Source organism: Nannocystis pusilla (genome assembly GCF_020073745.1).
Taxonomy (GTDB): domain Bacteria; phylum Myxococcota_A; class Polyangia; order Nannocystales; family Nannocystaceae; genus Nannocystis; species Nannocystis radixulma.
In genome coordinates, this window is sequence record NZ_JAIRAU010000044.1 from 57,156 (window position 1) to 113,960 (window position 56,805).

At 71.8% G+C, this 56,805-nt stretch carries 44 protein-coding genes (2 of these 44 running past the window's edge); 22 read left to right on the top strand and 22 right to left on the bottom strand.

Annotated elements, in window-relative coordinates:
• Positions 1–347 carry the 5' portion of an FG-GAP-like repeat-containing protein gene (locus tag K7C98_RS31620; protein ID WP_224195540.1) on the bottom strand. 1,513 nt of this gene lie to the left of the window's left edge, so only the first 347 of its 1,860 coding nucleotides appear in the window; the start codon lies at positions 345–347; its stop codon lies beyond the left edge, outside the window.
• Between the two features lie 260 nt (positions 348–607).
• Here K7C98_RS31620 and K7C98_RS31625 point away from each other — a divergent pair, with 260 nt between their 5' ends.
• The gene (locus K7C98_RS31625; protein ID WP_224195541.1) at positions 608–1,204 is read left to right on the top strand and encodes a hypothetical protein; all 597 of its coding nucleotides are present in this window, start codon (positions 608–610) and stop codon (positions 1,202–1,204) included.
• Between the two features lie 19 nt (positions 1,205–1,223).
• Here the strand turns inward: K7C98_RS31625 and K7C98_RS31630 are convergent, their stop codons facing one another.
• On the bottom strand, positions 1,224–1,562 hold the full coding sequence (locus K7C98_RS31630) for a hypothetical protein (RefSeq protein WP_224195542.1): 339 nt from the start codon (positions 1,560–1,562) through the stop codon (positions 1,224–1,226).
• Between the two features lie 362 nt (positions 1,563–1,924).
• On the opposite strand from K7C98_RS31630, the gene K7C98_RS31635 reads away from it, so the two are divergent.
• A complete protein-coding gene (locus K7C98_RS31635; RefSeq protein ID WP_224195543.1) occupies positions 1,925–3,664 on the top strand; it encodes a DUF389 domain-containing protein in 1,740 nt (579 codons plus the stop codon).
• Between the two features lie 207 nt (positions 3,665–3,871).
• Positions 3,872–4,543 carry a hypothetical protein gene (locus K7C98_RS31640; RefSeq protein WP_224195544.1) on the top strand — a complete coding sequence of 224 codons (672 nt, stop codon included), beginning with the start codon at positions 3,872–3,874 and terminating at the stop codon, positions 4,541–4,543.
• A gap of 184 nt (positions 4,544–4,727) precedes the next feature.
• On the opposite strand, the gene K7C98_RS31645 is transcribed toward K7C98_RS31640, so the two are convergent.
• From K7C98_RS31645 to K7C98_RS31655, 3 genes are read right to left on the bottom strand one after another with little or no spacing between them, the layout of a single operon-like run.
• On the bottom strand, positions 4,728–6,272 hold the full coding sequence (locus tag K7C98_RS31645; protein ID WP_224195545.1) for a proton-conducting transporter membrane subunit: 1,545 nt from the start codon (positions 6,270–6,272) through the stop codon (positions 4,728–4,730).
• Positions 6,269–7,690 carry a proton-conducting transporter membrane subunit gene (locus K7C98_RS31650; protein WP_224195546.1) on the bottom strand — a complete coding sequence of 474 codons (1,422 nt, stop codon included), beginning with the start codon at positions 7,688–7,690 and terminating at the stop codon, positions 6,269–6,271. The genes K7C98_RS31645 and K7C98_RS31650 overlap by 4 nt, the downstream gene beginning before the upstream one ends.
• A complete protein-coding gene (locus tag K7C98_RS31655; RefSeq protein ID WP_224195547.1) occupies positions 7,680–10,796 on the bottom strand; it encodes a DUF2309 domain-containing protein in 3,117 nt (1,038 codons plus the stop codon). Before K7C98_RS31655 ends, K7C98_RS31650 begins: the two co-directional genes overlap by 11 nt.
• A gap of 790 nt (positions 10,797–11,586) precedes the next feature.
• Here K7C98_RS31655 and K7C98_RS31660 point away from each other — a divergent pair.
• Both K7C98_RS31660 and K7C98_RS31665 read left to right on the top strand, forming a co-directional pair.
• Positions 11,587–12,027, top strand: coding sequence for a tellurite resistance TerB family protein (locus K7C98_RS31660; RefSeq protein WP_224195548.1), 441 nt, complete (start codon positions 11,587–11,589; stop codon positions 12,025–12,027).
• Between the two features lie 99 nt (positions 12,028–12,126).
• Positions 12,127–13,371: a M48 family metallopeptidase gene (locus K7C98_RS31665; protein WP_224195549.1), complete on the top strand. Its 1,245-nt coding sequence runs from the start codon at positions 12,127–12,129 to the stop codon at positions 13,369–13,371.
• Positions 13,372–13,394: 23 nt separating this feature from the next.
• Here the strand turns inward: K7C98_RS31665 and K7C98_RS31670 are convergent, their stop codons facing one another.
• The gene (locus tag K7C98_RS31670; protein WP_224195550.1) at positions 13,395–14,372 is read right to left on the bottom strand and encodes a hypothetical protein; all 978 of its coding nucleotides are present in this window, start codon (positions 14,370–14,372) and stop codon (positions 13,395–13,397) included.
• A gap of 138 nt (positions 14,373–14,510) precedes the next feature.
• Here K7C98_RS31670 and K7C98_RS31675 point away from each other — a divergent pair, with 138 nt between their 5' ends.
• Positions 14,511–15,494: a sigma-70 family RNA polymerase sigma factor gene (locus tag K7C98_RS31675; protein WP_224195551.1), complete on the top strand. Its 984-nt coding sequence runs from the start codon at positions 14,511–14,513 to the stop codon at positions 15,492–15,494.
• Positions 15,495–15,570: 76 nt separating this feature from the next.
• On the top strand, positions 15,571–15,987 hold the full coding sequence (locus K7C98_RS31680; protein ID WP_224195552.1) for a VOC family protein: 417 nt from the start codon (positions 15,571–15,573) through the stop codon (positions 15,985–15,987).
• An 18-nt stretch (positions 15,988–16,005) separates the two neighbouring features.
• Here K7C98_RS31680 and K7C98_RS31685 read toward each other — a convergent pair whose 3' ends face one another.
• Complete coding sequence (locus tag K7C98_RS31685; protein WP_224195553.1) at positions 16,006–16,875, bottom strand: LysR family transcriptional regulator; 870 nt, start codon at positions 16,873–16,875, stop codon at positions 16,006–16,008.
• 67 nt (positions 16,876–16,942) lie between these two features.
• Between K7C98_RS31685 and K7C98_RS31690 the strand changes: the two genes are divergently transcribed.
• Positions 16,943–17,911 (top strand): NAD(P)-dependent alcohol dehydrogenase, encoded by a 969-nt coding sequence (locus K7C98_RS31690; RefSeq protein WP_224195554.1) that lies wholly within the window; start codon positions 16,943–16,945, stop codon positions 17,909–17,911.
• A 23-nt stretch (positions 17,912–17,934) separates the two neighbouring features.
• Here the strand turns inward: K7C98_RS31690 and K7C98_RS31695 are convergent, their stop codons facing one another.
• From K7C98_RS31695 to K7C98_RS31705, 3 genes are read right to left on the bottom strand one after another with little or no spacing between them, the layout of a single operon-like run.
• Positions 17,935–18,597: a CoA transferase subunit B gene (locus K7C98_RS31695; protein ID WP_224195555.1), complete on the bottom strand. Its 663-nt coding sequence runs from the start codon at positions 18,595–18,597 to the stop codon at positions 17,935–17,937.
• A gap of 46 nt (positions 18,598–18,643) precedes the next feature.
• Positions 18,644–19,456 carry a hypothetical protein gene (locus K7C98_RS31700; protein WP_224195556.1) on the bottom strand — a complete coding sequence of 271 codons (813 nt, stop codon included), beginning with the start codon at positions 19,454–19,456 and terminating at the stop codon, positions 18,644–18,646.
• A 26-nt stretch (positions 19,457–19,482) separates the two neighbouring features.
• Positions 19,483–20,178: a CoA transferase subunit A gene (locus K7C98_RS31705; RefSeq protein ID WP_224195557.1), complete on the bottom strand. Its 696-nt coding sequence runs from the start codon at positions 20,176–20,178 to the stop codon at positions 19,483–19,485.
• Between the two features lie 174 nt (positions 20,179–20,352).
• Here K7C98_RS31705 and K7C98_RS31710 point away from each other — a divergent pair, with 174 nt between their 5' ends.
• The 5 genes from K7C98_RS31710 to K7C98_RS31730 all read left to right on the top strand — a co-directional run bounded on the left by K7C98_RS31710 (position 20,353) and on the right by K7C98_RS31730 (position 25,069).
• On the top strand, positions 20,353–21,261 hold the full coding sequence (locus tag K7C98_RS31710; protein ID WP_224195558.1) for a hypothetical protein: 909 nt from the start codon (positions 20,353–20,355) through the stop codon (positions 21,259–21,261).
• A gap of 24 nt (positions 21,262–21,285) precedes the next feature.
• Positions 21,286–21,819 carry a hypothetical protein gene (locus K7C98_RS31715; protein ID WP_224195559.1) on the top strand — a complete coding sequence of 178 codons (534 nt, stop codon included), beginning with the start codon at positions 21,286–21,288 and terminating at the stop codon, positions 21,817–21,819.
• 239 nt (positions 21,820–22,058) lie between these two features.
• Positions 22,059–22,538, top strand: coding sequence for a hypothetical protein (locus tag K7C98_RS31720; protein WP_224195560.1), 480 nt, complete (start codon positions 22,059–22,061; stop codon positions 22,536–22,538).
• A 661-nt stretch (positions 22,539–23,199) separates the two neighbouring features.
• Positions 23,200–23,397 (top strand): helix-turn-helix domain-containing protein, encoded by a 198-nt coding sequence (locus K7C98_RS31725; protein ID WP_224195561.1) that lies wholly within the window; start codon positions 23,200–23,202, stop codon positions 23,395–23,397.
• Between the two features lie 676 nt (positions 23,398–24,073).
• Entirely contained in the window at positions 24,074–25,069 is a 996-nt protein-coding gene (locus K7C98_RS31730; protein ID WP_224195562.1) for a sensor histidine kinase, read from the top strand.
• Between the two features lie 118 nt (positions 25,070–25,187).
• On the opposite strand, the gene K7C98_RS31735 is transcribed toward K7C98_RS31730, so the two are convergent.
• The 3 genes from K7C98_RS31735 to kaiC form a co-directional block, all read right to left on the bottom strand.
• Positions 25,188–27,221 (bottom strand): PAS domain-containing hybrid sensor histidine kinase/response regulator, encoded by a 2,034-nt coding sequence (locus K7C98_RS31735; protein ID WP_224195563.1) that lies wholly within the window; start codon positions 27,219–27,221, stop codon positions 25,188–25,190.
• 82 nt (positions 27,222–27,303) lie between these two features.
• Positions 27,304–27,621 (bottom strand): circadian clock KaiB family protein, encoded by a 318-nt coding sequence (locus tag K7C98_RS31740; protein ID WP_224195564.1) that lies wholly within the window; start codon positions 27,619–27,621, stop codon positions 27,304–27,306.
• Positions 27,618–29,333 (bottom strand): circadian clock protein KaiC, encoded by a 1,716-nt coding sequence (gene kaiC, locus K7C98_RS31745; protein WP_224195565.1) that lies wholly within the window; start codon positions 29,331–29,333, stop codon positions 27,618–27,620. The genes K7C98_RS31740 and kaiC overlap by 4 nt, the downstream gene beginning before the upstream one ends.
• A gap of 568 nt (positions 29,334–29,901) precedes the next feature.
• On the opposite strand from kaiC, the gene K7C98_RS31750 reads away from it, so the two are divergent.
• The 4 genes from K7C98_RS31750 to K7C98_RS31765 all read left to right on the top strand — a co-directional run bounded on the left by K7C98_RS31750 (position 29,902) and on the right by K7C98_RS31765 (position 32,596).
• Complete coding sequence (locus K7C98_RS31750; protein ID WP_224195566.1) at positions 29,902–30,678, top strand: alpha/beta hydrolase; 777 nt, start codon at positions 29,902–29,904, stop codon at positions 30,676–30,678.
• A 331-nt stretch (positions 30,679–31,009) separates the two neighbouring features.
• A complete protein-coding gene (locus tag K7C98_RS31755) occupies positions 31,010–31,714 on the top strand; it encodes a hypothetical protein (protein WP_224195567.1) in 705 nt (234 codons plus the stop codon).
• Between the two features lie 322 nt (positions 31,715–32,036).
• Complete coding sequence (locus tag K7C98_RS31760) at positions 32,037–32,309, top strand: hypothetical protein (RefSeq protein WP_224195568.1); 273 nt, start codon at positions 32,037–32,039, stop codon at positions 32,307–32,309.
• A 32-nt stretch (positions 32,310–32,341) separates the two neighbouring features.
• On the top strand, positions 32,342–32,596 hold the full coding sequence (locus K7C98_RS31765) for a hypothetical protein (RefSeq protein WP_224195569.1): 255 nt from the start codon (positions 32,342–32,344) through the stop codon (positions 32,594–32,596).
• Between the two features lie 1,124 nt (positions 32,597–33,720).
• Here K7C98_RS31765 and K7C98_RS31770 read toward each other — a convergent pair.
• Complete coding sequence (locus K7C98_RS31770) at positions 33,721–34,965, bottom strand: sigma-70 family RNA polymerase sigma factor (RefSeq protein WP_224195570.1); 1,245 nt, start codon at positions 34,963–34,965, stop codon at positions 33,721–33,723.
• Positions 34,966–35,441: 476 nt separating this feature from the next.
• On the opposite strand from K7C98_RS31770, the gene K7C98_RS31775 reads away from it, so the two are divergent.
• Positions 35,442–36,461 carry a hypothetical protein gene (locus tag K7C98_RS31775; protein ID WP_224195571.1) on the top strand — a complete coding sequence of 340 codons (1,020 nt, stop codon included), beginning with the start codon at positions 35,442–35,444 and terminating at the stop codon, positions 36,459–36,461.
• Positions 36,462–36,513: 52 nt separating this feature from the next.
• Here K7C98_RS31775 and K7C98_RS31780 read toward each other — a convergent pair whose 3' ends face one another.
• From K7C98_RS31780 to K7C98_RS31800, 5 genes are all read right to left on the bottom strand, one after another.
• The gene (locus K7C98_RS31780; RefSeq protein ID WP_224195572.1) at positions 36,514–37,662 is read right to left on the bottom strand and encodes a hypothetical protein; all 1,149 of its coding nucleotides are present in this window, start codon (positions 37,660–37,662) and stop codon (positions 36,514–36,516) included.
• A gap of 250 nt (positions 37,663–37,912) precedes the next feature.
• Positions 37,913–39,388 carry a PAS domain-containing protein gene (locus K7C98_RS31785; protein WP_224195573.1) on the bottom strand — a complete coding sequence of 492 codons (1,476 nt, stop codon included), beginning with the start codon at positions 39,386–39,388 and terminating at the stop codon, positions 37,913–37,915.
• Positions 39,389–39,409: 21 nt separating this feature from the next.
• Positions 39,410–40,021, bottom strand: coding sequence for a response regulator (locus K7C98_RS31790; RefSeq protein WP_224195574.1), 612 nt, complete (start codon positions 40,019–40,021; stop codon positions 39,410–39,412).
• 223 nt (positions 40,022–40,244) lie between these two features.
• Positions 40,245–42,005 (bottom strand): response regulator, encoded by a 1,761-nt coding sequence (locus K7C98_RS31795; RefSeq protein ID WP_224195575.1) that lies wholly within the window; start codon positions 42,003–42,005, stop codon positions 40,245–40,247.
• Positions 42,006–42,018: 13 nt separating this feature from the next.
• Positions 42,019–48,273, bottom strand: a complete 6,255-nt coding sequence (locus K7C98_RS31800) for a HAMP domain-containing protein (protein WP_224195576.1) — start codon at positions 48,271–48,273, stop codon at positions 42,019–42,021.
• A 1,303-nt stretch (positions 48,274–49,576) separates the two neighbouring features.
• On the opposite strand from K7C98_RS31800, the gene K7C98_RS31805 reads away from it, so the two are divergent.
• From K7C98_RS31805 to K7C98_RS31820, 4 genes are all read left to right on the top strand, one after another.
• Positions 49,577–49,987 carry a hypothetical protein gene (locus tag K7C98_RS31805; RefSeq protein ID WP_224195577.1) on the top strand — a complete coding sequence of 137 codons (411 nt, stop codon included), beginning with the start codon at positions 49,577–49,579 and terminating at the stop codon, positions 49,985–49,987.
• 163 nt (positions 49,988–50,150) lie between these two features.
• The gene (locus K7C98_RS31810; RefSeq protein WP_224195578.1) at positions 50,151–51,374 is read left to right on the top strand and encodes a tetratricopeptide repeat protein; all 1,224 of its coding nucleotides are present in this window, start codon (positions 50,151–50,153) and stop codon (positions 51,372–51,374) included.
• 31 nt (positions 51,375–51,405) lie between these two features.
• Positions 51,406–52,635, top strand: coding sequence for a hypothetical protein (locus K7C98_RS31815; protein ID WP_224195579.1), 1,230 nt, complete (start codon positions 51,406–51,408; stop codon positions 52,633–52,635).
• A gap of 27 nt (positions 52,636–52,662) precedes the next feature.
• On the top strand, positions 52,663–53,748 hold the full coding sequence (locus tag K7C98_RS31820) for a hypothetical protein (protein ID WP_224195580.1): 1,086 nt from the start codon (positions 52,663–52,665) through the stop codon (positions 53,746–53,748).
• Between the two features lie 48 nt (positions 53,749–53,796).
• Here K7C98_RS31820 and K7C98_RS31825 read toward each other — a convergent pair whose 3' ends face one another.
• From K7C98_RS31825 to rpe, 3 genes are all read right to left on the bottom strand, one after another.
• Positions 53,797–54,870, bottom strand: coding sequence for an NAD(P)-dependent alcohol dehydrogenase (locus tag K7C98_RS31825; RefSeq protein WP_346660319.1), 1,074 nt, complete (start codon positions 54,868–54,870; stop codon positions 53,797–53,799).
• Between the two features lie 185 nt (positions 54,871–55,055).
• Positions 55,056–56,159 carry a DUF481 domain-containing protein gene (locus K7C98_RS31830; protein ID WP_224195582.1) on the bottom strand — a complete coding sequence of 368 codons (1,104 nt, stop codon included), beginning with the start codon at positions 56,157–56,159 and terminating at the stop codon, positions 55,056–55,058.
• A 93-nt stretch (positions 56,160–56,252) separates the two neighbouring features.
• A protein-coding gene (gene rpe / locus K7C98_RS31835) for a ribulose-phosphate 3-epimerase (RefSeq protein WP_224195583.1) crosses the window boundary here: on the bottom strand, positions 56,253–56,805 show its 3' portion. Its footprint extends 185 nt past the window's final position; only the last 553 of its 738 coding nucleotides appear in the window; the start codon falls outside the window, past its right edge; its stop codon occupies positions 56,253–56,255.

A 56,805-nucleotide genomic window follows, 5' to 3' on the forward strand; every position in this document is an offset into this window, starting at 1 on the left:
GCCCCGTTGCCGGTGAGACAGGCGGCGGAGGTCAGCACGCGCGTCGGCGTGACCAGGGTGCCGCCGCAGATCTTGTAGTAGGGCGAGTTGACGATGACCGTGGCCATGAACGGAAATTCGCCGGCGCCGGCCGGTTGACCCCCGACGATGGCCGAGGGCTCGACGGCGGCCGCGAGACCGTCGAGCGCGTCGAGCTCGAAGGCTTCGCCGGTGTCGGTGTCGTCGCCGGATTCGGCCTTGGCGAAGATGTCGTCGGTGTCCGTTGCCCCGGCGGTGACGCCGTCGCAGGCGCTGATGGCGGGGAGCAGGGAGGCGAGGGTGATAGTAATGAGGATCCGGGGTGGCATGATGGTCGGTCTCGCTCGCGCGCCGGCGGTCGCGTCGCGCTCTGCCGCGACAACGCCGGGTCGTCGCGATCTTCCCGACGGGCGAGAAAAAAAATCGCAGGCCGGAGGTGAGCGCGGGGGTCTGCACAATCGTCGAGGACGAGAGTTGAGACATGCAAGAATCCGGGGTTGTCGGACGGCGCGACGCCGATGCGACATCGCCCGTGGACGGCCCCGTGAGAGCGGTGCTACGGAGCGGTATGCAACGGGTTCATTCGAGGGTGAGTGGTCTGATCGTCGCGGCGATCGTCGCGGCTTGCGACGGCGCGGCCCCGGGCGCGGGCGCGGAGGCGCAGCCCGCCGCGGCCGAGGCGAAGTCGACACCGGCCGCGGCGCGGTCCGACGAGCCGTCGCGGACGGCGAAGGACAGGGGAGACGCGACGGTGACGATGGACGGCAAGCCGTGGACGGCCGACCGCTGCTCGGCGCGGATCAAGGCCGTCGACGGCGGCGAGAAGTTGGCGGTGTCGTGCAGCCGTATGGTGACGAGCGACGGGTCGGTGAGCGGCGATCAGCTCACGCTCGTCGTCGAGGACTACAAGGGCGCCGGGACGTACACGACGACCGGCAGCTCGCACTTCGCGACGGTGGGGGTCGACACGGCCGCCGCCGGGGCGGCGCAGGACGGGGACGCGAAGAACGAGGTCGTGGCCGACAGCATCCGCGGAGCTCGACACGTGAGCCTGGCGGGCGCGCAGGTGGTCGTCGGCGCCGTCTCCGACGCGGCGGTCGACGGCAGCTTCGCCTGGACGCCGGAGGCCGGGAAGGAGGGGCCGACGCTGGCCGACGGGAAGTTCCACGCGGTGCGCAAGGACTGAGCCCGCGTAACCCTCGAGCTCACGCGCTCGGTGGGCCGCCGATCGCGTGGGCGAGCACGGAGGCGATCGCGGTCACCACGATCACGGTGACCGCGTAGCGCCGCCAGTGCGCCAGCGTGGCCGGCTCGCCGCTGGCGGTCTTGCCGGCCCAGCGGGTGATGTCGACGCGCCGCGCGGCGATCGTCAGCACGACCGTGAGCCAGACGACGTAGTCGAGCCGCGAGGGAAAGTCGGCGCCGCCGAGGGCGATCGTCGCCAGCGAGGCGTACACGATCGCGTTGCCGACGAGCATCCAAAACAGTCGGAGCGCGCAGCCCGCCGGAGCAGGCGCGTGGTCGGGGGTATTCTGTTGTTGCACGGTTCGCCTCCGCAGCCGCACGAAGCGGCCTGCGAAATGGCGGCCCGACCATCTCAGCGCTCACCCCGTTTCGCCGGCGTGAGCCGAATCCTGCCGCGACGAACCGTACGCCGCGGCACCCTTTGCGCGGTCAGGATATCGTGAGCGTCCCCGGTTCCTGACAGAAAAATGCACGCAGCCTCGTTCGCGTATGAGATGTCGAATCATCACGCTCGAGCCCGCTGGGCGACGGCGACGCGAGCGGCGAGCACCTTTCATCGGCGACATGAGCGGCGGCGGCCCCGCCGTCGCGGGCTGCGCTCACGAGGCACGGGCGCCATGGCGATCGCGTCGACGAAGCCCGCGAGACTACGATCGGGCCGATGAGCGACGAACCGAGAGCGAGGCCGGAGGTCGGCCGCGAGCATCCGTTTCAAGACGCGCTGGCGCGCTGGCTCGGCGTGCCGACGAGGCAGCGCGCGGCGATCGTGCGCGAGATGTACTCACGCCACCGCTCGGACGCGGTGAGCTACTGGTTGCAGCTGGTGCTGGCGACCGGCATCGCCACGCTCGGGCTGGTGCTCAGCAGCACCGGCGTGGTCATCGGCGCCATGCTGATCTCGCCGCTGATGTCGCCGATCGTCGGCCTGGGCATGGGCCTGGCGGCCGGCTCGCCGCTGCTGACCCTGCGCTCGATGTTCCGCGTGGCCGCGAGCATCGTGTGGGTCGTTCTTCTGGCGGCAGGGCTGACGGTCGGCTTGCCGTTCCACGAGACGACGGCGGAGATCGCGGCCCGCACCTCGCCCACCGTGCTGGACCTCGCGGTGGCGGCGTTCTGTGCGCTGGCGGCGGGCTTCACGACGGCCCGACAGAGCGCGGACACCACCAGCGCCGCGGCGGGGACGGCGATCGGCATCTCGCTGGTGCCTCCGCTGTGCGTCGCCGGCTACGGGCTCGGCGTGAGCCAGTGGAACATCGCCGGCGGCGCGCTGCTGCTGTTCACCGCCAACTTCTGCGCGATCATCTTCTGCTCGGCGCTGCTGTTCATCGGGCTCGGCTTCAACCACGTGGTGCTCGCAGAGGATGGCGCGTCCGGCGTCGGCGCGCGGCTGCAGCGTGTCTTCGGCGCGCGCTACGGCGTGATGTGGCGCCTCGTGCTGCCCGCGCTGCTGCTCGCCAGCGTGTACGTCCCGCTGCGCGCGGCGCTCGGCGAGGTGGCGTGGAAGATCCGCGTGCGTGACGCCGTCACGCGCATCCTCGCCGAGGTCGCCCCGGACGACCGCTCGTTTCGCACCGCGCTCGCCGTCGAGGCCAACGGCGTGCGCGTGAACCTGGCGCTCATCGGCTCGCCCGAGGAGGCGCACGCGGTCGAGGCGCTGCTGCGGGCGCGCATCGCCGCGGTCGCGGGGAGCGAGCCCGACGTCGACGTCACCGCGGTGGCCGACGAGCGCTCGCTGCAGAAGATCGCCGCGTCGATCGCCGCACCGCCGGCGACGACGCCCCCGCCTGCGCCGCAGCCGCGGCCGTCGCTGCTCCGCAAGCCGATCGACGAGGCGCTCGCGGCTCACTGGCCCGAGAGCGCCGGCGTGCTGCAGGGCTGGCAGGTGGAGTTCGCGGCGGACAGGCCGATCCTCCGTGTCCGCCACCAGGGCCCGCCGCTCGGCGCTGCTGCCGAGGCGCTGCTGGCCGACTTCGTGGGTCTCGCGCTCGGTGAGTCGATGGCGGTCCGGACCGAACCTGTCCTCACGGGCAGGTGGAGCGCCGAGGCGCTCCCGCCCCGCGAATTCCTCGGTGCGCTGGCCCGCGGGCTCGCGCTCGGGCGCGATGCGAGCGAGACGCGCGCGTGCGTCGAGCGGCCGACGACGGCCGATGGAGCTCCGGGTGAAGACGAGCCGTCGCGCGCCGCCGAGGCCGAGCCCGCCCGAACCGCCGAATTGCTGCTGGAGGCGTTCGCCGGCCCCGGCGTCGAGGTGCGCGAAGGGGCGGCGTGGGCCATCGAGCTGGTCGTCGGCCCCTGTCCGCAGCCGCGCGATGCCCCCGGCGATGGGACCGGTGATGCAGGGGCCGCCGGCACGGCGGATGGTGTTCTGCCGGCCGCCCAGGCGCACGTCGCGAGCGACTGAGTTGCGCGGCGCGACGCGGCGGTGACCCGCTACCACGAGGTCGCGGCGCGCCGGCGGGTCGAGTCGGTGGCAGGTGTGGCGCCGCCCGGCGCCGGCCCGCTCGCCGGGGAAGCTCTCTCGGCCGAGAGCGCATGGACCGGGAGCTCGTCGGCGAGGTAGGTTGGTCCGGACGGGCAGACCTCGGCCGGGAGCGATATGTACGCAGCCTTGAAATCGGCGGATGGAAGTTTTCGGGCGAACGACGGCGGGACGTGGTTCGTACAAAAGGACGAACGCCCGGCCTCCGAGATCGAGGAGGATGTCGCGTATTCGACGCTGTTCGCATTGGTTCGTGTGCTGAATCCATTGCGGATGGCGCGGCCGGAGAGTCGCCCCCGGGTCCAGTACGTGTTCGCCGAGATGCCGCCGGACCCGGTGCGTGAAGCGATCGCTTCGGGGGGCGGGCACCTGATTCATGCGTCCAGAGTCGTCTCTTACGACGAGCCGTGGCGCGCGCCCGAGGACCTCGCCGACGAATTCCTCTCGCGGCTCGCGCGAACGGTCGCGGCCGAACGCGCGCTGGAATTCTCGCGGGACGGCCTGGCGCAGCTCGAGCGGGAGCTGGCCCACGCCCGCGGCGGCGACGAGGCCACGTATTGGAGGGCCGTGTTCGGCCTCGGTGCATTCGCCGGTGAGACGCTGCGAGAGGCCGGTGGAGGGCGGTGGCGCCGGCAGGACCAGGCCGGCGTCGTCCCGTTCGCGTTCGCATGCACGATCCTCTCCGAGCCCGCCGAACTCTACCTCCTGGCCAAGGCGATGAAGTTCATCGCCAACGGCCCGGAGGACAGCTTGACGGGGTTCGTGGGCATGACGGCGCGTGCGGGCGCCGGGCCGAAATGAGCTGCTGATCCAGGCGCTGCGGTTCGCCGAATCGAGCGGGCGACGGTCGGCGGTGACGGTTCGCCGTGACCCACGCGTCCCACGATCGCACGGGCTTCGGCGCCCTCGTCGCGACGCTGATGACGCACTGGCTGCAGGCCGCAAAGAGTCCCCGCGCCTCGACGCGCCGCTGAGGAAACCCCGCTCAATCGTCGTCGTCGTCGTCGTCCGGGGCGTCCTCGTGCTCGTCGGCGATGACGGCGGCGGGGTGGTGCTCGGCGGCGGCGGCGGCGGGCTCGAGCTTCTGCAGCGCTTCGACGGCGCCGGCCCGCACCGCGAGCAGCGGCTGGGGCACGAGGCCGCCGATCAGCAGGGCCGCCATCAACGCCACCGAGGCGCGGTACTCCCAGCCGCGCAGGTCGGCGAACGAGCGCAGGGCCTTGGCGTGCTGCGAGCCGGGGCCGAGGAAGGTCTGTTTGAAGGCCTTGAACAGGGTCACGCCGTTGATCGCGGTGACGACGAGGAGGAGCGCGGCGGCCAGCTGGTGCTCGTGGAGGAGGCCCTGGATCGCCAGGTCCTCGGCGACGAAGGAGATCGTGCCGGGGAAGCCGACGGCGCTGGCCGACAGCAGGAGGAAGCCGGTGGTGAGCCGCGGGGCGCGGCGGACCAGGCCGCCGAGCAGGCGCATGTCGGTGGTGCCGGCGCGCGCCTCGACCTCGAGGGCGATGAGCATCAGGCCGCAGACCTCGACCACCGACGACATCGCCTGCAGCAGCGCGCCGGACACGCCGGGGGCGTTGAGGGTGGCCAGGCCGGTGAGCACGAGACCCATCTGGCTGACCCAGAAGTAGGCGATCACGCGCCGCAGGTCGTACTGGCCGACGGCGAGCAGGGCGCCGTAGAGGGCCGTGACGGCGCCGATCATCACGAGCGGGCCCGAGACCTGCTCGCACAGGCGGGGGAACAGCGGCATCACCACGCGCGCCAGGCCGAACGAGCCCAGCGAGGTGAACAGCGCCGGCATCGCCGAGTAGCCGGGGGCGCGCCAGCCGGCGGCGGTCAGCCACAGGTGCAGCGGGAAGATGCCCATGCGCAAGAGCGCGGCGAACAGGAACAGCCAGCCGATCACCGGCGGCAGCGGGGTGCCGGCGCGCGCCAGCGCCAGCAGGTCGAACGGCGCGGCCATCCCGGCGGCGGCGCCGGCCTGGGCCAGGAGCACGAGCGCGGCGACCAGCGCGAGCGCGGTGGCGGCGATGGCGAGGGTCATGACGAGGTGCAGCGGCCGCGAATTGCTGCGCCGCGTGTCCTGCCACAGCGGCAGCATCGAGCCGATCCAGAACAGCGCGAGGGTGGCGGCGTCGAGCGCGAGGAAGCAGCCGAGCAAGGTGCCGAGGACGGCGAGGATCCGCGCGGCCGTGTTGCCGCGCAGGTCGGAGCGCGGGGTCGACAGCAGCGAGGCGAGCGCGATCGCGGCGGTCATCGGCAGCAGCATGGCGTTGAGGCCGTCGACCGCCATGTGGAAGCGCAGCGACATGAACAGCGGCGCCTCGAGGTCGTCGCGGACGAAGTGCGAGTCCCAGCCGATCGCCAGGAACACGCCGGACGCGATGAAGAACACGACCCAGGCGACGCCGATGGCGACGTCGCGCTGGCGCGTCGGCTCGCGGATCAGGAACTGGACCACGAAGGCGCCGACGAGCGGGACGATCCACAGCACCGGGATCGCCAGGGCGAGCAGGTCGAAGGTCATACGCGGGCCTCGGGCGCGCCGGCGTCGGGGCGCAGAGCGGGGGACAGGACCGGCGCGGGGGCGTCGGGGCTGAGGTCGGGGGCCATCAGCGGCAGCGGGGCGCCGGTGCCGGCCTCCGGCGTGCGGGCGTGGAGGGCCAAAAGGCCGCCCTCGAGGCGGTCGAGCGCGCGCGAGAGGTTCATGATCGGGCGGGTGAGCCAGCGGTCGAGCGCGGGCTCGACGGCGAAGCGCTCGAGCGCGAGGCGGTAGAGCGCGCGCCGGGGCCCGGGCGCGACCTCCTCCCAGCGCGCGGCGGCCTCGTCGGAGTCGGTGCGGCCGAGCGCGGCCTGCTGCCACATCGCGTCCTGCACGGCGGAGAGGGTGCGGAGGAACTGGTAGTAGCGCAGGGTGGCGTGGGTGATCAGGTGGACGAGCGCGAGCGTGTAGAGGCCGAGGCCGCACTCGACGAACATCAGGCCGACCTGGCTGGCGGTGGCGTGGGCGACGGCCGACTTGGCGTCGGCGCTGACCTGGCTGCTGAGCGCGGCGATCACCGCGGTGACGAGGCCGACGACCACGAGGACGGCGCGGATGACGAGCGACTGCTCGAGGAGCGGGGCGGCGCGCAGCAGCAGGTAGACGCCGGCGTGGACCGAGAGGCTGCCGTAGAAGACCGCGCTCGAGGCGGTCGGGCCCTCCATCGCCCGCGGCAGCCAGCCGCCGACCGGGAACTGCGCCGACTTGCCCATGGCCGCGAACACCAGCGCGAGGCCGACGGCCAGGCCGGCGGTCTCGCCGGCGTGCTGCGGCAGGCCGGCGAACACGTCGGCCCACACGGTGGTGCCGAGCCAGTGGTGCAGGCCGACGGCGCCGAGGAGCAGGCCGATGTCGCACACGCGATACGTGACGAGCACGCGCAGGGCCGCCTGCACCGGCATGGCCCGCTCGTGGAAGAAGGCGACCAGCAGCACCGAGCTGATACCGACGAACTCCCAGCCGATGAACAGCAATTCGGCGCTGCCGGCCAGAACCAAGAGCTGCATGCCGGCGGCGAAGAACAGGGTCAGCACGAAGAAGCGGACGAAGCCCGGCTCGCGGTGCAGGTAGGTCACCGAGAACTTCACCGTCGTCAGCACGATCACCGCGACGAACGCCGACATCGCCGCCGTCAGGCCGTCGAACAGCATGACCAGCGGGAAGCTGTACTCGGCGGCCTCGTACCAGTTGCCGAGGCGGTAGTCGACTGGCCCATGGGACAGGCACAGCAGGACCCCGCAGGCGGCGCTGGCGAGGCTCAGCCACACCGCGACGGCGGTGACGCGGGCGACGACGCGCTCGGAAGGGCGGCCCGGCAGCAGCAAAAAGGCGATGACGACCGCCGCCAGCGCCGGCCACACCGGCGCGAGGGCGAAGCCGGCGGACAGGAGGTCAGGAAGCATGCTTCACCTCGTTGGGCGTGACGATCCGGGCCGGCTTGAGGCAGTCGCGGCGGCCGGCGCACCAGTCCTCGGAGCGCGGGACCAGCGGCAGCTCGACCGGGGTCGGCGTGTATTTGCGGAAGCCGAAGCGGGCGTCGAAGGTCCACATCTCGCGCGTCTCGGGGTGGATCGCCGTGACCCGCACCCACTCGTTCAGCACCAGCTCGGCGACCCCGGCCTGGCGGGTCAGGATGTCCTGCAGCACCTCGGGCGCGGCCTCGACGATTACCTCGAGGCGCATCGGCTCGTGCATCTCGGTCGCCTGGGTCGGCAGGCCGGTGCGGAGGTCGCTCGACGAGCCGTTCATCACGCCGGCGAGGGCGGTGACGTTGTGCGGCAGCTTGGTGCCGGAGCCGAGCTTCTCGGGGTCGACGCTCGAGCAGTAGTAATCGAGGGCGATGCCGGCGCCGACCGGCGAGGTGGCGGCGAGGGTGCGCTCCAAGATCTTGTGGTCGGGGTCCTGGGTCGGGTCGTAGGAGACCAGGAGGCAGCGGCGGTCGAGGAACAGGCCGTAGCTCAGCTCGCGCCGGCCGATGATGCTGCAGGCGCAGGTGGCGTGGCCGAGCTCCGCGCGCGGCTCGCTGAAGTCGACGGCGCGGCCCTCGACGTGCTTGAGCGCGGTGTCGGCGGCGCGCTGCTTCGGCGCCGAGTCGAACCGGCGGCTGCGCTCGACCGCGTTGCGGCGGCACATCTCGGCGAGGATCGGCTCGAGGTCGGCGAGCTCGCCGCGGGCCGAGGCCGGCAGCAGGTCCTCGTCGATCCACGTGATCGCCTCGGCGCAGGTGTCGTAGACGCCGGCCACGAACACCGAGTCGGGCGGGATGACGATGCCGCGCTCGGCCAGCTTCTGGCGCACGTCGGGGCGGTTGCCGATGTGGGCCAGGTAGCGCGCGTTGGGCCCGCCGCTGCGGCCGCCGCACGCGGCGCACGAGTAGGCGGCCAGCAGCGGGTTGTTGACCGAGGAGGTGTCGTGCCCGAGGGCGACGATCAGCCTGCCGAAGCGCCTGGTCATGCCGAGGTTCTCGAGCAGCGCGGCGACGCGGGCCGCCATCTCGTCGACGGAGAAGCCGGGCAGCAGGTCGTCGTCGGGCGCCCTGGTGAGGCCGATCCGCGCCGGCGTGAGGCGGGTCCTCGGCTCGGGGACGAGCTTGCGGCGGATGGCCTGGCGCAGCCGCCCGGCGGTCCGCGGGGCGAAGATCGACAGCAGCAGCGGCACCACCGCGACCATGCCCGTGACGATGCTGACGAGGAGGCCCAGCCACAGCGAGCGCGAGGCCCGGCCGAACAGCGCGCTGGCGCGGGCGAGCTGCTGCCGCCGCTGCTTGCGCAGCTCGGCGAGGTCGAACTGCTGCGTCAGCACGACCTCGTCGATGCGGTGCTGCGGCGTGACGATCACGGGGCACAGCGGGAACGTGCGCGGGTCGTCGATGCCCTGGTAGGCGAACGCGACGCCGAAGAAGCCCGGGCCGCCGTAGGTCTCGACCTCCGGCGAGATCTCCTCGAGGTAGCGGCGCGACGACTCGAAGCGGTCGTCGAGGCACAGCATCACCTGAAACCGCGGGGCGACCGGCGGCAGGCTGGCGACGCGGACGTTGGCCGCGATCGCGTCGAGCAGCTCGACCCGGTAGTGGCGCTCGTAGGCCTCGTGCCACAGGCGCATGCGCGTCATGTCGTCGTGGCGGTCGAGGAAGGCGATCACGGTGTCGATGTCGCCGCGGCTGGCGGCGTGGATCGTCGGCGCGCCGACGCCGGCGTGCTGCGCCAGCAGGAACAGCGGCCAGGCGGTGTCGTGCGGGCCGCGGACCGCGGGCGGGGCGATCTGCGGCAGGCGGGCGCAGGCGCTGCGGATCGCCGAGGCGGGGCCGTGGTGGCCGAGCTGGCGGGCGATGTCGCGGAAGGCGTACAGATCGTAGGTGAGGCGCACGGCCAGGAAGTCGAGCAGCTCGATCTTCGCGCGCGAGCGGCCGATCGGGCCCGGGGCGCGCTCGAGGCGGTGGAACATGCCGGACCACCCGGGCAGCTGCAGCAGCGTGCGCTCGACGTAGGTCTCGACCTCGTCGGGGCCGACGCCGAGCTCGGCGAGCACCTCGAGCGCGGCGTCCTCGGCCGTCACGCCGCGGGTCAGCCAGTCGCGCATGCGCCTGTCGGCGCCGAGCATCCAGCCGGGGCGGATCGACAGGCCGGCCTGCTTGACCCGCAGCCAGGCGAGGAAGAAGCCGTCGGCCCGGTCGGGCATCGCCCACTGCGACTGGCCGCGGTCGAGGAACGCCGCGCACAGCGGGATCAGCACCGGGTGCACCAGGTCGTTGGCGTCGACGTCGCTGCAGGCGCGCAGCAGCTCGCGGTGGGTCCACAGCTTGCGCGCGCCGAGCACCGGCATCCCCGTGTAGTGGGCGCAGGCCTCGACGCAGGCGGTCCACAGCGCGCGCACGGCCACCGGCTCGCGCCGCTCGGCGAAGGCCGCGGCGTGCAGGCGGTCGCCGAGCAGCGCGGTCAGCTCGCCGACCGGCGTGCGGAACGCGGGGCGGCCGACGATCGCACGCGCGACCGCATCCTCGGCGCCCTGCAGGTGCACGAGCTGCGGCTGCAACCAGTCGGCGGTGGCGGCGAGGATCGCGTTGCGGGCGTCGTCGCCGACGTCGGCGGCGAAGTAGGTGGTGGCCTGGTCCTCGACGATCTTCCAGTGGAGGTCGGCGGGCGTCTCGGTGCCGATGCTGTGGCGCGTGATGATGCGCGCGGCGGCCCGCTCGCCCGGGAAGTGAGGCGCGAGCGGCGAGTCCGACAGCGGCTCGTCGGCGAATACGGCGTCGAGGTCGGCCTCGCCGATCCGCCCGCTCGCGTGCTCTTGCCGGTAGCGCTCCTCGGGGAAGTAGCCGCGCACGCCGAGCTTGCGCCGCGCGGCCAGCATGGCCTGGTGAAACGGCAGGTGCTGGAACGCGGCGAGCAGGTTGTTGTGGACGAACACCTCGAGCGGCGCCTGGATCGGCAGCCATTGCGCCGCGTGCTCGAGCGCCTGACGCAGGCGGTCACGGGGGCCACGCGCGGGCGCGACGTCTGGTGTGATCATTGTCGGCGGCCTCCTCCGGCGGAGAGGCGCGCGACGAGTCGTGATGATTGCAACGCCAGTCTCCGGCCAATCCCGCGAGCTGCGATCGCTCGCGCGAGGTCTCCAGCGTGCACACGAAAACGGCCCGACTCGAGCGCATGAGCAAAAGTTCACCGTCCCATGAGCAGTGCTTCATCCGCCGCCTATGCCCGTGGCGCCGCTCGCAGGGCCACCCGCGGCCCGATCGATCGTCGTCGCGGTGGCACTTTCACGATGAGCGCGACACCTTCGCGGCGGCACCCCGCGACCGGCGGCGCCATGAACGCCGATGAATTCGCCCGACCCCGTCGACGCGCGACGACGGCCGCCGCCGCGCGCGAGCTCGTCGGCCCGGCCCCGTCTGCAGGCGCACCCACATCGCGCGGGGCGTCGAGGCGCGGCGAGGTCGCGTGCGTCGACGTGACGCTCGCGACTCGCGAGTGAGGGCGCGGCGAGGTCGCGTCGCACATGCGAGGAGGTGACGAGTGTGACGCGCCGTCACGCGAGTCGCTGCCGTCGGAGATCCGCCTCGCCCGTTCCCGAGCGGGAGCGCCGAATGCGCGATCGATGGATCTCCCGTTGCGGTCGCCGATGGCGGCCGACCTGCCGTGTCGTCCCGCGCGGCGCCGGGGCCCGCGAGTCGCGGCGGATGAACGATGTTCGCGAGGCAGGCCCGGGGCGGTGAGGACGCGGCGTTTGACCCTTGTACGCGGCGGTCGCCTCGCCGATATTCGCTGCGCCCGCGGCTGCGGGATCAAGGAGTGACTACCTCATGGGTCTGCTGTCCAGACTGACCGGCAAAGTGACGCCGCAGAAGAAGCCCACCGACGACGCCCTCTTGCTCCACGGGATGCTGCTGATGTGCGGCGCCGACGGGAGCTTCGACGAGCAGGAGCTGCCGACCGTCGAGGGCTACTTCGCCCAGCTGCCCGAGTTCGAGGGCAAGGAGTTCGGCGACGTGTACCAGGAGGCGGTCAAGATCCTGAAGCGCTTCCCGTCGCTGAAGGACTCGGTCAAGGCGCTCGGCGACCTGTCGTCGCAGCTGGTCAAGAACAAGGCGTACCTGCTGGCGGCCGACATCGCGATGTCGAGCGGCGACGTCGACGAGGCCGAGGACGCGATGCTCGAGGCGATGCAGCGCGTGCTCAACGTCGAGGACGCGCTGGCGACCAAGATCCTCGAGGTGTTGACGCTGAAGTATGCCCGCGCGTGAGTGCGGGTGAGCGGGCGCGCCGACCGGGACCGCGCGGCGGTCCGGGGCGGCGCGCGCCGTTTGTGAGCTTCGAGTGCGGTGCGAGCGAGAGGTGACGTGATGCGCATTGATCCGCGGCAGTTCCAGGTCCGGCGCGAGCAGCAGCTGCGCGACGAGGTGATGCAGGACTTCGGGGTGAGGAAGGCGCTGGCCAAGCTCCGCGAGTGGCGCGGCGGCAAGGGCTACGGCTACCGGCGCAACTTGTTGAGCTCGACGCTGCGGCTGACGCGCTCGATGTCGCCGGAGATCGCCGACACGGTGGCGCAGTGCAAGGAGATGCTCGGCTACGACTCGCCGGTCGAGGTGTACGTGACGCCGGAGCACCAGTTCAACGCGACGTGCTACCGCGAGGTCAAGGGCCCGACGATCTTGACGCTGTCGAGCCGCCTGCTCGAGGCGTTCACGCCGGCGGAGCTGCGCTTCGTGATCGGCCACGAGCTCGGGCACGCGGTGTTCGACCACTACGGCCTGCCGATGCCGATCACGGCGACCATCGAGGAGCTGGGGATCCCGTTCGTGTCGCGGCCGACGTCGCTGCGGCTGTACGCGTGGTGCCGCAGCGCCGAGCTGTCGGCCGACCGCATCGGCCTGCTGTGCGCGGGCGACCCGGAGGCGGCCGCGAGCGGGTTCTTCAAGCTCGCCAGCGGCATGGCCAGCGAGCGGGTGCGGCCGGACCTGGCGACCTTCGCCCGCCAGGTCGAGAGCCTGGCCTCGGCCCCGGAGGCGCGCGAGAAGGAGTACGACGAGGACACGCTCGACTGCTTCAGCACGCACCCGTACAACCCGGTGCGCGTGCGCGCGGTGTGGGCGTTCAGCCGCTCGGAGCCGTACCTCGAGGCGCTCGGGCGCTCGACCGACAGCGCGTGGGCGCTGGAGGACGTCGAGCAGGTGATCGAGCGCGACCTGCAGCTGATGGAGCCGTCGTACCTCGAGGAGAAGAACCAGACGTCGGACACGCTGCGGCGGCTGCTCTACACCGCGGGCCTGGCGGTGGCCGCCGCCTCCGGCGGGATCGAGCCGTCCGAGCTCGAGGCGCTCGGGCGACTGCTCGGCTCGGACCACGCCGACGCGCCCGTCGACGTGCCCAAGCTGCTCGGCGACCTCGACGGCCGGATCGCGGCGGCGCTCGAGGTGCCGCTGCGCAACCGCGCCCAGCTGGTCCAGCACCTGACGATCGTCGCCGCGGCCGACGGCTCGGTCAGCGAGGACGAGCTGCACGTGATGGAGGACATCGCCCGCCGGCTCGAGGTCGGCGCGCAGGTCGTGCACCAGACGATCCGCGGGGCGATGCACCCGATCGATTAGCGCCGCGATCGCGGCGCCGCGGCTCACGGCTTCTGGACCGCCATCCAGTCGAAGTGCAGCCAGTCGGCGTGCGCCAGGCTCGGGTCCTGACACTGGGGCGAGTGGATGTGCGAGCGCAGGTTGTAGAACATGTGCTCCTTGCCGTCCTGCTTGAACATCAGCATGCCGCCCTCGGGGACCGACCCCATCGCCAGCTCGAAGGAGTAGAGCTCGGGGCCCGGCGCGGGGGCGCAGCAGTCGGGGCAGCCGCAGTCGGTCGTCGGCTTGCTGCCGACCTGGAGCGGTACGCCGGCGAACGCGGGGCGACCGAAGCTGCCCCAGACGATCGGCTTGCCGGCGAACGTCACGACGGCGTGGGAGACGACGCACTTCTCGTGGTCGGCGTGGACGCCGAAGCGGAGCTTGACGCACACGTTGTTGTGCGGCGGCAGGTCCGGCATCTCGACCGCGAAGTGGAACCCCGCCACCGGCAGCGCGGCGCCGCAGTTCTGCTGCGAGAGGACGGTGAAGCCGTTGTCGGTGACGACGAGCTCGCCGGCCCACTCCTGCATCGCCCAGCCGATGCACTCGTCGGTGGCGAGCCCCTGGCCGTCGGGGAGCTGCAGCTGGACCATCGGGCCGAGCGGGTCGGCGAAGGCGACGCACATCATCGGCCCGGTGTCGCTGGTGTTCGGGTCGGTGGTGGTGGTCGTCGTCATCGGCTGGGGCTCGGTGGTGCCGTCGGTGGTGGTCGAGGTGCCGGGCTCGCCGGTGGTGAATTCGGTGTCGCTGACCGGCGAGGTGGTGACGACGTCGCTGGTGCCGGTCGGATCGCCGGTCGAGGCGGTGGTGCCCGGCTCGCCGGTGCTGGTGGTCGGCGCGACCGGGCCGGTGGTCGGGCGCGTCGGGTCGGTCGACGGACCGGTGGTCTGGCCCTGCGTGGCGCCGCCCTCGGTGACGAAGAAGGCGGGGTTGTCGAGGGTGCACGCGGTGAGACACAGCAGTAAGCCAAGCGGGCGCATGCGATCACTGTAGCGGGCGAGGTCGACGCGGTCAGCAGCGGGCAAGGCCGGGCCCGCCGGCGCGTCCCGCCGGCGCGATGGGTCGTCCGGCTTCACGGCGCTTTGCCGCGGACCGCGGGCCTGGTACACCGTGCGTCGATGAACGATGCCGCCAGCCCCCACGCGACGGCCCACGACCTCGAGCAGCACCGGGCGGCGCTCACGGGTCACTGTTACCGCATGCTCGGCTCGGCTGCCGAGGCCGACGACGCCGTGCAGGAGACGCTGGTCCGGGCCTGGCGCAGCCTCGACCGCTTCGAAGGCCGCTCGTCGCTGCGCACGTGGCTGTACCGGATCGCCACGCGGGTGTGCCTCGACGCGCTGACGCGTCGCTCGCGGCGCGCGCGGCCGATGGAGCTCGGACCGGTCGGCACGATCGACGACGTGCTGCTCTCGCTGCCCGGCGAGCGGTGGGTCGAACCGATCCCCGACGCGCACGCGCTGCCGGCCGACGCCGACCCCTACGAGCGGGCGTCGCTGCGCGAGAGCATCCGCCTGGCCTTCGTGGCGGCGCTGCAGCACCTGCCGCCGAAGCAGCGCGCGGTGCTGCTGCTGACCGAGGTGCTCGGCTGGCCCGCCGTCGAGGTGGCCGACAGCCTCGAGACGTCGGTGGCGGCGGTCAACAGCGCGTTGCAGCGGGCCCGCGCGACCATGGCGGCGCGCAAGGCGACGCTGACGCCCGCGCCGCTGTCGCCGACGCAGTCGCAATTGCTCGAGCGGTTCGTCGACGCGTTCGAGCGCTACGACATGGACGCGCTGTCGCACCTGCTGCACGAGGACGCGACGCTGTCGATGCCGCCGTACTCGCTGTGGTTGCAGGGCCATCCGCAGATCCGCGCGTGGCTGACGGGTCCGGGCGCGCCGTGCCGGGGCTCGCGGCTGGTCGCGACCGCGGCCTCGGGCTCGCTGGCGTTCGGGCAGTACCGGCCGAACGGGCCCGACCGACCCGCCGGCGGCCACCACGCGTGGGCGCTGATCGTGCTCGAGACGGCCGGGGAGGTCGTGACGGGCCTCAATTCTTTCCTCGACACCGCCGCGTTGTTCCCGCGCTTCGGCCTGCCGCTGACGCTCGAGCCGGCGTAAAAAATTTTTGCGAGGGACCGATGAGCCGAAGCGGGCTCTCCGGTCTGTAGAGCAGAACCTTCAAGGAGGAAGCACCATGACCGCCGCCAAGACCCGCAAGCTGTTCGTCAACATCCCCGTCCGCGACCTCAAGCGCTCGGTCGAGTTCTTCACGAAGCTCGGCTTCACGTTCAACCCGCAGTTCACCGACGACAAGGCGACCTGCATGATCGTCAGCGACGAGGCGTTCTTCATGCTGCTGGTCGACGACCGCTTCAAGGACTTCACGACCAAGCAGATCTGCGACACCAGCAGCCACCAGGAGGCGCTGTTCGCCCTGTCGACCGCTAGCCGCGCCGAGGTCGACCAGATCCTCGAGACCGTGATCGCCGGCGGGGGTCGCGAGGCCGGCGAGGCCAAGGACCACGGGTTCATGTACTACCGCGCGTTCTACGACCTCGACGGGCACCACTGGGAGGTGCTCTTCATGGAGCCGAGCCAGGTCCAGTCGTGAGGCCCCGTTCGCGCGCCGTCAGCGTGATCGCGTGTGCGCGTCGACGTGATCGATGAACGCGCGCACGCGGCTGTTGCTGCGCATCTCGTTCAGGGTGAGCAGCCATAGATCGCGGCTGAATTTGGGGTCGACCGCGCTGATGCGCACGAGGGACTCGTCGGCGTCGCCGTCGAAGCAGGCGAGGAAGTGCGCGCCGATGCCGGCGGCGACGGCGTCGTGCACGGCGCGGGTGTTCGCGCCGACGCGCAGCGCGACGCGAGCGCCCGGCGCGTGGACGGCGAGCCACTCGTCGAGCCACCGCATGTTGAGTCGCTCGTCCCAGTGGATCCACGGAAACGCCGCGAGCCCCGCCCCCGCGCCCACCCGCTCGACCAGCGACCGGCTGGCGTACACCGCGAAGTCGACGCGCCCCACCTTGCGTCCGACCGCGTACTCGGGCGGGCTGTTCGTCATCCTGAACGCCACGTCGGCCTCGCGCCGGGTGAGCGACAGCTCGTCGTCGCCGGTGAGCACCGTGAGCGCCACGCGCGGATACAGCGCGATGAACTCGGCGAACACCGCGTGATAGCGCTGGAACAGCATGTCCATCGTCGCCACGCGCAAGGGCCCCTCGAGCTGCGTGTCGCGCCCGAGGACCTTCGCTTCGAGCGCGAGCATCTCGGCCTCGACGCGCTCGGCGACCGCGATCGTCTCGCGCCCCGCGGTCGTCGGGACGAACCCCTCGGGGGTCGCGTCGAACAGGCGCACGCCCAGCGATTGCTCGATCGCACGCAGCCTCCTCCCCACCGTCGAGTGGGTGGCGTGCAGCCGCTCGGCGGCGCGGCTCAGCGTCCGGTCGCGCGCGAGCGCCAGCACGTAGCGGAGGTCGTCCCAGTCCACGCTGTGCATGGTTGCACACGGGGTGTTCGCCATCAATCGTCGACCGCGGCGCCCGGGACGGCCACGCTGCCGGGCGATGAGAGCAGCGATCCAGACCAGCTTCGGTGCGCCGAGCGTCCTCGAATTGCGCGAGGTGTCCGCGCCCGCGTGCGGCGACGACGAGGTGCTCGTGCGCGTGCGGGCGTCGACGGTGTCGGTGGGCGACGCGAGAGTGCGGGCGATGCGTGTGCCGCGCGGGTTCGGGTGGATCTCGCGGCTGGTGTTCGGGTGGTCGAGGCCGCGGCGACCGATCCTCGGCGTCGACGTCGCGGGCACGATCGAGGCGGTCGGCGCGAAGGTGCAGGGCTTCGCGCCCGGCGACGAGGTCTTCGCGCTGAACGGCAAGATGGGCGGACACGCCGAGCTCTGCGCCATCTCGACGAAGGGCGCCGTGGCGCACAAGCCTCGGTCGCTGTCGCACGAACAGGCGGCCGCGCTCACGTTCGGCGGGACGACGGCGCTCGACTTCTTGCGCCGCGCGAAGCTGGCCCGCGGCGAGCGCGTGCTCGTCAACGGCGCGTCGGGTGCGGTCGGCACCGCGGCGGTCCAGCTGGCGAAGCACCGCGGCGCGCACGTCACCGGGGTGTGCAGCGGCGGCAACCTCGAGCTCGTCCGCTCGCTCGGGGCGGACGAGGTCATCGACTACCGCGAGCGGGACTTCGCCGCGGCGAGCGAGCGCTACGACGTGATCCTCGACGCCGTCGGCAACGCTCCCTACGCCCGCTGCGAGCGCGTCCTGAGCGAGCGCGGGCGGCTCCTGCTGGTGGTCGCGGGCCTGCCCGAGATGCTGTCCGCGCTGTGGATCAACGCGACGACGCGGCGCAGGGTCATCGCCGGCCCCGCCGCGGTGCACGGCGAGGACGTGCGCACCCTCGCCGCGCTGGCGGAGTCGGGCGCGCTGCGGCCCGTCATCGAGCGCACGTTCTCGCTCGAGCAGATCCGCGACGCGCACGCGCTCGTGGACGCGGGCCACAAGCGCGGCGCGGTGGTCGTGCGGGTGAGCTGAGGCGCGCCGCGCGTCGCGGCCGTTCAGTTCGCGGCGGCGATGGTGGCGAGCTCGCCCTCGACGTGGACCTCGCAGCCGGTGCGGGCGCGGACCTCGTCGAGGGTGTGGCCGGGGGCGATCTCGACGAGGAAGAGGCCCCTGGGGCCGGTGCGGAAGTAGCCGAGGTCGGTGACGACCTCGTGGACGACGCCCTTGCCGGTGAGCGGGAGGGCGCAGGTCTTGACGAGCTTGGGCTCGCCGTCCTTGTTGTTGTGCTCCATGCAGACGATGACGCGACGGGCCCCGGCGACGAGGTCCATCGCGCCGCCCATGCCCTTGACCTTCTTGCCGGGGATCATCCAGTTGGCGAGGTCGCCGCGCTCGCTGACCTCCATGGCCCCGAGCACGCACAGGTCGATGTGACCGCCGCGGATCATGGCGAAGCTGTCGTGGCTGCCGAAGAACGAGGCGCCGGGCTGGAAGGTGATGGTCTGCTTGCCGGCGTTGATGAGGTCGGGGTCGACCTCGTCCTCGCGCGGGAACGGACCCATGCCGAGCAGGCCGTTCTCGCTGTGGAGCACGACGTCCATGCCGGCCGGGATGTAGTTGGCGACGAGGGTCGGCATGCCGATGCCGAGGTTGACGTAGTAACCGTCGCGCAGCTCTCGGGCGACGCGCTGGACGATCTGCTCGCGGGTCAGGGGCATGGCGGTGTTTCCGGGGGTGGGCTGGAGAGTAACAGCGGGCCTGGTGTCACGGGGAGAAGTCGAGGAGCAGCGGCGGCGGGTCGCCGAGCTCGCGCAGCGGGGCGCGCAGCAGACGCGCGCTCAGGGCCTCGTCGGCGGGGTCGGGGCGCGCGTTGGCCTCGGCGGCCCGCGGCGCCTCGGCGGCGGCGATCTTCGCGGTGTCGTCGAGCCGGACCCATGCGCGGGCGCCGGTGGCGGCGAGCACCAGCGGGCGCTTGAGCCTGTCCTCGAGGACATGTGTCGAGGCGGCGTCGCTGGCCGCGCACAGGCGCAGCACCTCGCTGGCGAGGGCGAGGGCGAGGGCGCAGTCGTAGCGGCACGGCTCGAAGGTGACGAGGCGCAGGTGCTGGCGCAGCAGCAGGTTGTTGAGGCGCCAGTCGGGGCGGGCGACGAGGGCGTCGTGGGCGGCGGCGTAGTCCTCGTGGACGCTGTCGCGGTCGCCGGCGCGCAGCTTGCCGGGGCCGCGGAGGATCCGCGCGGTGAAGGCGTCGACGCAGCAGCGGGGATAGCCGAGGCGGCGCCCGAGCTCGCCGGCGTAGTAGGCCTTGTCGCGCGCGGGCAGGTGGGTGCCGAGCAGCGGGCGCTCGGCGGCGCGGACGGCCGCGGCGTCGGCGGCGCCACGGGCGACGTAGACGAGGGTGTGCTCGTGGCGGTGGACGCCGACCGGGCCGCGCGCGGTGACCACGGCGGCGCCCATGGCCTGGAACCGCCCCGCGATCGCGCTGGCCTCGAGGGCGCTGGCGGCGATCCGGATCGCCGGTTTGAGGCCCGCGGCGAGCGCGAGCCACTCGACGTCGATGCGCTGGTGGCCGCCGTGCATCTGTCTCTCGGGACCTGATGGAAAGGTCAGGCGCTCCGGGTGGTCCGGAACTCGATCGGCTTGGCGTAGCGCTCGCCCTGGATGATGCGCTGGACGTAGATCCCGGGCGTGTGCACGTGGTCCGGGTCGAGCGCGCCGGCCGGCACGAGCTCCTCGACCTCGGCGATCGTGACCTTCGCGGCGGTGGCCATCGCCTGGTTGAAGTTGTTGGCGGTGCGGCGGAACACGAGGTTGCCGTGGGTGTCGCCCTTCCACGCCTTGACGATGGCGAAGTCGGCCCTGAGCGGCGCCTCGAGCACGTACCAGCGGCCGTCGATCTCGCGCACCTCCTTGCCCTCGGCGATCGGGGTGCCGTAGCCGGTCGGCGTGTAGAACCCGCCGATGCCGGCCCCTCCGGCGCGGATCCGTTCGGCCAGGGTGCCCTGGGGCACGAGCGTGACCTTGAGCTTGCCCGAGAGGTAGAGCTTCTCGAAGGTCTTGTTCTCGCCGACGTACGAGGCGGTGATGCTGCGGACCTGGCCGGCGTCGAGCAGGATGCCGAGGCCGACGCCGTCGACGCCGCAGTTGTTGCTGATGAGGTCGATGTCGCGGATGCCCTTGCGGTGGATGGCCTGGATCAAGTTCTCCGGGTTGCCGCACAGGCCGAAGCCGCCGCTCATGAGGGTGATGCCGTCACGCAGGTCGGCGACGGCCGCGTCGGCGCTGGGATAGGTCTTGTCCATGGCGCTGCGATTGTCGGGCCGCGCGGGGCCGCGAGGCAAGCGCGCCGGCGTGCGGGCGTGTGAGGCCGCGCAGCCGAGCCCGCCGTCGCCGGCGGCGCCGAGCCGGCCGCGCGACCCGCGGACCGCCGGCTGCGGTCGCCTGGTCGCCCGGACGGGCTGTGGTAGAGCAGGGGCATGGCTTCCAATACACGGTTCTCCAGCGCCCTTGCGGCGATCTTCCTGCTCTCGCTCCCGGCCTGCGGCGACTCGACGTCGACGACGACCGCGACCACCGACTCGAGCGGGCCGAGCACGGCCACCGAGACGACGGCCGAGCCCACGACGACCACCACCGCGTCCACCGACAGCCCGACGTCGACGACGACGACGGGCCCGACGACGACGACCGCCGAGACGACGACGAGCACGGGCCCGACGACCGAGACCACCGGCGTGTCGGCGTCGACGACCGAGACCAGCGAGACGACCAGCGCGGTCACCGGCGAGACGACCGCCGGCACGACCGACGAGACGACGAGCGGCGAGACCACCGGCGAGCCGGTCGGCGCGACCTGCGAGCAGGACAGCGACTGCCAGATCTTCACCGACTGCTGCACCTGCGACGTGCTGGCCGTCGGCGAGCAGCCGCCCGCGTGCAACGTCCCCGAGTGCTTCGTCGAGGCCTGCGCGGTGCTCGACATCGGCGCCCCGGCGAAGGCGGTGTGCCGGTTCGGCCGCTGCACGTTCGAGAAGGTGAGCTGCAACCCGGTCGGGGTGACCTGCGACGTGCCGCCGCCAGACTGTCCTCTGGGACAGCTGCCGAGCGTCGCCGGCGAATGTTGGTCCGGCCAGTGCACCCCCGTCGAGGCCTGCGACTGGGCCCCCGACTGCGCGGCCTGTACCACCGACCCCCACGACCCGCTGGTGTGCGTGCTCAAGGGCCAGAAGGGCGCCTACAACGTGTGCGAGCCGAAGCCGGTCGAGTGCGGCGACATGGCCGACATCGACTGCGAGTGCGGCCAGGAGATCTGCGACGCCATGCCGCCCCACACCGTGTGCAACGACATGACGCCCGGCATCGTGTGTCAGTGCCCGTTCTGCTGAGCAACGCCGTCCCCCCCCGCCCCTATGTACGTCATCTTCATTCATGGCCCGGCCGCCTCCGGCAAGCACACCATCGGCATGCAGGTGGCCCAGGCGCTCGGCATCCCGCTGTTCCACAACCACCTGGCGGTGGACGCAGCGCTGGCCTTGTTCGAATTCGGCAGCCCGGGCTTCCGTCGTCTGCGCGCGGCGATCTGGAGCGCGGCGTTCGCCGAAGCCGCCGCGGCCGGGCGCTCGTTCGTCTTCACCTTCCATCCCGAGGCCACCGTCGATCCGGCCCTGATCGAGAGCTTGACCGGAACGGTGCGCGGCCACGGCGGCGAGGTGGTGTTCGTCGAACTGCTGTGTTCGCCCGAAGCCATCGCCCAGCGGCTCGACCAGCCCAGTCGGCATCGTTTCGGCAAGCTCACCGATGTCGCCTTGTACCGCTCGATCGAGCGCGCAGGCGGCTTCGCGTTTCCGCCGCTGCCGCCGCCGTCGCTGCGCATCGACACCGAAGTGCACACGCCCGAGCGATCGGCGGCGCTGATCGTCGCCTCGCTCGGCGAGCGGCGCTGATTCACGGCGAGTTCGCGCGCCGTTCGCGGCGACGTCCACCGGAGCGGCCGATGACGACGCCGACGCCGACGCACTCGCATCACCGCACCGGCGAGTCGCCGCGCGCTCGCAGGGCCCGGGCGTGCGCCAGGCCGAGCGGCCGCGCGACGAGCTCGCGGCGCAGCTCGAGCGTGAGCTCGCGGCGATGGACTGATGCTGCTTGACGGCCGCGCGGGGGAGCGCGGATCGTCGACGCACGCATGAGCACCGACGCCTTCGCCGCGCTGTTCGCCGAACCCTCGCCCGACGCGCCGCCGCGCGCGGGTGACGTCGTGAGCGCCACGGTGGTCGCGGCCGGTGGCCTCGATGTGGTCTGCGAGATCGCCGACGGCCGGAGGTTCATGGTGCCGCTCGACGAGCGGCTCGAGCCGGCGCTCGCGGTCGGCGCGACGCTCGAGCTCCTGCTGTTCGCCACCGACGAGCTGGGCACCCTGGCCGCGTCGGCGAGCATGGCGCGCAAGCGGAGGGCGTGGGAGCGCGTGGTCGCGGCGCAGGCGGGGGCCGAAATGCTGGCAGCGACGGTGACGCGACGGCTGCTGCGCGGGTGGGAGGTCGACCTCGGGGGAGTGCTCGCATTCCTCCCCGACGACGCCGCCCCGGCGACCGGGCCGGGCCAGCGACTCGCGGTCCGCGTCGTGCGCTACGATCGCTGGCGTGAATCGGTGCTGGTCGCGCCGTAGCCGGGCGGCGCATCGCGCGATTGCGGGGGGCGCGATTCGTCCGCGCGAGAATCACAGGACCCCGCCCTCGACCTTGACGCCGAAGGTCGAGGTCGAGGGCCTGGGCGGAGTCAGCGTGCTGGCGCAGCGCGGCATCTCCTGCAGGCAGGGGGGGCCTGGAGGAGCATCGAGTCGAGCGGGGTGGCCTCGACGCCGCGGAACGCCTGGCCGCGGCAGATCATCCCGGTATGATCATAGTCGTCCTCGCGCGACGGACAGGGCGTCGTCGTCGCAGGCGACGAGCGCGAGCACGAGGGGGCAAGCCACGGTGAATCGACGAATGAATGCGCAGAGCATGGAAGTTATCCTCGGCCCAGTCGGGGCGCTGATTCCTCAACATGACCCGCATCTGCGGAACAATTCCCGGGCGGCGCCTCGCTTGACGGCGTTTGTTCGGGGAACCGGAGGTGCGCGCGGAAGCGCCCGCGGTGAGACGCGAGCGTCGTCCGCGGCATCAAGCAGGCTCCCCGCGGCTCCGCCGGCTCGCGTGGGGCCGGCGATTTTTCTCGGCCGCGGCTGACTCGAGCGCCAGGTGGCGATGCGCGGGCGTGCACGCCGTTTCTGCGGTTATTCAACCGGTCTTGATCCGCGCTGGAACAAGGTCGTGCCGTAGAAGGTACGCATGTCTCAGTTCATTCTTGACGATTTCAACCTCGAAGCCGCCGAGCGCCGCCTCTGCAACGAGGCGCTCAACCGGGCCGGCAACATCGTCGGCGCCGCCCAGCTCCTCGGCATCACCCGCCACGCCATGAAGCGCCGGATCATCAAGCTCCGCATCGAATGGCCGCGGAGGACGGCGCCCCCGACGACGCTGCCCTGAACCCGGACACGTATCGACTGCGGGGGAGCACGAGATGGTGCTCACATTTCCAGGCGCCGGCGGCGACGAGGATGTCGCCGACCGGCGCGAACCATTTGTCGGGTGTGAAGGCGCAGCTCCGCGCAGCGCCGGGGCGGCGATGCTCGCGAGCGCGCCCTTGGTCGCGGTCGGCGAGCCGCGTGACCTCGGGGCGCAGCAATACATGGACATGGCTTGAAGGTCATCCGCCGGTCGAGCGCCATTCGGCCGGCACGAGCCTCGAACCTGTCCTGCGAGACATGACGTCGATCCGTCACGGCCCCGAGCTGAGGATGTCCCAAGGGCCAGGCCGTCGGAGGAGGCGGGCGCTCGTCCGGTCGCGGCGGGGGCTCGGGCATCACCTGTCCCGATGGTCAGGCTGCCCTGTCGCCGCGCGCGGCTCGACCTGTCCGATGCGTCACGTGCCGCGCCCGGGAGATTCCCGGGGCATCCCACGGAGTTCGTGTAGGGTCGAGTCGGGCCGCCGACCTGCGCGGCGTCGGGTGCCGACACGGACGCGGGCGCGTGTGCTGGTGGCGGCGCGAACGAGTCATCCGGCGATGACCGCCTCGCCGCGCCTCCCGGGCCGGCGGCGCGCGGTTCGGCGGCGCGGAGCTTCACGCGCCGCCGCCGTCTGTGCCATATTGCGCGGCTGGTGATGCCCGACCAGCGGCCTTCTCCTTCGTCCCGGGCGCACCTCGCCCAGCTCCTGCGCGAGCTCGTGCCGCAATTCGTCGAGCTGTTCGACGGCGCCGAGCTGCTGGTGGACGAGCTCGCCGACCTGCTGGTCGCGCCGGAGGAGTCCGCGGCCTGCCCGGCGGGCGTGGGGCACGGGGCCGGGCGGGCCCGCGAGGACGCGGCCCCCGAGATGCTGGCGCGGGAGTTCGCGGCGCTGCGCCGGGCGCTGTCGTCGCGGGTCGAGCAGGACGAGCTCGCCGGGGCGGCCGTGGTCGCGCTGCACGAGCAGATCGACGAGCAATACGCGGCCAGCGTGGCGGCGTTCGCCCGCGAGCGCGAGGCCCAGCTGCTCGAGATGGTCGCGCACGACATCAGCAACCCGCTGATGAACATCAGCCTGTGCCGCGATTACCTGGCCGGGCTCGGCGAGGGCTCGCCGGAGCAGCAGATGGTGCGGGAGATGCTGCAGAGCGCGACGCTGCGGCTGCAGGAGGTCACCCGCGGGCTGCACGAGGTCGCCGACCTGCGCGGGACCCCGGAGCTGCTCGAGCGGCGGCCGCTCGCGGTCGCCGAGCTCGTCGCCGACGTGGTGGCCCAGCAGCAGCCGGCCGCGTCCGCCCGCGGCGTGCGCATCGAGCAGTCGCTGGAGCTCGCCGGCGCGACGGTGCTCGGCGAGCACGAGCGCCTGGTCCGGGCGCTCGGCACCGTGGTGCAGGCGGCGCTGCGGGCCGCCGGCGCCAGCCGCCTCGTGACCCTGCGCGGCTCGGTGGCCCAGGCGCAGGTGGTCCTCCGCGTCAGCGACGTCGCCGCCGACCTCGGCGGACCGTCGCTCGCGCGCCGCCGCACGACCACCGAGATGTTCGTGGCCCGCAGCGTGGTCGAGGCCCACGGCGGGCGGATCTGGCACGAGGCCTCCTCCTCCAGCCGCGGCACGACGCTCGCGCTCAGCCTGCCGCTCGCCGACGCCGTCGGGTGAGCCGGGGCGCGCGTATTCGTGGCACATGTCCCCGGGGACGTCTCGCCGCTCGCCCGCGCATTCGTGACACATGTCCTCGGGGACATGTTCCGTGATGGGTCGTCCAGGGACATGCCCTTCAGGACATGTCGCTGGGGTCCGCGCCCGGCGGGCGCAGCAGCGCCTTGAGCTTGGCCAGGCCGACCGGCTTGATCAGGTGGGCGTGGAAGCCGCTGGCGAGCGAGCGCTGGCGGTCCTCGGCGCGGCCGTAGCCGGTGAGGGCGATGAAGCGGGTGGCCGCGAACTCGGGGCGGCCGCGCAGCTGGGCGACCACGCCGTAGCCGTCGAGCAGCGGCAGGCCGATGTCGCACAGCACGATCTGCGGCACGAACGCCAGCGCCGCCTCGATGCCCGACGGGCCGTCGGCGGCGGTCTGGACGGTGTGGCCGAGCATGCCGAGGAGGGCCGCCAGCAGCTCGGCGGCGTCGCGGTTGTCGTCGATGACGAGCACGCGCAGGCTCGGGCCGGCGACACTCGGCTTCTCGGTCGGCGGCGCCTCGGCGCCGACGCGCTCGCCGTCGTGCAGCGGGAGCCGGACCACGAACTCGCTGCCGAGCCCGGGGCCGTCGCTGTGGGCCTCGACCTGGCCGCCGTGGATCCCCACCAGCCGCTTGACCAGCGCGAGGCCGATGCCGAGGCCGCCCTGCGAGCGGTCGAGCGAGCGGTTGACCTGCGTGAACAGGTCGAACACCTCGGCCAGCATCTCCTCGGGGATGCCGATGCCGCTGTCGCGCACGCGGATCACGGCGTCGCCGTCCTCGCGCTCGAGCCGCACGACGATCTCGCCGCCGGGCTCGGTGTACTTGGCGGCGTTGTTGACGAGGTTGCCGACGACCTGGGCGATCCGGGTCGGGTCGGCGCGCACCCACACCGGGTCGGGCGGGCAGGCGAACTCGAGCCGGTGGCCCTTGCTGTCGACCACGGGCCGGCTGGTCTCGATGCCGCGCAGCACCACCGTCGCGAGGTCGATGCGCTCCATCTGCAGCTGGATCTTGCCGGTGTTGATCCGCGAGACCTCGAGCAGGTCGTCGACGAGCCGCGTCAATTGTTGGACCTGGCGCTCGATGACGTCGCGGCACTGACCGGTCAGCGGGTCGTCGAGCGCCTGCAGGTTCATGATCTCGAGCGACGACTGGATCGGCGACAGCGGGTTGCGCAGCTCGTGCGCGAGCATGGCCAAAAACTCGTCCTTGCGGCGGTCGGCCTCCTGCAGCTCGCTCGCGCGCCGGCGCAGCTCGTCCTGGGCCTCGCGCAGCGGGGTGATGTCGGTCAGCGTGATCACCACGCCGAGCCGCTCGCCGCCGGCGACCACCAGCGGGCCCGCCCCGAGCAGCAGCTCGGCGCGCCCGCCGGACGGGCGGTGGAAGCGGACAGTCAGGCCGCGCAGCGTCTCGCCGCGCCACGCCGGGCCGAGGTCGACGCGCGCGCCGACGTCGTCGGCCGCGAGCGGCGTCAGGGCGAACACCTGGTCGAAGCGCTGGAACAGCGGGTTCTTGCCGGCGAGGTCGTGCGCGGCCCGGCTGGCGCGCAGCACGGTGCCGCCATTGTCGCACACGACCACGGCGTCCGCGACCTGCTCGAGGATCGCGCGGGCGGTGGCGGCGTCGGCGAGGACGCGCTCGCGTCGCTTCTGCTCGGTGAGGTCGACGACGAACAGGCACACGCCGGCGATGCCCTCGCGCAGGGCGCGGACGCCGAGGACCACGGGGACGCGCTCGCCGTCGCCGTGGCGCAGCATCACCTCGCTCTCGGCCGAGGCGGCCAGGCCGTCGCGCAGCAGCGCCTCGAACACCGGCAGGCCGGGCGGGTCGACGTGCTCCTGCAGCGGGCGCCCGAGCACGGCCTCCTCGCCGCAGCGGAGCAGGCGCGTGAACTGGGTGTTGCAGGCGAGCACGACCCCGTCGACGTTGACCGCGGCGGCCCCATGGTGCATCTGCTCGACGAGCAGGCGGTACGGCTTGTCGGCGGCGTCGAGCGTGAACACCCGCGGCGGCTCGACGTCGCTGATGACGAGCGCGTCGACCTCGCCGCCGGTGATCGCCCGGATCGTCTCCTGGGCCTCGGCGAGGCGGAAGCGCAGCTCCGCGAGCTCGCGCTGGAGGTCGTCGCTCACGGCGCGGCCTCCCTCGCGTTCGTCACATGGTCGAAGAGACAGGCTCGTTCGGGCCCGGCGAGGACGGCGGTGGGGCGGGCGCTCATGGTGTGTGGGCCGGCACCAGCTGCAGTCCGACCAGCGCCTTCTGCACGTTCGAGAGGTCGCCGATCACGCGCCGGATCGGGTCGGGCAGCTTGCGGACGAGCGTCGGGATGGCGACGATCTCGTCCTGCTTGGCCAGCCTCGGGTGCTTGTGGAGGTCGATGACCTCGATCGTGTAGCGGCCGTGCAGGTGCTCCTCGCAGATCCGCTGCAGGTTCGCCAGGGCCTGGAGCGACTTCGGTGTCTGCCCGGCGACGTACAGCCGCAGCTGCCAGACGTCGGGGTCGCCGGCGCTCGCCTCGTGCTCGCTGTTCATGCCGTCTCCTCCTCTTCCGCGTCGGCCCGCCGGCTGCGCGCCATGCCGACGCGGTCTGACTGCAGCCTGCGCTCGACCGCCTCCTCGGCGCCGAGCAGCAGCTCGAGCTCGCTCTCCTCGATCTCCGCCTCGGCGCGCAGCGCCGCGATCTGGGCCTCGAGCGCCCGGCGCTTGCGGTCGATCTCCCGCCGCTTGCGCGCGATCGCCAGCCGGCGGTTCTCGGCCGCCTCGCGCTCCTTGGCCTCCTGCGCCAGCCGCATCGAGCCGGTGAGCACTCCCTCGGGGCCGACGTAGACGTCGCGCAGCTCGATGCCGCGGCTCGACAGCACGAACTCGCGGACCTGGTTCGAGTGGGCCGTGCCGCGCGACTTGAGCACGTGGAGCCCGCGGTTGCGCTCGCCGCCGAGCTCGATGTCGCGGAGCAGCACCCAGGTGTCGATGAGCGAGGAGATGTTCTGCTCGGTCGCCTCGGTCGCGGCGGCGCCGCTGATCAGGCTGACGAACACCGCGGTGGTCTGGCGGCTCTTGAGGAAGTCGACCAGGCGCAGCAGCATGGCGTGGGCCTCGTTGGCGGTGCCGACCGAGACGAAGTTGCTGATCGGGTCGACCACGACCAGGCGGGGGTCGAGATCGCGGATGTGCTTGTACATCGTCGCCAGGTGCATCTCGAGCCCGTGGAAGGTGGGGCGGGTCGAGACGAACGTCAGCAGGCCGTTCTCGAGCCAGGGCGCGAGGTCGAGGCCGATCGACCGCATGTTGCGCAGGACCTGCGACGGCGACTCCTCGAACGAGTAATAGAGGCACCGCTCGCCGCGCTCGCAGGCGGCCGCGGCCATGTAGGCGGCGACGCTCGACTTGCCGGTGCCGGCGGTTCCCGAGAGCAGCACGCTGGTGCCGCGGTACACGCCGCCGCCGAGCATGGCGTCCAACCGCTCGATGCCGGTGGAGACGCGCTCGTTCGAGGCCTCGTGGTCGAGCCTGAGCGAGGTCAGCGGGAGCACCGAGAAGCCGTCGTTGTCGATGAGGAACGGGTACTCGTTGGTCCCGTGCATGGTGCCGCGGTACTTGACGATCCGCAGGCGCCGGGTGGACACCTGATCGAACATCCGGTGATCGAGGAGGATCACGCAGTCGGAGACGTACTCTTCCAGGCCCTGGCGGGTGAGGGTGCCGTCGCCGCGCTCGGCCGTGATCACGGCGGTGACGCCCCGATCCTTGAGCCAGCGGAACAACCGCCGCAGCTCCGAGCGCAGCACCGCCTCGTTGTCGAACCCGCCGAACAGCGTCTCGAGCGTGTCGAGCACGACGCGCTTGGCGCCGACGGTGTCGATCGCCAGGCCGAGGCGGATAAACAGGCCCTCGAGGTCGAACTCGCCGGCCTCCTCGATCTCGCTGCGCTCGACGCGGATGTGCTCGACCACCAGCTTGTCGCGCGCGGCCAGGTCCTCGAGGTCGAAGCCCAGCGAGCGCACGTTGGCCGCCAGGTCGTCGGCGGTCTCCTCGAAGGCGAAGAACACCCCGGGCTCGTCGTAGTCGGTGGCGCCGCGGACCAGGAACTCCATCGCCATCAGCGTCTTCCCGCAGCCCGCGCTGCCGCACACCAGCGTCGGCCGGCCGCGCGGCAGGCCGCCGCCGGTGATGTCGTCCAAACCGTGGATCCCCGTGGGGGCCTTGGGGATGCTCGGTCGTTCGCTGGCGGTGATGCCGATCATGAAAAGTACGTTCCGTCCGCGGGCCGAGCGCGCCCGCCCGCACCGTCGCAGTTTATGTCGGGGAACATGGGTGCGGCAACAGCGAAGTCTCCACGACAGAGCTCGCTGCAGGCCCTCGCGTCGGCCGCAGCGCCGTAAAATGCGGCGCGCAGAGGGCGGGTTCAGGCGCTGTCGGTGTCTGGCCGCCGGTCGGCGCGATCGAAGCTTGCGTCTCGACGGCGAACGCTCACGCACGTCGGTTCGGTGACGGCGCCGCGCAGGGTCACTCGCACGGCGACGTCGACGCTACTCCGCGGCGGCGACGCGACGCGGCAGTGGTGACTCGCGCGACGACCACCACGACCTGCCGCGCGCGCCGGCTCGTCACTTGCGGCGCGCTGCAGCCCGGCGCGAGCACCATCCGCCGCGGCCGCGATCGGCAGCAGCGCGACGACTCTTGGTCGTACCGCGCGATCGCCACCACACGCGCTCACCCGACGCGTGCGAGCGTCACCGGGCCCGTGCGCGAGGCGGAGCGCCGCATGGCGTGCTCGTCCGCGGCGGCGAGCTATGCACTCCGAGGAGACGCATGGCCACACACGTCATCTACAAGCTCGGCCCGTTCACGCTGCCGAAGTTCGCCGGCGAGCGCCACGTCCGCGTGTATCTCCCGACGGAGCGGCCCGACAAGAGCCCGCTGCCGACGCTGTACATCTTCGACGGGCAGAACATCTTCCACGATGACCCCTCGATGGCCGGGGGCTGGTACCTGCACCACGCCGCCCACGACCTGTACGCGGAGGGCAAGCCGGCGCCGGTGATCGTCGGCATCGACCACGGCGGGGTCGACCGGATCCACGAGCTGTCGCCGTTCGCGTGCGACGACTGTCGCGGCGAGGCGGACCACCTGATCGACTGGGTGGTGGAGGAGCTGGCGCCGCGGATCCAGCGCGAGTTCGCGGTCCGCACCGACGTCGCCGGGACGGCGATCGGCGGCTCGTCGATGGGCGGCCTGGCCGCGCTCTACGCCCACTTCCGCCGCCCGGACGTGTTCGGCGCGGCGCTGTGCATGTCGCCCTCGTTGTGGTTCGCGGAGCGCCGGATCTACGACCGGATCGCCGAGCTCCCGCGCCCGTCGACCTCGCGGATCTACGTCGACGCCGGCGCCCACGAGGGCGACATGCTGGCCGACGCGGCCCGCCTCGTCGGGCAGCTGGTGGCCGCCGGCTACGGCGACGACGAATTGATGTGGCGCCCCGACCCGTACGGCGCGCACAGCGAGCTGCACTGGCGCAAGCGCGCCCCCGAGGCGCTCGAGTGGCTGTTCTCCGAGCGCATGGCCGCGACGACATGTACGGCCGCGTGACTCGTCCCGCAACGCCAGAATTCCTCGCCGGCGCGAGCGCATGAATGAGAGGGCGGGCTTAACCTGAACCTGAACTTCGCCACGTTGTGGCAGCTCTGCCGGGTCCACAACACGTGTGACGACAACCCGCGCCTGGTTGACGCTGAAGGCAAAGAGGTGGCCTTCCTCCATCGAGAACCGTTCGCGAACGCCTCGTTCATCTTGGAGGCCGCGAAAGCTGTCACGGTAATCGCTGTGGAGCGGAGCAAGTCCCAGCAGTAGGGTCACTTCTTCCCGCTCCTCGGCATCGTTGTCGGCGAATGCGGGGTCCGGCGCTAACCTCCACGCTGCCATGTCAACCGTCGTCTTCTCCGACGTGAACCGCCGCTTCTCCATCCTCGACGAGCTCGAACACGCGGTCTCTTGCCTTCACGTTGCCCTGAAGCGCATCGCCGACGGGCGCACTGTCCTGCGGGTCGACGCACCAACCTTCTTCCTGCTCTCGCTCGGCCTAGAGCGGTACTTGAAGGTCGGGGTGCACATCCTCCTCCACCATCAGAACGGGTCCTTCGCCGACTTCAGCACGATGAAGAAGTACGGCCACGAACTCCTGAGCGTGGAGACGGCGCTCTTCGGGTTGGAAAGCCCCGACGCCCGCATGAGTATGATGACGCGCGAGGACCTGGACTTCGTGAAGAACGATCTCCTACTGAGGAAGCTCCTCGAGTGTCTTGATGCCTTCGCATGCGGTGAGAGGTACTTCCTGCTCGACGGGGCGTCGGGCAAGCCGATGGACCCCGACAGCAGCCCACGGGCACGCTGGGAGGACATCCTCGAGCTCGCCTCGGACCACAACCCCGAGCTCTTCCTCGACGTCGAGCGAGCCCAGCGAGTTGTCGGTGCGCGCCTGATTGGCCGCATGCAGCGTTACCTGCGATGCATCTCGCAAGCCGTGTTCTACTCGACCTCCGACCTCTCGCGCTCGCTGGCCTCCGGCATGTGGGTCTTCCTCGACGTTCGAGATAGGGCACTCGAGGTGCCGATCGAGCCGAGATAACGTCGTTTAGCCGTTGCGGGGCGGGCGGGCGTGTGACGCCGTCCGATCGCCGGCTTTTCGTCCTCAGCCGAGTCGAGCCCGGCCTCGTAGCGGCGCTCGAGCAGCTGCGGATCGGGCCGGAGCCCTGAATCCGCGTCACGCCCAGGTGTCGCCGAGAGCAATCGGCCGTCAGCGGGCGCGCCCATACGGTCGGGCGTGCGTCCGCGGCGAGCCCTGGCGCATGCTCGCCGGCTGACAGCGATTTACGGGGCCCAGCTCGTCTGGCGCAGCTCCAGGCCAGGCAGTCTTGCGCGCACGGGCTGCTTGGCGCAAGCTCGACCGCATGCGTTCTGCGGTGCTCACTGTTTGCGTCTGTTTCGGCGTGGGCCTCGGCCTCACATCGACCACGCCGGTCGCCCACGCTTGCTCCTGCGTTTCGGACACTGTCCTGGTCCTCCGGCTCGCCGGTATCCACGGCGATGCCGAGCACGCCGCTGAACAGGCCTTCTGGCCGGACGAGGGGTCCGCCGCTGGGTCCGGGAAGGACGCTGCCCTCGAGCTGATCCCCTCCGACGCCGAGCCCCAGGTCCGCCTCGTTCTCGAGGGGGTGCAGTGATGGCGGCGCTACCCCCCGCATACGCCCGGGTGATGGTCGGCGCGCTCGGTGTCGCGGCGCTGCTCGCCGGCATGGCCGTCGGCACCTCGGCTTGCGGCCCGTGCATTCACCCCTGCCCGTCGGCACTGCCCCTCGAGCGCGGATCGTTCACGATCGTCGAGAGCCCCAGCCGCCCCGAGCTCGTCGGTAGCCTGGTCGAGATTACCGACGAAAAGGTCGAGCTCCGCTTCACGGACGCCGAGGGTCACGATTGGGTCGTCGACTACACCATCGAGGAGGAATACTGAGCGCGGCGCTTCCTTGGTACGCCCGCCGTGAGCCGGCGCGCCGACGTGCCCTCGGGGTGCAGAATCGTACGCTGCGGGACGGCGCCGTGCTGCGCGGCTTTCCGTGCCAAGCGGAGATCGTGTCGAGCACGAAGGAGAGGTGTCGGAGCATGCCTGGTGTAGCGCGAATCAGCGCGCGGCGGCGAGGGGGGAGTGGCGCGGCCGGGGCCGAGGTGACGGGTGATGGCGCCGGTCCGCGGGTCGCGGGCGGCGAGGCCGTCGTCGCCGACGGAGACGACGGCTGCCGTCCGGTCGCTACCGAGGACGGCGATCACCTGCTCGCTGGCGGCGAAGACTGCCGAGCGCGGGGCGTTGGGGTTTGCGATCTCGAGCGCGAGGCGAGGGGCGGCGAGCGCAGTGACCAGCGCCCGCAACGGGGCGGCCGTCGGGCGCCGTCGGCTTGAGCGTCGTGCAGCGCGACGGCGGCGAGGGCCGCAGCCTCACGGGCGCGCGCCGGCGTCGCCGCGAGGTCGAGCGCGTGGCGGATCGCGGCCTCGGCGGCGCGGCCGTGCAGCAACCGCCGTTTCGCGCCGCGCCCCCGCCGATCATGTCGAGAAGGTCGACGGACAGCCGTCGTCGCCACCGCTGTCGAGCAACTCGCGCGGGGGTGGCCAGGGTGGTATCGACCGAGTCGCGCGGCGCGGCTTGCGTTGCCAGACCGTTGCCACCAGGAGCAGTTGCCAAGCAGGATCGGGCTGAGAAGGGCATGGGCGGGCGCAACTTCACCCCCTTGAAACGCGGTCCAGGCCAGGAAACGGAGGGGCCGGGGTTTGGGGCGTCCCAAGGGGGTTCACTGCGGACAAGGCATGGCAGGTCCGGCGTCGCTACGGGACCCGCTGCGCCGCCTCCCGTCCGCCCCACGACGATCGCCGCGGCCCCGCCTGGCGCAGACACGACGATCGCCGGGACCCCGCCTGGCGAAGACACAGCGATCGCCGCGCGGCTCGTCGCGCATGCTGCGGCAGCAAGTGTGGGCAGGCGCGCCGACCTGTCCCGAGCGACAGGCGGCCCTCGTCGGCGCGGAAGCAAAAAACCAGCCGATCGACGCGAAGGTCGACCGGCTGGTCGAGGGGTGTCGTGGTGGTCTACATCAGCTGGCGGCGCGAGAACTCGGTCCGGAGCTTGCGGAGGGCCTGCTCCTGCAGCTGGCGGATGCGCTCGCGCGACAGCGAGTAGGTGGCGCCGATCTCCTTGAGCGTGAGCTCGGGCTCGCCGTCCATGCCGACGCGCTTGCGCAGGATGTCGGCCTCGATCGGCGAGAGCTTCTGGAACACCTCGAGCAGCTGCGACTGCAGCAGCTCGGAGTCGAGCAGGTCGGAGGGCGCCACGTTGGTCATGTCGACGAGGGTGTCGGCGAGGCAGCTGTCGCCGTCGCGGGTGGCCGGCAGCGACAGGCTCAGCGGCTGGTCGATCAGCGACCAGCTCATGCGCTGGATCCGCTCGAGGCTGATGCCGGTGGCCGACGACAGCTCCTCCTCGGTGGGGGCGCGGCCGTACATCACCTCGTACTCGCGGCGGGCCCGGTTCACCTTCTTGCAGGCGTCGATCATGTGCAGCGGCAGGCGGACGCTGCGGTCGGTGTCGACGATGGCGCGGGTGATGGCGTAGCGGATCCACCAGGCGGCGTAGGTGGCGAAGCGGCAGCCGCGGGACGGGTCGAAGCGGTCGACCGCCTTCATCAGGCCGATGTTGCCGTCCTGGATCAGGTCCTGCATCGGGATCTGGCTGCGCCCGAAGCGGCGGGCGATGGCGACCACGAGCCGCAGGTTGGAGCGCACGAACTCGTTCTTGGCCAGCATCAGGGCGTTGTGGGCGCGACGGGCGGCGGCCACGTAGCGGAAGAACGGGGCGCTGTCGCGGTAGGGCGGCTTGACCTTGAGGTTGGTGGTGGTCGCGCGGTCGCCCTCGAGGCCGGTGAGGTCGGCCAGGATCGCGTCGGACGCCACGCTGTCGACGTCGGCGAACACCAGCTTCTCGATCAGCGCGGCGCGGGCGGCCGCGAACGCCTCCTCGTGGACCTTGAGCACGCGGTCTCGCAGCGCCCGCGCGGTCTTCTCGACCTCGGCGACGACGGCCGGGGGGCACGCCTCGGCCGACAGGCGCTCGTTGAGCAGCTGGCAGATCGCCGGGATGAACGGCGGGTAGTTGAGGAGCGCGGTCCACAGCGCCTTGCGCAGCTCGACCAGGCGCGTGGCCGCCGCCATCTCCTCGTCCTTCGCCATCACCGTCACGTCGGCGAGCTCGCGAAAGTATTGCGCGGTCGTGGCTCCACCCATCGAGGTGTAGGTGCCATCATTCCCGGTGTTGGAGTTGGTGATTCGATTGAGCATTGCCGGACCCCTCTGTGACCACCAATACATTCGCAATCTTCGGATAAAGAGGACGTAAGGAGAGGCGGCGATTTCATCAAGAAAGCATAAAGAACAACGTTAACTGCGGCTTTCACGCTGTTTTTCTTCGACTTTGACCGACTCTGACCGACTGAAGGCCTGTTTTTTGGCACCCGGAAATAGGGCTAAAACCGGGGCGTGTATCGGCGAGAGCCCGAGAGAAATGGGGCGAATGATCAAAGTGCAGCCGCGGCTCGACGCCGCGTTCCGGTCGAGCTCGCTGCATTCGTAATGATCACAGTCGATATCGGTACCGCGAGCGCGACGAATCATCCGCGCGCGCCGGACAGGAGTCCGCGCGCGCTCACGAGGGCCGCGGCGGTGGCGGGCTCGTTCGCCGGCAGCTCCACGCGTGCCCGGTGGCCTCGAGCTCGATCGGTTCGCGGAGCGCGGGCCGCGGGTGATATATCCGGCGCATGATCGACGACCTGCCGGGCGCGGCGGACCTGCTCGGCGAGGTCGTCGCGCTGTCCTCGACGCAGCTGCAGCAGGCCATGCAGGTCGGTCGCTGGCCGGTGCACCCGCTGCGCGCGCGCCTCGACGCGCCGGAGCGACTGGCGAGCGCGTACCAGCGCGTCGCCGATCTGCATTGCAGACGCGCGGGCGAGGTCTGGCGCGCGTTCGCGGGGGAGGACAGGGACGCGGCGCCTGCGGTCATCGCGGTCCGTCAGACCGAGGCGCTGGCGCTGGCGTGGGAGCGCCTCGGCGACGGCATCGAGCGCCGGTTTCATGTCCGCGGCCACCCGCGGGTCGAGCGCGAGCGGCTGCACGCGCTCGCGCGCCGCGAGGCGCCGCAGATCGCCGTCGACGCCAACCCCGGCGCGCCGCGAGCGTACGGCCTGCCGCACCCGGGCTCGATCGAGGACGCGGTGCGGTTCGCCGCGGCGCTGCCGCTGATGCGCCGCTGCGAGGAGCTCGGCGCGCGGGCGGTCCGGGCGTTCGACGCGCTGGGCCAGCCCACGCACGCGCTGGCCCGGCTGGCCGCGCAGCGCGGTGAGTCGCCGCAGCGCGCGGCGGTGTGGCGGTTGTGGCGGCCGCGGAGCGAGACCTCGCGGCAGCGCATGGCGACGCTGACGGCCACCAGGGTGCTCCACGACCTCGGCGGCGCGGAGCACCACGAGCGCCTCGGCGTGCCGGGGGGCCATTGCTCGCAGTGGAGCGAGCTCGAGACGCTGACCGTCGGCGCGCTGGCGTGGCGCCGCGCCTGCGAACTCGAGGTCCGCGTGCGGGACCACGATCGCTCGCGCCACGGGTCGCACACGGTGAATCTCCGCCCCGGGATCGTCGGTCGCCGCTACGCCGAGCTCGACGATCCGTTCGCGCCGCTGCTGGCGATCGTCGGTCTGGGCTGCCGCCTGCACGCGTTCTCGTGGGAGGCGACGACCTTCGAGCTGTGCCCGAGGCCCGGGCAGGACTGGCGGCAGCTCGTCCTGTGAAGGCCGGCGACCCGGGCCCCGGCGAGGTGCGGGGGCCCGGGCGCTGGACGGCTCACTGACACGGCAGGTGGACGTCGACGATCTCGCCGCTGCGGACCGCGCCGAGCTCGTCGCGGAACTCGAAGGCCGAGCGCTCGACCCCGCAGTTGCCGCGCTCGTCGCAGTCGTGGCGCCGGCCGAACCCGAGGTCGATGGCGATGAGCTCCGCCTGGGCGACGGGCACCAGCTCGCCGAGCGCGCCGCGGCGGTCGCTGTCGTGGTCCGACCAGAGCACCAGCTCGTGGAAGATCGGGTCGGCGGCGGTGATCTTGCCGTCGCGGTCGACGTCGAACTCGCCGAGCGCCTCGAAGCCGTGGCTGGCGCGGACGCCGGTGGTCATGATCGTGCCGCTGCCGAACAGCTCGCGGCCGCTGCCGATGATCCCGTCGCCGTCGCGGTCGATGGCCAGCCACGGCTGGGTCGGCCAGTCGGTGCTGAGGCACGCGCCCTGGCCGCTGATGTCGAACGCGGCGGCTCCGGCGGCCTCGAAGCGGATCGGCTCGCCGTCGAAGCTGACGACCAGCGGCGTCCAGCAGCACGGGTCGTCGGTGCCGCAGCACGGGTCTTCGCTCCACCACTCCTCGACCGTCAGGACGCCCTCGAGGATGGCGCAGTGGGTGCCCCCGCACTCGCCCTGGTCGAACACGTCGTCGGGGGTGCAGGCGTGCTCGACCGCGCAAGTCGTCCACTCCTCCTGGCCCCACGAGACCACGCAGAGCGACGTGCCGGCCTCGCCCCCCTCGGTGGTACAGGGCATGGAGTTCTCGCCCTCGCACCACGCGAGCTGCTCCGACCGGCTGTACGACTGCGAGGCGGTCCAGGCGGCGAGGATCTCGTCGGAGGTCATGTCGACGAGGAAGCCCCCGCATTCGTCGTCGGGGAGGGGATCGGGATCGGTGGTGCTGCTGGTGCCCGGGTCCTCCGCGGGGTCGTCGCCCTCGGAGTCGTCGCCCTCGGTGGTCGTGGTCGAGGTCGAGGTCGACGTCGGGCTCGCGGGATCGGCGTCGCCTTCGGAGTCCCCCTTGGCGTCGGCGACGGTGTCGGTGCCGGCCGGCTCGGGCTCGCTCTTGTCACAAGCAGGAGCGAGGCCGAGGAGCGGCGCGAGGGTGAGGAGGAGGCGAGTGGTCGACGCGCTGCGGGTCATGCCCGGCGCCGAATGCATGGGTGATGCCACGGCCATCTCCGGGCCACGACGGCCTCTGGGAGCCAGTTTCTCCGCCGGCCATGACGCGCGTGTCAGGGCCCTGCCGTCGATGTCGGCGTCGAGCGGGGCGTGAGTTCGCGGCCGCGGAGCGAGCCGTCCCCGCGGCCCGGCGGCCTCGATCGGTCGCTCGAGAGCCGCGAAACGGGCTTTTCGGACATGTTCCGGGGGACATGCTCTGGGAGACATGCGCTCCCCCCCGCCCGCGACGCTAGGTCGCGGAGTACCGCGGCAGGCGCACGCGCAGCAGGTTGCCGCCGGCCTCGCTCGACTCGAACGCGATCGTGCCGCCGTGGGCCAGCACGACCTGTTTGCTGATGTAGAGCCCGAGCCCGAGCCCGCGGGCGCCGTGGCGGCGGGTGGGGTCGGTGCGGCGGGCCGGCTCGAACACGGCGTTGCGGACGCTCTCGGGCACCACCGGCCCGAGGTTGTGGACCGTCAGCGCGACGGACTCGGGCGCCTCGCCGTCGAGGCGGATCACGATCGGCGTCCCGGGCGTGCCGTGATCGACCGCGTTGTGCACGAGCGTGAGGATCACCTGCAGCAGGCGGTCGACGTCCCACGCGCCCTTGAGCTCGCCGACGGCGTCGAGGCGGATCCGCTGCTTGCCGACGGTGACCTCCTCGAGCGCCTGTTCGACGACCTCGCGCAGGTCGGCGGCCACCGGGTGGACCGCGATGCCGCCGCCGAGGCGCGCCAGGGTCAGGTCGAGCAGCTGCTCGATGTGGCGACCCATGCGCTCGCCGCTGGTGAGCACGCGCTCGAGCGGCGTGCGGACCGGCTCCTCGCGCGCGCGCATGAGGGCCAGCTGGGCCGACACCATCATCGCGTTGAGCGGGTTGCGCAGGTCGTGGCCGAGGATCCCGAGGACCATGTCGCGGAACGCGTCGGCCTCCTTGCGCGCGTGGATGTCGATGTTGGCGCCGATCCACTCGAGCAGCCCGCCGCGCTCGTCGCGGACCGGCTCGGCGCGGGCCAGGGTCCAGGTGTAGCGGCCGTCGGGGCGGTGCACCCGGTATTCGATGTCCCACGGCGCGCGGCTGCGCAGACCGGCCTGCCAGGCCTGCAGCACCCGCTCGCGGTCGTCGGGGTGGACGCCCGCGAGCGGGCCGTGCTCGCGCCATTGCTCGACGCTCATGCCGGTCAGCGCGCGCCAGCTCGGCGAGTCCTCGAGCACGCGCGCGTCGGCGGGAGACAGCCGCCACACCGCCTGGCTGGCGGTCTGCAGCAGGTCGCGGAAGCGCTCCTCGCGGCTCTGCTGGGCGTGGCGCCGACGGGCCACGCACACGTACGCGTCGACCTTGCTGCGCACCACGTGGGCGTCGATCGGGCGGTACAGGAAGTCGACCGGGCCGGTCTCGTAGCCGGAGAACACCCGCTGCGGCTCGCGCGAATTGCCGGCGACGAAGATGATCGGCAGGTGCCGCGTACGCTCTTCGCCGCGGACGTGCTCGGCCAGCTCGTAGCCGTCCATCTCCGGCATCTGCACGTCGAGCAGGGCGACGGCGACGTCGCGCCGGAGCAGCTGCTCCTGCGCCTCGCGGGCGGAGCGGGCGAGCACGAGCTCCCAGTCGTCGCGGCGCAGCATCGCCTCGAGCGCGCGCAGGTTCTCGGGCTGGTCGTCGACGACCAGCACGACCGGGCGCGCCGCCGTCGAGGTTCGCGCAGGGGCAGCGGTACGGTTCATGGCATCAGCACCCATGGTGCATCATCGCCGGTCCAGCAACTTGCGGATGGCATCGCGCAGGGCGCCGAGGTCGATGGGCTTGCGCAGCACGGCCGGGCTGCCGGTGTCGACGCGCCGCTCGGCGGTCACCAGCAGCACGGGGATCGGCGCCAGGCGCGGGATCTTGGCCTGGGCCTCGCGGAACTCCCGGCCGCCCATGCGCGGCATCTTGAGGTCGAGGACGATGACGGCCGGCAGCGGGGTGGCCGGGGCCGCGAGCAGCTCGAACGCCTCGACGCCGTCGGCCGCGGCCAGCACTCCGTAGCCCTCGTCGACCAGGAAGTCGCGCAGCGACTCACGCACCATCTCGTCGTCGTCGACCACCAGCACGAAGTCGCGGGGCGCCAGCGTCGCCGGGTTCTGCGGCGCCGGCGTCTCGGAGCGCCGCTGGCCCTCCGCCAACATCCACCGGTCGACCTCCGACAGCTTCAACTTCCACAGCTTGCCGATCTTCTGCGCCGGCAGCCCGCGCCGCTCGATCCAGCGGTAGATCGAATCCTTGCGGACGCCCAGGTGCGCCGCGACTTCGTCGATGGAGACCCACGGCTCCGAGCGCGGATCGTCATCCCGGGGCGGGCGAGGCGGTGAGGCCATGTGCCTGATTGGTAACTCGGCCAGGGAAATCCCTCAATAGTCGATAAAACACGGTCGCCGAATGCGCGAATAACGCTTGGGCAGGCGCGGACTCGCGGGCGCGACGGGCAGCCGTCCGGGGCTGGCTTTCAGAGCAGGTGTCTGCACCTGTCCCTCAGGCCAGATCAAGACCGGCGGGCGCCGGGCGGGCGCCCGCCGCCCGCGCCCGAACCTATCGCCGGCGTCAGCCGACGCGGTTGCGGCCGGCGCCGCGGCCCTGGGCCAGCACGCGCGACAGCTTGGCGAAGTTGACCGGTTTGACGAGGTGAGCGTCGAAGCCGGACTCCTGGGTCCGGGTGCGAACATCCTCCTGGCCCCAGCCGGTGACCGCGACCAGCAGCACGTCCTCGGCCCACGGCTGCGAGCGGATCCACGAGGCCGCGCCGAAGCCGTCGATCTTCGGCATCCCGAGGTCGAGGAACACGACTTCGGGGCGGAAACGGTCGGCGGCGTCGATGCCCTGCTGGCCGTCGTAGGCGGTCTCGACGATGTTGCCCGACACCTTGAGGAGGCCCGCCAGGCTGAGCGCGGCGTCGACGTTGTCGTCGACCACGAGCACGCGTCGGGCCGTCGGACCGGGCGCCGCGGCGTCGCTGGCCGCTGGGCTCGCTGGGGCGGTCTCCTGGCGCAGCAGCGGCAGGCGAACCACGAACTCGCTGCCGCTGCCGGGGCCGTCGCTGTGGGCGGCGACCGAGCCGCCGTGGAGCTCGACCAGCCGGCGCACGAGGGCGAGGCCGATCCCCAGGCCGCCCTGGGCCTGATGCACGGTGCGGTCGACCTGCGTGAACAGCTCGAACACCTTCGGCAGCATCTCGTTCGAGATCCCGGTGCCGGAGTCGGACACGCGGATCAGCACCCGGGCGTCGGCGTCGACGCCGGCGAGCTCGACCGTGAGGCGGATCTGCCCGCCCTCCGGGGTGTACTTGGCGGCGTTGTTGAGCAGGTTGCCGACCACCTGGGTCAGGCGCGTGCGGTCGCCCTCGATCCAGATCGGCGCCTCGGGCACGGTGACGGCGAGCTCGTGGCGGCGCGCCTCGATCAGCGGGCGGGTCGTCTCGAGCGCGCGGCTGATCACGGCCGAGACCTCGAGCGGGGCGCTCTGCAGCTTGATCTTGCCCTGGGTGATGCGCGACACGTCGAGGAGGTCGTCGACGAGGCGGTGCAGCTGCTCGGTCTGGCGCTCGATGACGTCGCGGCACCAGCGGACCTCGGGGTCCGCGATCTCCTTGAGCGCCATCAATTCGACGGCGCTGTGGATCGGCGCCAGCGGGTTGCGCAGCTCGTGGGCGAGCATCGCCAGGAACTCGTCCTTCTGCCGGTCGGCCTCGCGCAGGCGCTCGTGGCTGCGGCGCAGCGCCTCCTCGGCGCGCTGGCGCTCGGCGACCTCGGCGTTCAGCGTGCGGTTGGCCTCGGCGAGCCCGGCGTTGGCCCGCTCGAGCACGGCGTTGAGCTGCTCGAGCTCGCGGGTCTTCTCGGCCTGCAGGGTGGTGTTGGCCAGCGCGAGCTGGGCGTTGGCCTGCTCGAGCGAGCGGTTGGCCCGCTGCAGCTCCTGGCGCTTGAGGTGCAGCTCGACCAGCACCGAGACCTTGCCGCGCAGGATCTCGGGGACGATCGGGACGTAGACGTAGTCGACCGCGCCGACCTCGTAGCCGCGCAGCGCGTCCATGTCCGTCACGTTGTGGCCGGTGACGAAGATGATCGGGGTCCGCTCGAAGCGCGGGTGCTGGTGGATCAGCGCGGCCGTCTCGAAGCCGTCCATCTCGGGCATGCTGACGTCGAGGAGGATGACGGCGTACTCCTCCTTGAGCAGCTTCTGCAGCGCCTCGACGCCGGAGGAGGCGCGCACCAGGTTCTGCTCGAGCGGCGCGAGGATGGCCTCGTAGCTGAGCAGGCGGGCGGCCTGGTCGTCGACGAGGAGGATGTTGACTCGTTCGCGCGCGGTCATGACGACACCTCCGTCACCGGTGCAGCCAGATGCGCAGCTGGGCCAGCAGCTGCTCGGTGTTGACGGGCTTGGCGATGTAATCGGAGGCGCCGGCCTCGAGGCACTTCTCGCGGTCGCCCTTCATCGCCTTGGCGGTGAGGGCGATCATCGGCAGGCGGCGCAGGCGAGGGTCCTTGCGGATCCGGCGCATCGTCTCGTAGCCGTCCATCTCGGGCATCATGATGTCGACCAGCGCGAGCGCCAAATCCGGGGTGGATTTGACGATGTCGATGGCCTCCTGGCCGGTCGAGGCGCTGATGACGCGCATGCCCTGGCGCTCGAGCAGGGACGACAGCGCGAAGATGTTGCGCACGTCGTCGTCGACGACGAGGACGCGCTTGTTGACCAGCACCTCGTTGTTGTCGTGGAGGCGCTCGATCATCCGCTGCTTGTTGGGCGGCAGCGCGGCGAGGTCGCGGTGGAGCACCAGCGCGGTCTCGTCGAGCAGGCGCTCGGGCGATTGCACGTCCTTGAGGACGATGCTCTTGGCGACCTTGCGCAGCTGCTGCTCCTCGGCCGGCGACAGCTCCTTGCCGGTGAACACGACGACCGGGAGGTCGCGCATCGACGGCTCGGTCTGCAGCCGGCTCAGCAGCTCGAAGCCGGACATGTCGGGCAGGCGCAGGTCGAGGACCACGCAGTCGAACGGGCGCTCGCGCACGGCGACGAGGGCGGCCTCGCCGCTGGCGACGGCGGTGATCCGGACGTCGTCGTGGCCGAGCAGCTCGGACAGGCTGAGCCGCTCGACCGCGTCGTCCTCGACGATGAGCAGCTCGCGCGGCTGCTTGGCGGCGAACTTCTTCATGCGATCGAAGGCGGTCGCCAGGCTGTCGCGGGACAGCGGCTTGTTGAGGTAGGTGAAGGCGCCGCGCTCGAGCACGTGCTGGCGCTCGTCGTCGAGCGTCAGGATCTGCACCGGGATGTGCCGGGTCGCCGGGTTCTGCTTCAGCTGGCTCAGCACGGCCCAGCCGTGCACGTCGGGCAGGAAGATGTCCAGAGAGATCGCGGTCGGTCGGTACTGGATCGCCAGCGAGACCGCGTCGGCGCCGCGCAGGGTCACGAGGCCCTTGAAGCCGCGCTCGCGGGCCACCTCGAGCAGGAGCACGGCGAAGTGCGGGTCGTCCTCGACGATGAGGAGCGAGGTGTCGCCGGGCTCGAGCGCGTCGCGGTCGTCGACGATGGCGTCGGCCCGCGGCGGGGCGGCGGCGGCCGGCGCGGCCAGGCTGTTGCGCGGGGCCGGCGGGGCCTTGCTGTTGGCGGGGCCCTGGTACTGGCTCGGCAGGTAGAGCGTGAAGGTGCTGCCGCTGCCGACGACGCTGTGCAGCTTGATCTCGCCGCCGAGCAGGCTGGCGAGCTCGCGGCTGATCGCCAGGCCGAGGCCGGTGCCGCCGTACTTGCGGGCGGTGCCGGCGTCGGCCTGCTGGAACGCCTCGAAGATGATGCGCTGCTTCTCCGGCGGGATGCCGATGCCGGTGTCGCTGACCGAGAACGAGACGACGCCGGGGGCGGTGCTGAGGACCGGGTGCTCGGGGGTCCAGCCGCCGGCGGCGCCCTTGACCTCGAGGCGGACGCCGCCGCGCTCGGTGAACTTGAAGGCGTTCGACAGCAGGTTCTTCAGCACCTGCAGCAGGCGCTTGGGGTCGGTGGTGATCGCGCGGCCGATGTTGGGCGCGAAGTCGGTGGCGAGGGTGAGGCCGCGGTTCTCGGCCTCGTGGCGGAAGTTGCGCTCGACGGTGTCGCGCAGGCTCGAGAACGGCAGCTCCTCGGAGTCGACGGTGACCGTGCCCGACTCGATCTTCGACAGGTCGAGGATGTCGCTGATGAGGTTGAGCAGGTCGGTGCCGGCGCCGTGGATCGTCTTGGCGAACTCGACCTCGCGCTCGCTGAGGTTCTTCTCGGTGTTGTCGGCCAGCTGCTGGCCGAGGATCAGGATGCTGTTGAGCGGCGTGCGCAGCTCGTGCGACATGTTGGCGAGGAACTCGGACTTGTAGCGCGAGGTCAGCACCAGCTCGGCCGCCTTCTCCTCGAGCGCGCGGCGGGCCTGCTCGATCTCCTGGTTCTTGCGCTCGACCTCGGCGTTCTGCTGGGCCAGGAGCTTGGCCTTCTGCGCCAGCTCCTCGTTGGTCTGCTGCAGCTCCTTCTGCTGCGCCTGCAGCTCGCCGGCCAGCTGCTGCGACTGCTGCAGCAGGCCCTCGGTGCGCATGGTCGCTTCGATGGTGTTGATGACGATGCCGATGCTGCCCGTGAGCTGCTCGAGGAACGCCAGGTGCGAGGCCGTGAACTCGCGCAGCGAGGCCAGCTCGATCACCGCCTTGACCTGGCCCTCGAACAGCACCGGCAGGACGATCACCGTGCGCGGCCGGGCGGTCATGAGGCCCGAGCTGATGACCACCGAGTCGTCGTCGATCTGCGACAGCAGGATCCGCTGGCGCTCGAACGCGCACTGGCCGACCAGGCCCTCGCCGACGGCGTACTGGCGCGGGTTCTTGGGGGAGCGCGCGTCGGCGTAGCTGGCCAGCTGCAACAGCGCGCCGTCGCCGTTGATGCCGTCCATGACGTACATGACGCCCTGCTGGGCGTCGATCAGCGGCACCAGCTCGGACAGCAGGCGCTGGCCGACCGTGATGAGGTCGCGCTGGCCCTGCATCATGCGCGTGAAGCTGGCGAGGTTGGTCTTGAGCCAGCCCTGCTCGTTGTTGCGCTCGGTGGTGGCGCGCAGGTTGCCGATCATCGCGTTGATGTTGTCCTTGAGGTCGGCGACCTCGCCGCGCGCCGCGACCTGGATCGAGCGCGTCAGGTCGCCCTTGGTCACGGCGGTGGCGACCTCGGCGATGGCGCGGACCTGGGTGGTCAGGTTGGCCGCCAGCAGGTTGACGTTGGCGGTCAGGTCCTTCCACGTGCCGGCCGCGCCGGGCACGTTGGCCTGGCCGCCGAGGCGGCCCTCGACGCCGACCTCGCGCGCGACCGAGGTGACCTGGTCGGCGAAGATCGCCAGCGTGCCGGTCATGTTGTTGATCGTGGTGGCCAGCGCCGCGACCTCGCCCTTGGCCTCGACCGTGAGCTCCTGGCGCAGGTCGCCGTTGGCCACCGCGGTCACGACCTTGACGATGCCGCGCACCTGGTTGGTGAGGTTGGCGGCCATGACGTTGACGTTGTCGGTCAGGTCCTTCCAGGTGCCGGCGACGCCCTTGACCTGGGCCTGACCGCCGAGCTTGCCCTCGGTGCCGACCTCGCGGGCGACGCGGGTCACCTCGGCCGCGAACGCGTTGAGCTGGTCGACCATCGTGTTGATGGTGTCCTTGAGCTGGAGGATCTCGCCCTTGACGTCGACGGTGATCTTCTTCGACAGGTCGCCGCGGGCGATCGCGGTCGTGACCTCGGCGATGTTGCGCACCTGCGAGGTGAGGTTCGACGCCATCGAGTTGACGTTGTCGGTCAGGCCCTTCCACGCGCCGGCGACCCCCGGCACCTGGGCCTGGCCGCCGAGGATGCCCTCGGTCCCGACCTCGCGGGCGACGCGGGTCACCTCGGCGGCGAAGCCGTTGAGCTGGTCGACCATCGTGTTGATGGTGTTCTTGAGCTCGAGGATCTCGCCCTCGACGTCGACGGTGATCTTGCGCGAGAGGTCGCCGCGGGCCACGGCGGTGGTCACCTCGGCGATGTTGCGCACCTGCGAGGTGAGGTTCGACGCCATCGAGTTGACGTTGTCGGTGAGGTCCTTCCAGGTGCCGGCGATCCCGGGCACCTGGGCCTGACCGCCGAGCTTGCCCTCGGTGCCGACCTCGCGGGCGACACGCGTCACCTCGGCGGCGAAGCCGTTGAGCTGGTCGACCATCGTGTTGATGGTGTTCTTGAGCTCGAGGATCTCGCCCTTGACGTCGACGGTGATCTTGCGCGAGAGGTCGCCGGTGGCCACGGCGGTGGTCACCTCGGCGATGTTGCGCACCTGCGAGGTGAGGTTCGAGGCCATCGCGTTGACCGAGTCGGTCAGGTCCTTCCACGTGCCGGCCACGCCGGGGACCTGGGCCTGACCGCCGAGCTTGCCCTCGGTGCCGACCTCGCGGGCGACGCGGGTCACCTCGGAGGCGAAGCCGTTGAGCTGGTCCACCATGACGTTGATGGTGTTCTTGAGCTCGAGGATCTCGCCCTTGACGTCGACGGTGATCTTGCGCGAGAGGTCGCCGCGGGCCACGGCGGTGGTCACCTCGGCGATGTTGCGCACCTGCGAGGTGAGGTTCGACGCCATCGAGTTGACGTTGTCGGTGAGGTCCTTCCACGTGCCTGCCACGCCGGGCACCTGGGCCTGACCGCCGAGGTTGCCCTCGGTGCCGACCTCGCGGGCGACACGCGTGACCTCGGCGGCGAAGCCGTTGAGCTGGTCGACCATCGTGTTGATGGTGTTCTTGAGCTCGAGGATCTCGCCCTTGACGTCGACGGTGATTTTTCTCGAGAGGTCGCCGCGGGCCACGGCGGTCGTCACGTCGGCGATGTTGCGCACCTGCGAGGTGAGGTTCGAGGCCATCGCGTTGACGTTGTCGGTGAGGTCCTTCCAGGTGCCGCCGGCGCCCTTGACCTGGGCCTGACCGCCGAGCTTGCCCTCGGTGCCGACCTCGCGGGCGACGCGCGTGACCTCGGCGGCGAAGCCGTTGAGCTGGTCGACCATCGTGTTGATGGTGTTCTTGAGCTCGAGGATCTCGCCCTTGACGTCGACGGTGATCTTGCGCGAGAGGTCGCCGCGGGCCACGGCGGTGGTCACCTCGGCGATGTTGCGCACCTGCGAGGTGAGGTTCGAGGCGAGGCCGTTGACGTTGTCGGTCAGGTCCTTCCAGGTGCCCGCGACGCCGGGCACCTGGGCCTGGCCGCCGAGCTTGCCCTCGGTGCCGACCTCGCGAGCGACGCGCGTCACCTCGGAGGCGAACGAGCGCAGCTGCTCGACCATCGTGTTCAGCGTCTCCTTGAGCTGGAGGATCTCGCCGCGCACGTCGACGGTGATCTTGCGCGAGAGGTCGCCGCCGGCGATCGCGGTGGCCACCTCGGCGATGTTGCGCACCTGCGCCGTCAGGTTCGACGCCATCGAGTTGACGTTGTCGGTGAGGTCCTTCCACGTACCTGCGACGCCGGGCACCTGGGCCTGACCGCCGAGCTTGCCCTCGGTGCCGACCTCGCGGGCGACGCGGGTCACCTCGGCGGCGAAGCCGTTGAGCTGGTCGACCATCGTGTTGATGGTGTTCTTGAGCTCGAGGATCTCGCCCTTGACGTCGACGGTGATTTTTCTCGAGAGGTCGCCGCGGGCCACGGCGGTCGTCACCTCGGCGATGTTGCGCACCTGCGAGGTGAGGTTCAGCGCCATGGCGTTGACCGAGTCGGTGAGGTCCTTCCAGGTGCCCGCGACGCCGGGCACGATCGCCTGACCGCCGAGCTTGCCCTCGCTGCCGACCTCGCGGGCGACGCGGGTCACCTCCGAGGCGAACGAGCGCAGCTGGTCGACCATGGTGTTGATCGCCTCCTTGAGCTGGAGGATCTCGCCGCGCACGTCGACGGTGATCTTTCGCGACAGATCGCCGCTGGCCACGGCGATCGTCACCTCGGCGATGTTGCGCACCTGCGCCGTCAGGTTGCCCGCCATCGAGTTGACGTTGTCGGTGAGGTCCTTCCACACGCCCGACAGGCCCTTGACCTGGGCCTGGCCGCCGAGCTTGCCGTCGGTGCCGACCTCGCGGGCGACGCGCGTCACCTCGCTGGTGAACACGCTCATCTGGTCGATCATCGTGTTGACGATCGTGGCCGAGCGCAAAAACTCGCCCTGCAGCGGCCGGCCCTCGACGTCGAGCCGCATGGTCTGGGTCAGGTCGCCCTTGGCCACCGCGCCGATGGCCCGGCTCACCTCGGCGGTGGGCCACAGCAGGTCGTCGATCAGGGTGTTGACCGACTCCTCCATCTCGCCCCACTTGCCGGCGCGGTTCTGGCCGCGCACGCGCTGGCGCGTCTGACCGCGCCGCCCGACGACCTCGCCGATCCGCTCGAGCTCACCGGCCATGACCCGATTGGTGACGATGATCTCGTTGACGGTGTCGGCGATCTTGCCCCCGAGCCCCGTCCAGTCCCCCGGCAGCTCCGCGGTGAAGTCGCCGTCGCGCACGGCTTGCAGGGCGTGCAAGAGCTGCCGCAGCTCGCTGCTGCCGATGCCTGTGTGACCCTGGGCGGTGGCCGTCGCGTCGGTGCTGTTCATCGTCGAGCCCTCCCTCGGCGCGCGATCGCTGGACCCGCGCGACGTCGGAGGATACGCAGGTTCTCGAGCCGCGTCCCCGCGATCATGACGAAGGCGTCACGCGCAGTTCTCGCGGCGCGGCGAAACCGTCGAGATCTCTGGGGCTGAAGGCGATCCAGCGAGCTCGACCGTGGACCCGGCGAAGCTCGTCCCGCACGCTCCGTCCGTGATGCTCGCACCGCTCGGCACACGTTCGCGTGGCGTCGAGACCACATGCAGGCGCGGCGAACGAGGCGGCGTCGCACCCGCCGTGAGGCAACCTCGGGCGATCTCACGCGGCCGCGGCGGGGCGCGCGAAGCTCCGAGCAGCGCAGGTGGGTGTTTTAATAGACATGTCCGAAGGCGCATGTGACAGCGGAGCCCGGCCCGATCGTCGAGATGTCCTTCGGGGCAGATGACGGGCGAGGTGCCGGCGCATCACCAGGTCGCGCGGGACGAGCTGCGGCGGGAGCGTCGAGGAGCGGGCGGTCGGCGCGAGGCCGGTCCCGGATGAGGGACCGACGTCGCTGCCCCCGCCTGCTCGCGCAGGCCCGACCGCCCGCCGACGCGCCACGCGGCTGCCGCTGCTTCCGGCCCGAGGCGCGCCCAGCGGGTCGCGGCGGAGGCATGGAGGGGCATGCACCCGGCCCTCGCCGCCGCGTCGTCATATCTCTCCCTCGCCGCAGCTCCGGCGCCCGCCGCGACCGCCGAGGATTTCTTCGCCAGCCTAGGGGTGCCCGTCTCGCTCGAGGACGTCGCGGTCGATGTGGCTGAAGACGAGGTGCGGCCTCGTCACGAAATGCCCAACATGCTACGGCCATGGCTTCACTGTCCAATCCGTCGTGGCAGGTTATATCACCGACAAGTGTAACGGAGCGCAGAACAAGTGACTGCGCGAGATTCCGGGGACCTGCTGCAGCGACTGACTCCCGCGCGCGGGCCCCTGCCTCCGCAGCGGTGGGGGTTCTTGCCGACCGAGCAATTTTGGCGGCTCGCGGCGCGGACGCCCATCTTGTTCGGCCTCTGGTTCGTCACCGGCTTCTTTCATGACTGGCTGCGCTCCTTCGGCTTGCCGTGGTGGCAGAACGGGCTCGGCTGTCTGGTCTTCACCGCAGTCTGGGCCGGGTTGGTGGAGCGGTGGCGCCGGCAATACTTCATTCGCTGCCGCATGCGCGCGCTCAGCTCGCCCGAAGAGCCACGCCGCGTGGCGGCGCGATCGCTGACATGTCTTTCGGGGCAGGCGAACGGCGTGACGGCGCCTGGCGATCGCGCTACGCTGCCGGCCATGTCCACCGAGAACCACCCCGGCGACGCCGCGCCGCGCAAACGCGTCCTGATCGTCGGCCTCGCGCCGAAGTTCGTCGACTTCTCGCAGTTCCCCGGGCTCGACGAGGCGAAGTTGACCGCGAGGTTGCAGGCGGCCGAGCAGGCGGTGGTGGCGGCCGGCTTCGACGTGACGTGGTGCCTGACCGACGTCGCGTGGGAGCGGGTGGAGCCGCTGCTGCGCGAACGCCTGGCCGCCGGCGAGTTCGCGGCGATCATGATCGGGGCGGGGATCCGCATGCCACCGCCGCTGCTGCTGCTGTTCGAGCGGATCGTGAATTTGGTCCACGAGGCGGCGCCGCGCGCCCGCCTGTGCTTCAACACGTCGCCCGAGACGACGGCGGCGGCGGTGCTGCGGTGGGTCCGTCCGTGAGGCGCGCGGGCGACCCCTCGCGGCGCGCGGACGCGGGCGAAGCGTCGCGCCGCGCGTGAGCCTTGCGTGAGGATGTCGGCGCGAGCGGGCGAGCTCGCCGCGCCCGCGGTCGCCGAGGCTTGACGCTCCCGGAGGCGTGCGCGACGCTCGCGCAAATATGCGCATGGACCGGCGTCCCTCGCCCCTGGCCGCGAGCCTCCTGTGGTCGGTCACCGCCTGCTCGGGGGCGTCGCAGACGACGGCGCCGCCGCAGAGCTCGCTGCCGCCGGCGCCGACCTGCGAGGCCAGCGAGTGCAACACCCAGGGGATGCTGGCGCTCGGGCTGCAGCGCCACGACGAGGCGATGCGCCTGCTCGATCGGGCATGTTCTCTCGGACATGCGGTCGGCTGCTCCAACCTCGCCGGGGTGTTCCGCGGCGGGGTCGGCGGCGGGCCCAAGGACCCACCGCGGGCCGTGGGCCTGTACGACCGCTCGTGCCGGCTCGGCTTCGCCGAGGCGTGCGCGACGGTGGGGACGATGCTGGCCGAAGGGACAGCCGTGCCGGCCGACCCGCCGCGGGCGCTGGGGATGTTCGAGCTGGCGTGCGCGAAGCAGGACGCGTTCGCGTGCTTCACGGCGGGGCTGTTCTACGAGACAGGTCGCGGGGTGCCGGCGCGCGACCCGAAGCGGGCGGCGAGCTCGTTCGGGCAGGCGTGCGGGCTGGGCCACGCGACGGGCTGCTTCAACGCGGGGATCTTGCTGTACTCGGAGGAGGGGGCGGGGCCCGGCGAGAACGAGCGCGCGGTCGAGTTCTTCGCCCGCGCGTGCGACGGGGCCCAGCCGGCCGGGTGCCTGCGCCACGGGCTGGCGGCGCTGCGCGGGGTGGGGACGGCCGCCGACTCGAACAAGGCGGCGAGCCTGTTCGCCCGCGCGTGCCAGGGCGGCGACGAGGACGGGTGCGGGCTGGCGGAGCAGCTGAAGCGGGCGCGCGGGCGCAAGATCGAGGTGGCGCTGACCAGCCGCGCGCCGACGCTGACGATGGCGGGGCTGACGGCGCACGAGCTGTCGTGCCGGATGCCGCAGACCGACCCGCTGGCGCTGGCGGAGGCGCTCGAGGGCGTGGCGGCCCACAAGGCGGCGCTCGACGCCTGCGCGCCCGCGGGCGACGCGGTGAAGGTGGCCTGGAGCTACCGCGGCGGGCGGGCGGCGCTGGTCCGGGTCGACGGGGCCGATCCCAGGGTCGCGGGCTGTGTGCGCAAGGCGGTCGAGCGGGCCCGCTCGAGCCTGACGGCCAGCTGCGCGGCGACGGTCCTGATCGGCGAGGCGGCAGGGGCCCGCAAGGCGCTGGCGGAGCGGCGTTCCAGCGCGACGGGCACGCCCGCACACCCGCTGGCGCAGGCGCGTTGACAGGCCGCGCGCGCGACCCGTAGCTTGGGGCATGCGCTTAGGAAGAATTACGGGCGCCGCCCTGGCGATGGCCGCGACGCTGGCGTGCGGCAGGGGCGGCGGGAGCGGGACCGACACGGACACGGACACGGGCACGGGCGGGACCACGGGCGAGCCGATCGAGTTCGCCGAGTTCTTCGGCCGCGCCGAGGCGGCCTACTGCGGCTGGGCGACCCGCTGCGGGGCGTTCGCGGCCGAGGAGGACTGCCGCGCGGCCGAGTTCTTCGACTCGATCTACCCGTCCGGCCTGCTGGCGGCGGGCCGGTTCGACGACGGGGTGAGCGGCGGGCAGATCGTCGAGTACCTGCTGGCGTCGCACGCGGCCGGGCGTATCGAATTCGACGCCGAGGCGGCCGCGGCCTGCCTGGCGTACGTCGAGGCCCGCGGCTGCGCCAGGCCCGGGACGTACGTGGCCGACGAGGCCGAGGCGGCCGGGCAGGCGGCGTGCGCGGCGGTCATGCGCGGGACGATGGTGAAGAACGGGCCGTGCCTGCTGTCGGTCGAGTGCGCGCCGCAGGACGACGCGGCGGTGGTGTGCGGCTTCGACCCGAGCTGCAGCGACGTGTGCTGCGTCGGCGGCTGCCGGGTGCTCGGCTCGGCGCCGGTCGGCACGCCGTGCAACTTCTCGACCCGCTGCGCGCCGGGGAGCTTCTGCGCCAGCGACCCGAACACCGGGCTGCCGACGGTGTGCACGGCGCAGCGGCCGGTCGGCGGGGACTGCGTGAACCAGATCGACTGCGACGCGAGCGGCTTCTGCGTCGACGGGACATGCAAGGCGCTGGCCGGGGAGGGCGAGCGGTGCGGCGATTGGGGCCAGGGCGGGTGTCAGCCGGGGCTGTTCTGCGCCGCGCCGAACGACGACGGCGAGGGCCGCTGCTACGCCTACAACGCGCTCGGCGGGGCGTGCCCGGGCCAGTGGTACGAGGACGGCTGCAGCGACTACGGGGTGTACTGCGACTGGGCGACCGACAAGTGCGTCGCGCCGGCCGGGCCGGGGGCGTCGTGCGGCGAGGCCCCGTGCGGGCTGACCAGCACCTGCGACTGGCAGACCAACACCTGCGTGCCGCTCTCGTTCGAGAACGAGCCGTGCGGCGACAGCCGCCGCTGCGCCGGGGCGCTCCAGTGCGACGGCTGGGACCCGAGCACGGCTCGCTGCCGGGCGCCGGTGATCGACGGCGTGTGCGCGGTGCCCGGTGAAGACGTCCTGCCCGAAGGTACATAACTCTTAAGACATGGTTTGGAGGACATCATGAAGAAGACGATCACCGGGGCGGCGCTGTGGCTGGGCGCGGCGGCGGCGGGGTGCGAGGGGCCGGCGACGCCGGAGAACTTCGCCGGCGAGTACGAGGAGGCGCTGTGCGCCTGGGCGAGCGGCTGCTCGGTGTTCCAGTCGCGCGGGCAGTGCCGCGACGCGCTGGTGTGGGACACGTCCGGGCGCTTCCAGTACCTGCTCGAGGCGCTCGAGGCCGGGCGGGTCGGGTTCGACGCCGCGGCGGCCGAGGCCTGCCTCGAGCAGGTCAGCGCCCAGGCGTGCGACGGCCTGCTGCTCGACCGGGTGCTGTTCAGCGCCGGGCCGACGGCGGCGCCCGAGGTGTGCCACGACGTGTTCGTCGGCAAGGTCCGCAACTACGACCCGTGCCTCAACTCGGAGGAGTGCGCCGGCGAGAGCGCGGTGTGCGGCTTCAACCCGGCGGGCTGCCCCGACAACATGTGCTGCGCCGGCGCCTGCCGGGTGCTCGGCGGTCCGCCGGCGCTCGGCGAGCCGTGCACGGGCAGCTGCGGCGACGATGCGTTCTGCGCCTTCGACCCCAACACCGGCCAGCCGACGGTGTGCACCAAGCGGCGCGGGGAGGGCAAGCCCTGCGACGACGACTTCGACGCGTGCCAGGCCGAGTTGTACTGCGACTCGAGCGACTTCACGTGCAAGCGGCGGGGCGAGAGCGGCGCGCGCTGCGAGTTCTCGAACTCGTGCGCCGAGGGCCTCGAGTGCTACGCGTTCCCGAACGACGACCGCCGCTGTCTGGCGCTGCCCGGCGAGGGCCAGAGCTGCTGGAACAACAACTACCCGGCGTGCGCCCGCTACGACAATACCTGCGACCAGAGCGGGACCTGCCGCAAGCTGCCGCTGCCCGGCGAGCCCTGCCTCGACTTGAATTGCGTGCCCTACGCCGTTTGCACGACCAACGCCGGCTCCCCGGTGTGCGTGCGCCGCGGCAGCCTCGACGCCGACTGCGGGCCCTCGACCGGCTATGTCCAGTGCATCGGTCACCTGTTCTGCGAGGGCGACCGCTGCGTCGAGCCCGACCCCGAGCCGGTGTGCTCGCTGCCCGAGTGACGGGCGAGCGGATGGTATGATGATTCGCGGCGGCCCGGTCGCCGCGCGTCACGGGGTCAGCGCGACCTTCAGCACGCCGTCGCGCTGGTGCGCGAACAGCTCGTAGGCGGCGCGGATGTCGTCGAGCTTGAAGCGGTGCGTCACCATCGGTCCGAGGTCGAGGCGGCCGGCGGCGATCACGTTCATCAGCCGGCGCATGCGCTCCTTGCCGCCGGGGCACAGCGAGGTGACGATCGTGTGATCGCCGAGGCCGGCGGCGAAGGGGCCGAGCGGCAGCCGCAGGTCGCTCGAGTACACGCCGAGGCTCGACAGGACGCCGCCGGGCCGCAGCACCCGCAGGCACGCCTCGAACGTCTGTGGGGTGCCGAGCGCCTCGATGGCCACGTCGACGCCGCGGCCGTCGGTGATGCGCAAGATCTCGTCGACCGGATCGGTCTGATGAAAGTCGATCACGTGATCGGCGCCGAGACGTCGCGCCATCGCCAGCCGGTCCGACACGCCGTCGACGCCGATGATCGTGCTGGCGCCGCGGAGCCGGGCGCCGGCGGTGGCGCACAGCCCGATCGGCCCCTGGGCGAACACCGCGACGGTGTCGCCGATCAGGATCCGTCCGCTCTCGGCGCCGGCGAAGCCGGTCGAGAGGATGTCGGGGCACATCAGCACCTGCTCGTCGGTCAGGGCGTCGGGCACGGGCTCGAGGTTGGCCATCGCGTCGGGGACCCGGACGTACTCGGCCTGGCAGCCGTCGATCGTGTTGCCGAGGCGCCAGCCGCCCATCGGCTTGAAGCCGTGCCGCGTGCCCGCGCCGCACTGCGCGCTGCAGCCGGCGAGCGAGGCGTAGGAGTGACCGGACGGGGTGATCGCGCCGGAGATGACGCGCTGGCCCTCCTCGTAGCCCTGGACCGCCGAGCCGAGCTTCTCGATCACGCCGACCGGCTCGTGACCGACGACGAGGCCCCTGCGGACCGGATACTCGCCCCTCAGGATGTGCACGTCGGTGCCGCAGATGGTGGTGGTGGTGACGCGGACGAGGGCGTCGAGCGGACCGATGTCGGGGATCGGTCGCTCCTCGAGCTCGATACGACCCGGTTCGACGAAGACGGCGGCTTTCATGGTGCGCATGTGCGACGTCTCGTGGCGAAGTCGTGCGTCGACGCCAGTGACGGCGCGCAACCAGCGAGCGGGCCGGGTTCGCGATCCGTGCGCCTCGACCCGGCGCCGACGCTGGTGGGCGCGGCTTGCCGGGTCGCACGCGAGCTCTTGCCGCCGGACCTGGGGGCGCGGCGTGGGTCGCCGCGCCGGGCGGCTCAGATGAACTTGAACACCAGGCTGAACGAGGTGATCGTGTCGAGCCTCTTGATGCCCGGCAGCGGGGCGTTGTCGTAGCGGAGGGTGAAGCTGGTGGCGAAGGCGAAGCGCTTGCCGAGGGCGGTGGTCAGGGCGACGTCCCAGTTGACCCACGCCTTGGTGCGCTCCTTGCCGCCGTCGGTCTCGACCGGGTTCGAGCGGAACGGCGCGAACGCCTGGATGTACTCGAGGCCGGTGGTGAAGGTGACGTACTCGGACAGCAGGTTGGTGTAGCCGACGAACACGCGGCCCGAGTGGGTGGCGACGCTCGGGCGCGCGGCGCAGGTCGGCATCGCCGAGGTGGTGTTCGGCACGTCGAGCACGAGGCTGGTGCCGGCCGGACAGTTGGTGTTGTCGGCGCCGCGACGGATCCGCCGCTGGTCGTAGAGGAAGTCGTAGCCGACCTCGGCCCACAGGCGGTGCTTGGGCTGGTTCACCATGTAGAACGCGAACCCCGGGTCGACGCGCATGCGCATGTTGAGGCCGAGGAACGGGTCGAAGCGGGCGGTCAACATCGTGAAGAAGGTGACCCGCGGGTGGAAGTACACGTCGTAGCGGACGCGCCCCTGGACGTTGCCCGCGGTCAGCTGACCGGTGCGTGAGCCGTCGGCCTGGCGGATCGCCGCCTGCGCGTAGTTGCCGAGCAGCTGCGCCTGGAACTCGTGGATCTTGCGGCGGATCCGGAAGCGGCCGCCGCCCGTCAGCGCGGCCGAGCGAGCGTTGCCCGAGGTGAACAGGCCGCCCGCCGAGATCTCCGCCTCGGTCGCGTCCATCGGCTCGCTGGTGCCGGCGGTGGCGAACTTGTTGTCCTCGAGGTTGGTGGTGCCGGCGCTGGCCGGGGCCTGGGCGCCGACGGTGCCGGCCGCCCTCGGGCCCTCCGTCACGGCGGTGCCGGTCGGGGCCGGCGCGAGCGCAGGTGCAGGCTCGGGCTCGGGCTCCGCCGCGGGCTCGGGCTCCTTGGCGGGGGCGGGGGCGGGGGTCTGAGCGGCGACGTCGCCCCCGATTCCGAGGACGAGGGCGAACGCGAGGGCGAACGAGGGGAAGCGGGCGAGCGAGGAGGACATGGCGGAAGCGGCGCGCCCTTTTTGACATCGATCGCGCGTTCGGCCAACTTCCCGAGCGGTCGCCGGGGCCGATCGAGGCGCTCGCGCGGCGGGTCAGGTGCGCCAGATCATGGCGGCATCGGCGGTCCCCCGAAGGGCCGCGATGGCGGCCGCGTAGTCGCGGCCGAATTGCGGGCTGCGCAGCACGCCGGTGCCGGAGACGAACGCGTCGGCGCCGTCGCCCGCGACGTCGGCGATGGTGTCGACGGTGATGCCCCCGTCGACCTGGATCCGGGTGGGCAGGCCGGCGGCGGCGATCATGGCCCGCAGCTCGCGGATCTTCGGCCGCACGGCCGGGATGAACTGCTGCCCGCCGAAGCCCGGGTTGACGCTCATGACGAGGACGAGGTCGCACAGGTCGAGCACGTGCACGAGCTGGGACACGGGGGTGTGCGGGTTGAGGCTGACCCCGGCGAGCACGCGCCCGCCCGACCGGCGCGAGAGGCCGCGGATCTGCTGGAGGTTGCGGTGCAGGTGGCGGCAGGCCTCGACGTGCACGGTGATGATGTCGGCCCCGGCGTCGGCGAAGGCGCCGACGTAGCGCTCGGGCTCCTCGATCATCAAGTGACAGTCGAGCACCCGCGAGGTCAGCGGCCGCAGGGCGCCG

What these genes read in the sequence shown, in the direction of transcription:
- K7C98_RS31750 (WP_224195566.1), top strand. Translation starts at nt 29,902, where the DNA reads ATGGCCACACACGTCATCTACAAGCTCGGCCCGTTCACGCTGCCGAAG.
- K7C98_RS31785 (WP_224195573.1), bottom strand. Translation starts at nt 39,388, where the DNA reads ATGAACCGTACCGCTGCCCCTGCGCGAACCTCGACGGCGGCGCGCCCG.
- K7C98_RS31720 (WP_224195560.1), top strand. Translation starts at nt 22,059, where the DNA reads ATGAGCACCGACGCCTTCGCCGCGCTGTTCGCCGAACCCTCGCCCGAC.
- K7C98_RS31795 (WP_224195575.1), bottom strand. Translation starts at nt 42,005, where the DNA reads ATGACCGCGCGCGAACGAGTCAACATCCTCCTCGTCGACGACCAGGCC.
- K7C98_RS31675 (WP_224195551.1), top strand. Translation starts at nt 14,511, where the DNA reads ATGAACGATGCCGCCAGCCCCCACGCGACGGCCCACGACCTCGAGCAG.
- K7C98_RS31700 (WP_224195556.1), bottom strand. Translation starts at nt 19,456, where the DNA reads ATGCACGGCGGCCACCAGCGCATCGACGTCGAGTGGCTCGCGCTCGCC.
- K7C98_RS31740 (WP_224195564.1), bottom strand. Translation starts at nt 27,621, where the DNA reads ATGAACAGCGAGCACGAGGCGAGCGCCGGCGACCCCGACGTCTGGCAG.
- K7C98_RS31650 (WP_224195546.1), bottom strand. Translation starts at nt 7,690, where the DNA reads ATGCTTCCTGACCTCCTGTCCGCCGGCTTCGCCCTCGCGCCGGTGTGG.
- K7C98_RS31810 (WP_224195578.1), top strand. Translation starts at nt 50,151, where the DNA reads ATGGACCGGCGTCCCTCGCCCCTGGCCGCGAGCCTCCTGTGGTCGGTC.
- kaiC (WP_224195565.1), bottom strand. Translation starts at nt 29,333, where the DNA reads ATGATCGGCATCACCGCCAGCGAACGACCGAGCATCCCCAAGGCCCCC.
- K7C98_RS31665 (WP_224195549.1), top strand. Translation starts at nt 12,127, where the DNA reads ATGCGCATTGATCCGCGGCAGTTCCAGGTCCGGCGCGAGCAGCAGCTG.
- K7C98_RS31705 (WP_224195557.1), bottom strand. Translation starts at nt 20,178, where the DNA reads ATGGACAAGACCTATCCCAGCGCCGACGCGGCCGTCGCCGACCTGCGT.
- K7C98_RS31775 (WP_224195571.1), top strand. Translation starts at nt 35,442, where the DNA reads ATGATCGACGACCTGCCGGGCGCGGCGGACCTGCTCGGCGAGGTCGTC.
- K7C98_RS31680 (WP_224195552.1), top strand. Translation starts at nt 15,571, where the DNA reads ATGACCGCCGCCAAGACCCGCAAGCTGTTCGTCAACATCCCCGTCCGC.
- K7C98_RS31815 (WP_224195579.1), top strand. Translation starts at nt 51,406, where the DNA reads ATGCGCTTAGGAAGAATTACGGGCGCCGCCCTGGCGATGGCCGCGACG.
- K7C98_RS31655 (WP_224195547.1), bottom strand. Translation starts at nt 10,796, where the DNA reads ATGATCACACCAGACGTCGCGCCCGCGCGTGGCCCCCGTGACCGCCTG.
- K7C98_RS31635 (WP_224195543.1), top strand. Translation starts at nt 1,925, where the DNA reads ATGAGCGACGAACCGAGAGCGAGGCCGGAGGTCGGCCGCGAGCATCCG.
- K7C98_RS31730 (WP_224195562.1), top strand. Translation starts at nt 24,074, where the DNA reads ATGCCCGACCAGCGGCCTTCTCCTTCGTCCCGGGCGCACCTCGCCCAG.
- K7C98_RS31670 (WP_224195550.1), bottom strand. Translation starts at nt 14,372, where the DNA reads ATGCGCCCGCTTGGCTTACTGCTGTGTCTCACCGCGTGCACCCTCGAC.
- K7C98_RS31790 (WP_224195574.1), bottom strand. Translation starts at nt 40,021, where the DNA reads ATGGCCTCACCGCCTCGCCCGCCCCGGGATGACGATCCGCGCTCGGAG.
- K7C98_RS31660 (WP_224195548.1), top strand. Translation starts at nt 11,587, where the DNA reads ATGGGTCTGCTGTCCAGACTGACCGGCAAAGTGACGCCGCAGAAGAAG.
- K7C98_RS31820 (WP_224195580.1), top strand. Translation starts at nt 52,663, where the DNA reads ATGAAGAAGACGATCACCGGGGCGGCGCTGTGGCTGGGCGCGGCGGCG.
- K7C98_RS31725 (WP_224195561.1), top strand. Translation starts at nt 23,200, where the DNA reads ATGTCTCAGTTCATTCTTGACGATTTCAACCTCGAAGCCGCCGAGCGC.
- K7C98_RS31710 (WP_224195558.1), top strand. Translation starts at nt 20,353, where the DNA reads ATGGCTTCCAATACACGGTTCTCCAGCGCCCTTGCGGCGATCTTCCTG.
- K7C98_RS31685 (WP_224195553.1), bottom strand. Translation starts at nt 16,875, where the DNA reads ATGCACAGCGTGGACTGGGACGACCTCCGCTACGTGCTGGCGCTCGCG.
- K7C98_RS31780 (WP_224195572.1), bottom strand. Translation starts at nt 37,662, where the DNA reads ATGCATTCGGCGCCGGGCATGACCCGCAGCGCGTCGACCACTCGCCTC.
- K7C98_RS31690 (WP_224195554.1), top strand. Translation starts at nt 16,943, where the DNA reads ATGAGAGCAGCGATCCAGACCAGCTTCGGTGCGCCGAGCGTCCTCGAA.
- K7C98_RS31760 (WP_224195568.1), top strand. Translation starts at nt 32,037, where the DNA reads ATGCGTTCTGCGGTGCTCACTGTTTGCGTCTGTTTCGGCGTGGGCCTC.
- K7C98_RS31830 (WP_224195582.1), bottom strand. Translation starts at nt 56,159, where the DNA reads ATGTCCTCCTCGCTCGCCCGCTTCCCCTCGTTCGCCCTCGCGTTCGCC.
- K7C98_RS31770 (WP_224195570.1), bottom strand. Translation starts at nt 34,965, where the DNA reads ATGCTCAATCGAATCACCAACTCCAACACCGGGAATGATGGCACCTAC.
- K7C98_RS31805 (WP_224195577.1), top strand. Translation starts at nt 49,577, where the DNA reads ATGTCCACCGAGAACCACCCCGGCGACGCCGCGCCGCGCAAACGCGTC.
- K7C98_RS31765 (WP_224195569.1), top strand. Translation starts at nt 32,342, where the DNA reads ATGGTCGGCGCGCTCGGTGTCGCGGCGCTGCTCGCCGGCATGGCCGTC.
- K7C98_RS31645 (WP_224195545.1), bottom strand. Translation starts at nt 6,272, where the DNA reads ATGACCTTCGACCTGCTCGCCCTGGCGATCCCGGTGCTGTGGATCGTC.
- K7C98_RS31755 (WP_224195567.1), top strand. Translation starts at nt 31,010, where the DNA reads ATGTCAACCGTCGTCTTCTCCGACGTGAACCGCCGCTTCTCCATCCTC.
- K7C98_RS31715 (WP_224195559.1), top strand. Translation starts at nt 21,286, where the DNA reads ATGTACGTCATCTTCATTCATGGCCCGGCCGCCTCCGGCAAGCACACC.
- K7C98_RS31825 (WP_346660319.1), bottom strand. Translation starts at nt 54,870, where the DNA reads ATGCGCACCATGAAAGCCGCCGTCTTCGTCGAACCGGGTCGTATCGAG.
- K7C98_RS31695 (WP_224195555.1), bottom strand. Translation starts at nt 18,597, where the DNA reads ATGCCCCTGACCCGCGAGCAGATCGTCCAGCGCGTCGCCCGAGAGCTG.
- K7C98_RS31800 (WP_224195576.1), bottom strand. Translation starts at nt 48,273, where the DNA reads ATGAACAGCACCGACGCGACGGCCACCGCCCAGGGTCACACAGGCATC.